The organism is Kitasatospora sp. DSM 101779 (assembly GCF_025655475.1).
Classification (GTDB): Bacteria; Actinomycetota; Actinomycetes; order Streptomycetales; family Streptomycetaceae; genus Kitasatospora.
The window spans coordinates 6,646,540-6,690,144 of record NZ_JAHTIK010000001.1 but is presented as its reverse complement, the minus strand read 5'-3'; the positions used below and the strand labels follow the sequence as shown (position 1 = coordinate 6,690,144).

The window sequence follows — 43,605 nt, the reverse complement described above, 5'->3', positions numbered from 1 at the left end:
CCCGTCCAGGTCGCGGCGCGGGCGGCCGCGGCGCAGCCGCCCCGGCCGGAGCCGCTGCGCCCGGTCTGATCCTCCGATCTGATCCTCCGACGGCAGGACTCCCCCGGGTCCCGGTCCGCTGCGGCGGGCCGGGACCTGCGCTTTGCCAAAGCTTCACCGATCGATATTTGACAGACTGAAGTATCGCCCTGCATCGTTACTTCAGTTCATTCACTATCGCTTGCCTGAAGCAGTGACCGGCTTCCGGCGTCCCGAACGGGAGGAAACCCACCGTGAGTGAGGCCCCACAGCCCGCCGCCACGGACGAGAAGCCGAGCAGTGCGCGGGTGCTCCCCGCGCTCGTGCTGGCCATGCTGGCGTTCAGCGTGGTGCAGACCGCGGTCGTGCCGATCCTGCCGTCGCTCGCCAAGGAGCTGGACGTCTCCGGCTCCAGCATCACTTGGCTGATGACCGCCAACCTGCTCTCCGCGGCCGTGCTCACGCCGCTGCTTGGCCGCTTCGGCGACCTCCGCGGCCGCAAGCCGATGCTGCTGGTCTCGCTCGCCGGCCTGGTCGCGGGCTCCGCCCTCGCGGTCGGCACCCACTCCTTCACCTGGCTGGTCGTCGCCCGCGTGCTGCAGGGCGCCGGCGGTGGCGTGCTCCCGCTCGCGATCAGCATCGTCCGCGACGAGCTGCCCAAGGCCAAGGTCACCGGCGGCGTCGCCGCCATCAGCGCCTCCATGGGCGTCGGCAGCGGTCTCGGCCTGGTCGCCACCGGCCTGCTGCTGGAGCACTGGAGCTACAAGTCGATCTTCTGGATGGGCCTGGTCTTCGGCATCCTCGCCGTCGCGCTGGTCGCGATCCGGGTGCCCAAGGACCCGGTCGTCGACAAGGACGGCGGCGCCGACCCGCTCGGCGCGCTCACCCTGGCCGGCTGGCTCTCCGCCCTGCTGATCGCCGTCAGCCAGGGCAACCACTGGGGCTGGACCTCCAACCGCACCCTCGGCCTGTTCGCCGTCGCCGCCGTGGTCGCCCTCGTCTGGATCCTCATCGAGGTCAAGGTCAGCCACCCGCTGGTCGACATGAAGATGATGTCCCGCCCGGCCGTCGCCTTCACCAACATCTCCGGCCTGCTCATGGGCTTCGGGATGTACGGCTCCTTCATGGTCATCAGCAACTTCGCGCAGACCCCGGAGAAGCTCGCCCACTACGGCTTCACCGCCACCGTCCTGCACGCCGGCATCATGCTGCTGCCGTCCGCGCTCGGCTCAATGGTCGCCGCCCCGCTCGGTGCCATGATGATCGCCCGCCGCGGCCCGCGCCTGCCGCTCGTCGCCGGCGGCCTGCTCGGCGCCGTCGCCATGGCCTACCTCGCCGTCCGGCACAGCCACGAGATCGACATCTACCTCGCCTCCGCCGTCTTCGGCCTCGGCGTCGGCCTCGCCTACGCCGCCATGCCCGCCTACATCAACGGCGCCGTGCCGGCCGAGCAGAGCGGCATCGCCAACGGCATGAACGCGGTGCTGCGCACCGTCGGCGGCGCCGTCGGCACCGCCGTCATGGCGGCGATCCTCACCGGCGACACCATGAAGCTGCCGATCCCGGTCGCCCTGCCGACGCTGAACGCCTACGAGCACGCCTACTGGACGGCCGCCGTGATGTGCGTGGTCGCCGGCCTGGTGCCGTTCGCGATCCGCCGGATCAAGGCCGCCGACCTCCCGGCCGCCCCGGCCGGGACCACCTCCTCCAGCCCCGAGCTGGTCAAGACCGACGCCTGACGAGGCGTCTGACTCGCGCCAGGGGACGAGGCGCGAGGGGGCCGGGCCCCGTGGACGGTTGTGGGCATGCGACCGCGGACACGGCCCGGCCCCGCCGAGCGGCCCCGCACTGGGACGGTGCGGGGCCGCTCGCCCTTTCCACCAACGCCCCGGCCCCGCCGGCCGCTCAGGACGGGCGCAGCGGCAGGGGGTCGGCCGGCTCCAGATCCGGGTCGTCGACGGCGAAGGTCCGCACCCGGCCGGGCGGCCCGTACGGCGTCTCGAAGCGCACGGTGACCCGGCCGACGCCACTGCCCTGCACCCAGCCGGGGCCGTGCTCGGCGTGGTGGACGTCCTGCCCGGGCAGCCAGCGGCGCAGCACCGGCGGCACGGCCGGTGCCGGCTGCTCCGCCGGCGGCGTGCCGGCGGCGTCCGCTCCCCCGGTCTCCGCCGACGCCTCTGTCTCGGCATCGGCCTCCGCGGCGTGCGCGGCCTGGGCGAAGAGGTCCTCCTGGGTGTAGTCGGCCAGCTGGGAGACGCCCACCCCGAGCAGCCGCACCCCGCCGGTGGTGTCCACCTGCAGGGCCAGCCGGCGGGCCGTCTCCGCGATCACCGCCTCGTCGTCGGTGGGGGCGCGCAGCGTCTCGGAACGGGTCAGGGTGGAGAAGTCGAAACGGCGCACCTTCAGCACCACGGTGCGGCCGGAACGGCCGGCGGCCCGCAGCCGTCCGACGCAGCGGACGGTGAGCTGGTCGATCTCGCGCAGGATGCGGTCTCGGTCCGCGAGGTCGACCTCGAAGGTGTCCTCGACCGACACCGACTTGGCGTCACGGTCGGGCACCACGGGCCGCTCGTCGTGGCCGACGGCCATCAGGTGGATGCCGGTGCCGTGCGCCCGCCCGAGCAGCTGGACGAGCTCCGCCTCGCCCGCGTCCGCGAGGTCGGCCACGGTCGTCAGGCCCGCCCGGCGCAGTGTCTGCTCGGTGGCGGGGCCGATCCCGGGCAGCGCCCGGACGGGCATCGGGCTGAGCACGGCCCGCTCCGAGCCGATCTCCACCAGGACGAGACCGTCCGGCTTGGCCTGCTCGGAGGCGATCTTCGCCATCAGTTTGGAGCCGGCGGCGCCGACGGAGGCGGTGAGGCCCGTCCGCTCCAGGATGTCGGCGCGCAGGTCCTCGGCGACCGCGAGCACCAGCTGCGCTCCGGCCGCCGGGTCGGCCTCGGCGAGGGCGGGACCGTACGGGCCGGCCTCCAGGTCGACGAAGGCCTCGTCGAGGCTCAGCGGCTCGACCAGCGGCGAGCGCTCGCGGAGCAGGCCCATGACGATCTCGCTGTTCTCCCGGTAGGCGGCGAAGCGCCCGGCCAGGAAGGCGGCGTTCGGGCAGAGCCGGCGGGCCTGGGCCATCGGCATCGCCGAGTGGACGCCGAACCGGCGTGCCTCGTAGGAGGCGGTGGCGACGACGCCGCGGCCGCCGAGGCCGCCGACCACCACGGGCTTGCCGCGCAGGCTCGGCTTGGCCGCCTGCTCCACCGCGGCGAAGAAGGCGTCCATGTCGAGGTGGATGATGCTCGGCACAGTCCGCACACCGCGATCATCGCGCACGGCTGTGACAATCCGTTCGAGGCGGGGCGCCGGCACCGCACCGCCGCCGCGGCGGGCCCTACGGCTTCGCGGCGTCCGCCAGGGCGCGGGCGACACCGGGCTCGCTCGTGCCGAGGAACTGCGGGTCCGGGCGCAGCCAGGCGTCCAGCGCCGCCTTGCCCGCGCTCGGGATCTCCCGCATCCCGCCGTAGTACCAGGTGGTGTCGTGCGGCTCGTCGACGGCGACGGCGTCCGCGTCGATGCCGGCGGCCTGGCAGAGCGCCAGGGCCCGCCGCACGTGGAAGCCCTGACTGACCAGCAGGGCGTGGTCGACGCCGAAGACGCGGCGGGCCCGGCTGCAGGAGTCCCAGGTGTCGAAGCCCGCGTAGTCGCCGACCACCCGGACGTCGGGGACCCCGTGGTCCGTCAGGTAGCGGCGCATGGCGTCGGTCTCGTCGTAGTCGGTGGTGCTGTTGTCCCCGGTGACGAGGATCGCCTGCACCTTGTGCTGCTGATAGAGGCTCAGCGCCGCGTCGAGCCGGTGCGCCAGGTACGGCGACGGCTCGCCGTCGAAGAGTCCGGCGCCGAAGACCACGGCGACGGGGGCGGCGGGGGCGTCGGCCACCGTGTGGACCCGCCCGCTCTCGCCGGTCCACAGCCAGGCGCTCGGCGCGAGCGTGAGGGCACTGGTGAGGACGGCGGCCTGGAACCAGCGCCGTCGGCCGGTGCGGTCACCGAGCCCGGGAATCCTCCGCAGTCGCGCGACGGCCTTGCGCAGCGCCTTCAGATCCTTGATCGACACATCTGGCGGGACGCTGCCCGGGGCCGGTGCGGTTCCGCCGTCGGCGGGTCGGGCCGGGTCCTGTCGCACCGTCGGGCCGTCGCACCGTCGGGTCGCCGTGGTGGACCGCACGGTGCGTCGGACCCGCGGGGTTGCGCCGGACCGCGAGGTTGCGTCAGACGGCGCGGTTGCGGCGCTGGGCGAGCTCGTCGGCCGGGTCGTGGCCGACGAGCGTCTCGCCGGTGTCGGTGCGCTCGGCGTGCAGCCGGCCGAGGGCGGTCTCCAGTTCCTGCCAGACCGCGCCGACCGCGATGCCGAACATGCCCTGGCCGCCGCCGATCAGGTCGACGACCTGCTGCGGGCTGGTGCACTCGTACACGGTGGCGCCGTCGCACATCAGGGTGAGGCCGGTGAGGTCGGCGGGCTCGGCCGCCTGGAGGTGGGCGACGGCCACGCGGATGTTCTGCAGCGAGACGCCGGCGTCCAGCAGCCGCTTGACGATCTTCAGCAGCAGGATGTCGCGGAAGCTGTAGAGCCGCTGCGCGCCGGCCGGGTAGGCGGTGCGGACACTGGGCTCCAGCAGCCCGGTGCGGGCCCAGTAGTCGAGCTGACGGTAGGTGATGCCGGCGGCGGCGCAGGCGGTGGGCCCACGGTAGCCGACCAGCGCGGAGGTCGGCGGGATGCGTTCGATCGCGGGCTGCCCGGCCTGGACGGCGGGGAAGCGGCCCACCCGGGGCAGTTCGGACTCGGCGGGCTCGGCCGGGGCCTCCCAGCCCCGCGGGGCCGGTCCGCGGCCGGCGCGCGGCACGTGCACGGCGCACAGGCCCCCGGCGGTGGCGTCGTCGCCGGTACCGCTCATGCCTGGCCTCCGTCCACTCGGTCCTGCGGCTCTACGAGCGCCGGACGGCGCAGGCCGACCGGAACCTCCCTTGACGGTAGGCAGTCACCACAGGCCCGTCAACGATCGCCACGCCGGGGCTCCGGTCGGATGTCACCCCGAAGAGTGGTTTTTCGTGCCCTCAGTGTGGGTAGGAACGCCGCTTTTTGCAAAGCGCGGTTGCAGCGCACGGAGACGGGCAGTACGAGGGAGGTGTCGGCGGGGGCCGGCGGCTACTGCTGGCCGCCCCCGAAGTCCTCCGGCGAGACCTGGTCCAGGAACTCGCGGAACTTCTCGACCTCGTCCTCCTGCTCGTCCGGGATCGCGATGCCTGCCTCGGCGAGCACGTTCTCGCTGCCGTAGATCGGCGTCCCGGTCCGCAGGGCCAGCGCTATGGCGTCCGAGGGGCGCGCACTCACCTCGACGCCGCCGGAGAAGACGAGCTCGGCGTAGAAGACGCCCTCGCGCAGGTCGCTGATCCGGACCTCGGTGAGCTGCTGGCCCAGCGCGTCGAGCACGTCCTTGAAGAGGTCGTGCGTCAGCGGCCGCACCGGGGTCATACCCTGCTGCGCGAAGGCGATCGCGGTCGCCTCGCCCGGGCCGATCCAGATCGGCAGGTACCGATCGCCCCCGACCTCCCGCAGCAGCACGATCGGCTGGTTGGAAGGCATCTCCACCCGGACACCCACGACGTCGAGCTCATTCACACTGGCAACCCTATGGCTCGCGCCGCCGATAGGAAAGCGCAGCACGTCCGGCCCTGGTCAGCCGCGCGGCCCCGGGGTGTCGCGGACACCGCGGCTCAGGACACCGCGGCTCAGTTGGGCCGGGACCGCAGGCCCGCCTGCACCATGGCCGCGTGCAGCCGGACGGAGAGCGTCGCGAGCTCCCTGGCGGTGGTCTCGGCGTGCGCCCGGGTCTGCGGGTTGCGGTGCCGGCGCAGCGGTGCCACCACCTGGTCGACCAAAGCCACCTCGCGCTCGGCCGCGGCCTTCATGGCCCGCAGGTGGCGCGGCTCCAGGCCGTACCGGCCGAGCTCGGCGACCAGCCGGGCGATCTGCAGCGCCTCCCCGTCGTAGCCGCCGTCCGTCCCGGCCGTGACCAGTCCGTACGACTCCCACTCGCGGAGTTCGGCCTCGCCCGCCTCGGCCGCGGCGAGCAGCTCCGCCCGCCCGAGCCTCACCCCGGCGACCGCACCGGACGCGGCGCCGAGCTCACGGTCGGCCTCCTCCAGCGGGCCCGGCCTGGCCTCCGGCGCGGGCAGCGCCGGCGGTGCCTCGCCGCGCTCGATGGCGTCCAGGTGCTCGCGGATCACCCGCAGCGGCAGGTAGTGGTCGCGCTGCATGCGCAGCACGTACGCCAGCCGCTCGACGTCCCCGGCGCTGAACTTGCGGTAGCCCGACGGCGTGCGCTGCGGGTCGACCAGCCCCTCCGCCTCCAGGAAGCGGATCTTGGAGATGGTGACCTCGGGGAAGTCGTCCCGGAGGAACGCCAGCACGGCGCCGATCGAGAGCAGCTCGTCGCCGCCCCTCCCCCGTGCCTCGGCCGCACGGCGTGTGGCTGGCACGGGGGTGGCCCCGAGGGTGGTGGGAGGGTTCGCGGTCACTCGGGCTCCTGCCGATGTCGGATTCAGTACCCCCGGGCGTGGCCGGCGAAGAACACCAGCCGGTACTTGCCGATCTGGACCTCGTCGCCGTTGCTGAGCGTGACCTCGTCGATCCGCTCCCGGTTGACGTACGTGCCGTTCAGGCTGCCCACGTCCGCCACCGAGAAGCCGCCGCCGGGCAGCCGCCTGAACTCCACGTGGCGGCGCGAGACCGTCACGTCGTCCAGGAAGATGTCGCCCTGCGGGTGACGGCCCGCGGTGGTCACGTCCGAGTCCAGCAGGAAGCGGCTGCCCGAGTTCGGGCCGCGCTGCACGATCAGCAGGGCGGAGCCCGGCGGCAGGGCGTCGATCGCGGCCAGCACCTCGGGCGACAGCGCCGGGGTGGCGCCGGTGGAGGTGGCACCGGGCTCGTACGACTCGATCCCGGAGATCGAGATGGTCGACGTGGTCTCGGCGGCCCCCTCCGGCAGCGGCGCGTGGCGCAGCGCCGTCCCGCAGTTGGAGCAGAACCGGGCCGTGACCGGGTTCTGGTTGCCGCACCGCGGGCACGGGGAGGTGCCAGCCATCGTCACAGCCTCCTGGCTCGGCACACCCTGCTGGACGTGCCCGGCGTAGGGGTCCGGGGTAAACCCTCCACCGGAGGTTGAGGGTGCTGCCGGGAAACCTATGCGCGGCGCGCCACCCGATTCAACCGACGCGCCGTAGCCCTGAGCATTCCCCTCGTACGGAGCCGCGCCGTGGCCGTCCCGGAACAGCGGACGCTCGGCGTACTGGTCCGCCTCGGGCGCGGGCCGCATGCCGGGAACGGCGGCCTCCTCACCCGGGCGGCGGTGGCGCGCGGTGGGCGCCTCGACCGAATCCTGGCGGTTGTTGCGGCCGAACAGCTTCGAGAACAGACTCACGGGCGAATCCCCTTGCGTGTGACAGACCCGCCCGCGGGGCAGGGTGACAGGCTCGGACAGGCAGCTGGCCCGGCATCCGGCCGGGCCCGAGCAGGCGGCGGAGCGCACCGCCGGGGTGGAACATCCCAGTGTGCCTCAGGCCGCCCGGCGGCGCGCCACCGGGGGCGGCGCGCACCTGACGGACCGTAGGACAGTCGACCCGTCACTTCGCCGCCGGCTTGCCGTACCGCAGCGGCTTCGACTCGGCGAGCGCGTCGACGACCACCTTCTGCTGCTGGGTGATGACCGCGGTCGCCTGTTCCTTCTCCAGGGTGCGCACCACGCCGCCCGGGATGTTGAGCGCGGGCGTCAGGTCCTGGGGGTTGCCCACGACCGTGAAGCGGAACGGCTGCGACACCTTCTTGCCGTCGATCTGCACACCGCCGTCGGCGCCGTCGGTGAAGTAGGTGCCGGCCACGACACGCACGTCGTTGATCTGAATCGCCTCCGCTCCAGCCGCTCGGAGTTCCTGCAGGGTGTCCAGCAGCATATCCGCCTTCACCTGCCCCTGGGGATCATTGATCGTCAAGACGATTCCCGGCCCGGTTGCCTGCTCCGTGCCGGCGAGCACGCCGAGCTCGGTCGCCTTCTTCCTGGTCTGCTCCTGGGCCTCCTTGGCCTGGTTGGAGCTGTTCTCCAACTGGGTCAGCGACTGCTCCAGCTGCGTCTTCTCCTGCTGGAGACGCTGCTGACGGCTGTCCAGTTCGTCGAGGATGCGGACGAGATCCTCCTGGCGGGCCCCGCGCAGCTGGTTGTGGTCATTGGTCGAGCGCACCTGGATCGCCAGACCCAGGCCCAGCGCGAACAGCAGCACGGCGACGACCAGCTGGCCGCGGGAGAGCCGCGGCGGCCACAGCGCGGCCCGCATCCTGCGGCGCGAGTCGGCCGGCTCGGCGGTCTCGACGGTTTCGCCGGGCTCGGACCGCCCGTCCGGCTCCACCTGCTCGGAAACCGGCTCGGCCACGGGCTCAAGCCGGGGCTCCGGCTCGGGCCGCGACATCGGCTCCGGCTCCGGCTGGCGGGCCGCGGTCTGCGCCGCGGCAGGCTCCGCCCGGTCCGGGCCGGGCCCGGCCACCTCGGCAGCCGGGTCGGGCTCGCCCGTGACTCCCTCGGCGCGCTCCCCGGCAACCGCCTCGGCGGGCTTCCCCGGGGCCTTGCGCGGCTCGGACGCCGCACCCTCCTCCGAGGGCGGCACCTGCGCGCCGTTCGGCTTGTCGTCCTGTTCCACGACGTGTCTCTCCCTACGCCCTGAACACATGCCGCCGGATCGCGGCTGCGTTGGAGAAGATCCGGATACCGAGCACCACGACGACGCCGGTGGAGAGCTGCGCACCCACTCCGAGCTGGTCGCCGAGGAAGACGATCAGGGCCGCGACGACCACGTTCGAGAGGAACGAGACGACGAAGACCTTGTCGTTGAAGATCCCGTCCAGCATCGCGCGGACACCGCCGAACACCGCGTCCAGCGCCGCCACCACCGCGATCGGCAGGTACGGCACCACGGCGTCGGGGACCTCGGGCTGGACGAAGAGGCCGACGACGACGCCGATCACGAGCCCCAGAACGGCAATCACGGTGAAGGTACTCCTGTCCGGGTGGAGGTCGACTTGGTGGTGCGGGAGGCCGGGCGGGACGGTGAGGCACTTCCCCCCGGCGAAGCACTGCCCGAAGGCGAGGCACTGCCCGAGGGCAAGGCGGACGGCTCGGCGCCGACGGGCTTCGCCGTCCGCAGCGTCACGCCGAGCGCGGCCGGCAGGGACATCTTCTTCTGCACGGACACGGTCGATTTGATGCCGTAGCTGTCCTGGATCAGCTTGAGGTAGTGCCCGGCCGAGCTGGACTCGAAGGCCTGCGCGAAACGGTCCCCGTCGCCGACCGCGAGCACGGTGTACGGGGGCACCAGCGGCCGGTTGTCCACCAGGACCGCATCGCCGGCGGCGCGGATCGCGGAGAGCGTCGTCAGCCGCTGGCCGTTGATCGACACCGCCTCGGCGCCGGACAGCCACAGCCCGTTCACCACGAGCTGCAGGTCGCGGTCGCGCAGCCGGCCGGTGTTGTTGAACCCCTCGGCCTCCCGCGGGTTGCTCGCCGAACCGCCGGCACCGGTACCCGACGCGTCGTCGATCACGAGCTTGATGCCGGGGCCGCTGATCTCCCCCGTGCCGGTCCGGGCCGCGAGCGCAGCCAGCGCGTTGTCGCCGCCGACCGGCAGCGCCTGCTGCTGAGCCGCGCCGACCCTCGTGCGCAGGTCCTCGACCTGCCGCTGCAGCGTGTCCGCGGCCTTCGTGGCGTCGTTCACCCGGTGGACGAGCGCGTCCCGCTCCTTGGCGAGCGTCGGCTCGGCCTTGGAGGCGTTCACCCCGCCCACGGTCACCACGGTCGCCGCCAGGGCCAGCCCGACCGCCAGCGTGAGCTTGCCGCGCAGGCTCGTCGGCAGCCGGCTCGGACCGTCCCCCCGGCGGGCCGCCTCGGCGTAGCCCTCGTCCAGGCTGTGGTCCATGACGTTGGTCAGCAGGGACATCGAGGCGTCCGGACGGTTGAACCGTCCGTTCGAGTCACTCGGTGTCGGCGTTGCTGGCATGCGGGACATCGTCCCATGTCGCCGGGGCGGCGTACGCACAGCCCCCGCGCTACCGCCCCGGACGGACACCGAACCGTGACCGGCCGGGGCACGGCGGCGTGCTGCCACCGCGTCCCGGCCGGGTCATCGAACGGTGTTCCCTCAGCGTCCGGCCGAGTCCACCACCGCCGCCCACTCGTCGAGCAGCTGCTCGGTGGCCTCGTCGTCCGGGCCCTCCGCCCACAGGTGGGTGACCGCCTCGGCCGGGTCCGGCAGGACGAGCGTCCACCGGCCGTCGGCCTCGACCACGCGCACGCCGTCCGTGGTGTCCAGCCGCCGGCTGCCGGCCGCCTCGACCACCGAGCGCATCACCATGCCCTTGGCCGCCCACGGCGTCGCGATGTCGCGCCGCTTGATGTGCGCCTGCGGGATCCGGGCGTCGATCTGGCTCAGCGTGAGCTGGGTACGGGCCACCAGGCCCACCAGCCGGACGAACGCCGCGGGGCCGTCCAGCACCCCGCTGAACTCGGGCACCACGAATCCGCCGCGGCCGTCGCCGCCGAACACCGTGCCCTCCTCCGCGGCCGCCTTCGCCAGATCGTCCGGCGAGGTGGTCGTCCACGTCACCTGGGTGCCGTGGTACGCCGCCACCTGCTCGGCGATCCGGGTCGTGGTGACCGGCAGCGCCACCTGGCCGCTGCGCCGCTCCGCTGCCACCAGGTCGAGCAGCACCAGCAGCGCACGGTCGTCCTGGATCACCCGGCCGAGCTCGTCGACGAACGACACCCGCTCGCCGACCGGGTCGAAGCGCACACCGAACGCGGCGCGCGAGGAGGCGACCAGCTCGCCGAGCCGGGCCAGGGCGGCCCGCCGCTCCTCGGCGTCCTCGGTCGGCCGGGCCTCGTCGAGGCCGCTGTCGACCGTGAGGGCCTCGACACCGAGCCGGCCGAGGATGCTCGGCAGCACGAGCCCGGCGCTGCCGTGCGCGGCGTCCACGACCACCTTCAGGCCGGCCTCGCGCACCCCACTGGTGTCGACCGACCGCAGCAGGTTCCGCGCGTACGAGTCGAACACACTCGACGGGTGCAGCAGGTCGCCGATCTCACCGGGGAAGGCGCGCCGGAACTCCTGGCGCGCGTACACGCGGTCCAGCTTCCGCTGGCTGGCCTGCGAGAGGTCGGCACCGGCCCCGTCGAAGAACAGGATGTCCAGCGAGTCCGGCACGCCCGGCGTGGTCCGCAGGAAGATGCCGCCCGAACTGCCGCGCGCGGTGTTCTGCCGCGCGACCGGCATGGGGACGTTCTCCAGGTCGCGGACGTCGATCGCGCTGGTCTGCAGCGCCGAGATCATCGCCCGCTTGAGCGCCCGCGCACCACGCGAGTGGTCACGCGCGATGGTGACGGTCGCCCCCTTCTTGAGGGTGGTGGCGTACGCCCCGGCCAACCGCACCGCGAGCTCCGGGGTGATCTCCACGTTCAGGATGCCGGAGACGCCGCGGACGCCGAAGAGGTGCTCCTGCCCACGGGACTCCCAGATCACCGAGGTGTTGACGACCGCGCCGGCCTCGATGGTCTTGAACGGGTAGACCCGGACGTTGCCCGCCAGCAGCGACTCCTCGCCGATCAGGCACTCGTCGCCGACCACCGCACCCTCGTCGATCCGCGCGGCACGCATCACGTCGGTGTTCTTGCCGATCACGCAGCCGCGCAGGTTGCTCTGCGGCCCGACGTACACGTTGTCGTGGATGACGGCCTTGTGCAGGAAGGCACCGCGCTTGACGACCACGTTGCTGCCCAGCACGGTGTGCTCGCGCAGCTCCACCCCGGCCTCGACCTTGGCGTAGTCGCCGATGTACAGCGGACCGCGCAGCACCGCCTCCGGGTCGACCTCGGCACCCTCGGCCACCCACACGCCGGGAGAGATCTCGAAGCCGTCCAGCTCGACGTCGACCTTGCTCTCGAGGACGTCCGCCTGCGCCTTCAGATAGCTCTCGTGGGTGCCCACGTCCTCCCAGTAGCCCTCGGCGACGTAGCCGTAGACCGGCTTGCCCTCCTTGAGCAGCTGCGGGAAGACGTCACTCGACCAGTCGACCGACTCGCCGGCCGCCACGTACGAGAAGACCTCGGGCTCCATCACGTAGATCCCGGTGTTCACCGTGTCGGAGAAGACCTGGCCCCAGGTGGGCTTCTCGAGGAACCGCTCGACCCGCCCCTCCTCGTCGGTGATCGTGATGCCGAACTCCAGCGGGTTCGGCACCCGGGTCAGGCAGACGGTGACCAGGGCACCCTTCTCCCGGTGGAAGGCGATCAGCTCGGTGAGATCGAAATCGGTGAGCGCGTCACCGGAGATCACCAGAAACGAGTCGTCCTTGAGCGCGTCCTCGGCGTTCTTCACACTGCCCGCGGTACCGAGCGGGACCTCTTCATTGGCATAGGTGAGGTTCATCCCCAGCTCTTCGCCGTCCCCGAAGTAGTTCTTCACCAGGGAGGCCAGGAACTGGACGGTCACCACGGTGTCCGTGAGACCGTGCCGCCGTAGCAGCCGTAGTACGTGTTCCATGATCGGCCGGTTGGCCACCGGCAGCAGTGGCTTGGGCATGCTCGACGTCATCGGACGGAGCCGAGTGCCCTCGCCACCCGCCATCACAACGGCTTTCATTCGGGTGCGTCCTCCTTCGCGGTGGTGAACCCTGCAGATCCATCAAACCGTTCCAGAGCTTCTCTACCCGGATAAAAACGTCCGACTCACCGTGTCGCGGCAAGTCGGACGTGGAGATCTTGTCAACAGCGGGCGAACAACCCGCTCAAACGGCGGCCGTACGGTCCGCGCGCACCAGCTGGCGGGCCTGGACCGCATAGAGGATGCCGGCCCACCAGTAGAGAACCGTGCCCCACCAGATGAATGCCCAGCTGACCGGCTCGGCCACCGTGGCCAGCCAGCTCTCCCCGTTGCCCAGCAGCAGAAGCGGAAAGGCGTACATCAGATTGAACGTGGCCGCCTTCCCCAGGAAACTCACCTGGAGCGGCCCGTAGCCGTGCCGGTTGAGAATGGGAAGCAGCGAGCCGATGAACAGCTCGCGCGCCAGCAGCACGATCGTCACCCACAGCGGCAGGATCTCACGCCACGTCAGTCCGACGAGCGTCGAGAGCACGTACAGCCGGTCCGCCGCCGGATCCAGGATCTGGCCGAGCCGGCTGACCTGACCCCAGCGCCGCGCGAGCTTGCCATCCAGGTAGTCGCTGACGCCGCTGAGCATCAGCACGACGATCGCCCAGCCGTCGTTCTCCGGCCCGCCGAACACCGGCCAGAGGATCAGCCACAGGAAGATGGGCACACCCACCAGCCGGGCCATGCTCAGCAGGTTGGGGATGGTGAGGACGCGGTCCGTCTGCACGCGCGTCTCCTGAACCTCCACCTGGGACCCTCCTGCCAGCTGTACCGCCGTGAACATGTGCGGCATTGACCTTACAACAACAAAGCCCCCACCCTGCCGGGTGGGGGCTTTGCCATGAATAATTGTTCGGCGGCGTCCTACTCTCCCACAGGGTCCCCCCTGCAGTACCATCGGCGCTACGAGGCTTAGCTTCCGGGTTCGGAATGTAACCGGGCGTTTCCCTCGCGCTATGACCACCGAAACACTATGAAACACATCGAACAACCGACACAGGGCCTGTTCGTGGTTTCAGAACCAACACAGTGGACGCGAGCAACTGAGGACAAGCCCTCGGCCTATTAGTACCGGTCAACTCCACCCATTACTGGGCTTCCATATCCGGCCTATCAACCCAGTCGTCTACTGGGAGCCTTACCCTCTCAAGGAGGTGGGAGTGCTCATCTCGAAGCAGGCTTCCCGCTTAGATGCTTTCAGCGGTTATCCCTCCCGAACGTAGCCAACCAGCCATGCCCTTGGCAGGACAACTGGCACACCAGAGGTTCGTCCGTCCCGGTCCTCTCGTACTAGGGACAGCCCTTCTCAACACTCCTACGCGCACAGCGGATAGGGACCGAACTGTCTCACGACGTTCTAAACCCAGCTCGCGTACCGCTTTAATGGGCGAACAGCCCAACCCTTGGGACCTACTCCAGCCCCAGGATGCGACGAGCCGACATCGAGGTGCCAAACCATCCCGTCGATATGGACTCTTGGGGAAGATCAGCCTGTTATCCCCGGGGTACCTTTTATCCGTTGAGCGACGGCGCTTCCACAAGCCACCGCCGGATCACTAGTCCCTACTTTCGTACCTGCTCGACCCGTCAGTCTCACAGTCAAGCTCCCTTGTGCACTTACACTCAACACCTGATTGCCAACCAGGCTGAGGGAACCTTTGGGCGCCTCCGTTACCCTTTAGGAGGCAACCGCCCCAGTTAAACTACCCACCAGACACTGTCCCTGATCCGGATCACGGACCCAGGTTAGACATCCAGCACGACCAGAGTGGTATTTCAACGGCGACTCCACAACAACTGGCGTTGCTGCTTCACAGTCTCCCACCTATCCTACACAAGCCGAACCGAACACCAATATCAAGCTATAGTAAAGGTCCCGGGGTCTTTCCGTCCTGCTGCGCGAAACGAGCATCTTTACTCGTAATGCAATTTCACCGGGCCTGTGGTTGAGACAGTCGAGAAGTCGTTACGCCATTCGTGCAGGTCGGAACTTACCCGACAAGGAATTTCGCTACCTTAGGATGGTTATAGTTACCACCGCCGTTTACTGGCGCTTAAGTTCTCAGCTTCGCCCGACCGAAATCGGACTAACCGGTCCCCTTAACGTTCCAGCACCGGGCAGGCGTCAGTCCGTATACATCGCCTTACGGCTTCGCACGGACCTGTGTTTTTAGTAAACAGTCGCTTCTCGCTGGTCTCTGCGGCCACCCCCAGCTCAGACCGTAAAGGTCGTCACCAGGGCTGGCCCCCCTTCTCCCGAAGTTACGGGGGCATTTTGCCGAGTTCCTTAACCACAGTTCACCCGAACGCCTCGGTATTCTCTACCTGACCACCTGAGTCGGTTTGGGGTACGGGCCGCCATGAAACTCGCTAGAGGCTTTTCTCGACAGCATAGGATCATCCACTTCACCACAATCGGCTCGGCATCAGGTCTCAGACTACGTGCAGGGCGGATTTGCCTACCCTGCGTCCTACACCCTTACCCCGGGACAACCACCGCCCGGGCTGGACTACCTTCCTGCGTCACCCCATCGCTCACCTACTACCACCTTGGGCCACCGGCTCCACCACTCCCCTTCACCCGAAGGATCCAGGACGGCTTCACGGGCTTAGCATCAGAGGGTTCAGCGTTGGCGCTTCAAAGCGGGTACGGGAATATCAACCCGTTGTCCATCGACTACGCCTGTCGGCCTCGCCTTAGGTCCCGACTTACCCTGGGCAGATCAGCTTGACCCAGGAACCCTTGGTCAATCGGCGCAAGAGTTTCCCACTCTTGTATCGCTACTCATGCCTGCATTCTCACTCGTGAACCGTCCACGACTCGATTCCTCGGCCGCTTCACCCGGCACACGACGCTCCCCTACCCATCACAGCCTCCGTTGGGAGTATTGCTGCAATGACACGACTTCGGTGATGTGCTTGAGCCCCGCTACATTGTCGGCGCGGAATCACTTGACCAGTGAGCTATTACGCACTCTTTCAAGGGTGGCTGCTTCTAAGCCAACCTCCTGGTTGTCTCTGCGACTCCACATCCTTTCCCACTTAGCACACGCTTAGGGACCTTAGTCGGTGTTCTGGGCTGTTTCCCTCTCGACCATGGAGCTTATCCCCCACAGTCTCACTGCCGCGCTCTCACTTACCGGCATTCGGAGTTTGGCTAAGGTCAGTAACCCGGTGAGGCCCATCGCCTATCCAGTGCTCTACCTCCGGCAAGAAACACGCGACGCTGCACCTAAATGCATTTCGGGGAGAACCAGCTATCACGGAGTTTGATTGGCCTTTCACCCCTAACCACAGGTCATCCCCCAGGTTTTCAACCCTGGTGGGTTCGGTCCTCCACACGGTCTTACCCGCGCTTCAACCTGCCCATGGCTAGATCACTCCGCTTCGGGTCTTGGGCATGCAACTCAAACGCCCTATTCGGACTCGCTTTCGCTACGGCTACCCCACACGGGTTAACCTCGCTACACACCGCAAACTCGCAGGCTCATTCTTCAAAAGGCACGCAGTCACAGTCCGAAGACTGCCCCCACGGCTTGTAGGCACACGGTTTCAGGTACTATTTCACTCCGCTCCCGCGGTACTTTTCACCATTCCCTCACGGTACTATCCGCTATCGGTCACCAGGGAATATTTAGGCTTAGCGGGTGGTCCCGCCAGATTCACACGGGATTTCTCGGGCCCCGTGCTACTTGGGAGATGAGCAAGCAAGCCGCTAATGTTTCGTCTACGGGGGTCTTACCCTCTACGCCGGACCTTTCGCATGTCCTTCGACTACACCAACGGTTTCTGACTCGCCGACCGGCCGGCAGACCGATCAAGCTCATTCCCACAACCCCCCGAGCGCAACCCCTGCCGGGTCTCACACGCTCAAGGTTTAGCCTCATCCGGTTTCGCTCGCCACTACTCCCGGAATCACGGTTGTTTTCTCTTCCTGCGGGTACTGAGATGTTTCACTTCCCCGCGTTCCCTCCACTTACCCTATGTGTTCAGGTAAGGGTGACAGCCCATGACGACTGCCGGGTTTCCCCATTCGGACACCCCCGGATCAAAGCTCGGTTGACAGCTCCCCGGGGCCTATCGCGGCCTCCCACGTCCTTCATCGGTTCCTGGTGCCAAGGCATCCACCGTGCGCCCTTAAAAACTTGGCCACAGATGCTCGCGTCCACTGTGCAGTTCTCAAACAACGACCAGACACCCACCATCCACACCCGAGAGTGCATCAAGTGGAGCCGGCATCCACGAGGAAACCTTCGTTCCCTCAGGACCCAACAGCGTGCCCGACCCGAACAGTTCACATCACGCGTTCCACGCCGAAGCAGTACTAGCGTCCATGACTCTGTCCGTGCCGAATAGTCAACGTTCCACCCATGAGCTAGCACTCCGGAACACTCGTCCGAAGCTGCCGTGCGCTCCTTAGAAAGGAGGTGATCCAGCCGCACCTTCCGGTACGGCTACCTTGTTACGACTTCGTCCCAATCGCTGGTCCCACCTTCGACGGCTCCCTCCCAAGGGTTAGGCCACCGGCTTCGGGTGTTACCGACTTTCGTGACGTGACGGGCGGTGTGTACAAGGCCCGGGAACGTATTCACCGCAGCATGCTGATCTGCGATTACTAGCAACTCCAACTTCATGGGGTCGAGTTGCAGACCCCAATCCGAACTGAGACCGGCTTTTTGGGATTCGCTCCGCCTCACGGCATCGCAGCCCTTTGTACCGGCCATTGTAGCACGTGTGCAGCCCAAGACATAAGGGGCATGATGATTTGACGTCGTCCCCACCTTCCTCCGAGTTGACCCCGGCAGTCTCCTGTGAGTCCCCGACATTACTCGCTGGCAACACAGAACAAGGGTTGCGCTCGTTGCGGGACTTAACCCAACATCTCACGACACGAGCTGACGACAACCATGCACCACCTGTACACCGACCACAAGGGGGCTGATATCTCTACCAGTTTCCGGTGTATGTCAAGCCTTGGTAAGGTTCTTCGCGTTGCGTCGAATTAAGCCACATGCTCCGCTGCTTGTGCGGGCCCCCGTCAATTCCTTTGAGTTTTAGCCTTGCGGCCGTACTCCCCAGGCGGGGAACTTAATGCGTTAGCTGCGGCACCGACGACGTGGAATGTCGCCAACACCTAGTTCCCAACGTTTACGGCGTGGACTACCAGGGTATCTAATCCTGTTCGCTCCCCACGCTTTCGCTCCTCAGCGTCAGTAATGGCCCAGAGATCCGCCTTCGCCACCGGTGTTCCTCCTGATATCTGCGCATTTCACCGCTACACCAGGAATTCCGATCTCCCCTACCACACTCTAGCCTGCCCGTATCGAATGCAGACCCGGGGTTAAGCCCCGGGCTTTCACATCCGACGCGACAGGCCGCCTACGAGCTCTTTACGCCCAATAATTCCGGACAACGCTCGCACCCTACGTATTACCGCGGCTGCTGGCACGTAGTTAGCCGGTGCTTCTTCTGCAGGTACCGTCACTTGCGCTTCTTCCCTGCTGAAAGAGGTTTACAACCCGAAGGCCGTCATCCCTCACGCGGCGTCGCTGCATCAGGCTTTCGCCCATTGTGCAATATTCCCCACTGCTGCCTCCCGTAGGAGTCTGGGCCGTGTCTCAGTCCCAGTGTGGCCGGTCGCCCTCTCAGGCCGGCTACCCGTCGTCGCCTTGGTAGGCCATTACCCCACCAACAAGCTGATAGGCCGCGGGCTCATCCTGCACCGCCGGAGCTTTCCACCAACCCCCATGCAGAGGAAGGTCGTATCCGGTATTAGACCCCGTTTCCAGGGCTTGTCCCAGAGTGCAGGGCAGATTGCCCACGTGTTACTCACCCGTTCGCCACTGATCCACCCCGAAGGGCTTCACCGTTCGACTTGCATGTGTTAAGCACGCCGCCAGCGTTCGTCCTGAGCCAGGATCAAACTCTCCGTGAATGATTACCGGCTATCCGGTGCACACTCGCGTTGAGCGGCACGGCAACCACCGGAATAGGGTGATCCCGCGCACTGCGTCCTCGCTGTGTTATTTCAAAAGGAATCTCCAACCGATCGATTGCCCGACCGGCCGGGGATGTCAACATATCTGGCGTTGACTTTTGGCACGCTGTTGAGTTCTCAAGGAACGGACACTTCCTTCGGACCGCCTTCCAGCGGACCCTCCGGGCGTTTCGCTCTTTCGTGTTTCCAGCTTATCAGACCGTTTGCCACCGTTTAACCGGCGCTTTACGTTCCCGACTTGCTGAGTTAACCATCGCCGCGTGGCGACCCGTGCAACGTTAGCCGGTCTCGACCCCTGCGCCAAATCGGGACGCGTCGCTGTCACTCGTACGGAGGCACCCGGTCGGTGGGCGGGCGGTGCGGGGCGTCGGCGTGGGGCCATCGTCCGCACTCCCCCACATGCCGTAGAGTGCGGCGCATCGACGCAGAGGACTAGACCACTTGAGTCGGCGCAGACGCCTCATTGCTGCGTCGACGGGCCGGTGGCCGACGGTTCGGTGCGGCTGGAGCGGGGTCGTCCCCGCTCGGCGCACTCCGCCGTTACGTGCCGGTATGTCCGAAGTTGACATGATTTAGGCTTCAGCTGACGCCGATGCCGCTGCTCTGCGGCTGCACGCGCTGTACTCCGCACCTGGGAGGCTCCACCATGACCACTGTGACCTCGCCGCTCGCCGGGCGGGCCGTCGGGCTGGCGAACGTGCCGGACCCCGTCTTCTCCGGCGCGATGGTCGGGCCCGGAACCGCGATCGACCCGGTGCGCGAGCCCACCGAGGCGGTGGCGCCGGTGGACGGGCTCGTGGTGTCCATGCACCCGCACGCGTTCGTCGTCGTCGACGCGGACGGCCACGGCGTGCTGACCCACCTCGGCATCGACACCGTGCAGCTCAACGGCGAGGGCTTCGAGCTGCTCGTCGGCAAGGGCGACGAGGTCAAGCGGGGCCAGCCGGTGATCCGCTGGAACCCGGCGGCGGTCGAGGCCGCGGGCAAGTCGCCGATCTCTCCGATCGTCGCGCTGGAGGCCTCCGCGGAGGCGCTCTCCGGCGTGGCCGAGAGCGGCGAGGTCACGCTCGGCGGCGAGCTCTTCACCTGGAACTGACCCCCGCTGGCCGGGTGAAAGGAATCTCTGAACGTGGAACCGATGCTTCGCGGCGTAGGAGTCAGCCACGGGGTCGCGATCGGCCCGGTGCGGCACATGGGAACGGCCGTCCTGGAACCTCCGGCGACGCAGATCCCCAGTGAGGACGCACCGCGGGAGCAGGCGCGCGCCCAGGCCGCGGTGGATGCGGTCGCGGCCGACCTGATCGCGCGCGGCAACCTGGCGGGCGGCGAGGCGCAGGCGGTCCTCGAGGCCCAGGCGCTGATGGCCCAGGATCCCGAGCTGATGGCGGACGTGAGCCGGCGGATCGCGGTCGGCAGCAGCGCCGAACGGGGCATCTACGACGCCTTCGCCGCATACCGGGCGCTGCTGGCTGCGGCCGGCGACTACCTGGCCGGTCGGGTGGCCGACCTGGACGACGTCAGGAACCGGATCGTGGCGCGGCTGCTCGGCGTGCCGATGCCGGGCGTGCCGGACAGCGACGAGCCGTACGTGCTCTTCGCCCACGACCTCGCGCCGGCGGACACCGCGCTGCTGGACCCGACCCTGGTGCTCGGCTTCGTCACCGAGGAGGGCGGGCCGACCAGCCACAGCGCGATCCTGGCGCGGGCGCTGGGCGTGCCCGCCGTGGTGGCGCTGCCCGGGGCGACCGGGGTGGCCGAGGGTCTCGTGGTCGCGGTCGACGGCAGCAGCGGCGAGGTGCTGGTGAACCCGTCGGCCGAGCGGCAGGAGGAGCTGCGCCGGCTGGCCGCCGAGCGGAAGGCCGCGCTGGCCGCCTCCTCCGGGCCGGGCCGGACCTCGGACGGGCACCTGGTGCCGCTGCTGGCGAACATCGGCGGCCCGGCCGACCTGCCGGCGGCGCTGGAGGCCGAGGCGGAGGGCGTCGGCCTGTTCCGCACGGAGTTCCTCTTCCTGGACGACTCGGCCAAGGCGCCGAGCGAGGAGAAGCAGTTCGAGGCGTACCGGAAGGTGCTGGAGGCCTTCCCGGAGCGCCGGGTGGTCGTCCGCGTGCTGGATGCCGGGGCCGACAAGCCGCTGGACTTCCTGACACCGGCCGACGAGCCGAACCCGGCGCTCGGTGTGCGGGGTCTGCGGACGCTGCTGGACCACCCGGAGGTGCTGGCGGCGCAGCTGCGGGCGCTCGCCCGGGCGGCCGAGGGGCTGCCGGTGCACCTGGAGGTCATGGCGCCGATGGTGGCGGACCGGCAGGACGCGAAGGCGTTCGCGGACGCCTGTCGGGAGGCCGGGCTGGCGGCGAAGTTCGGCGCGATGGTGGAGATCCCGTCGGCGGCGCTGCGGGCGCGGTCGATCCTGCAGGAGGTCGAGTTCCTCTCGCTGGGGACGAACGACCTGGCGCAGTACACCTTCGCGGCGGACCGGCAGGTCGGCGCGGTGGCACGGCTGCAGGACCCGTGGCAGCCGGCGTTGCTCGACCTGGTCGCGCTGTCGGCGGAGGCCGCGCAGCTGACCGGCAAGAGCTGCGGCGTGTGCGGCGAGGCGGCTGCCGACCCGCTGCTCGCCTGTGTGCTCACCGGGCTCGGGGTGACGAGCCTGTCGATGGGGGCCTCGTCGATCCCGTACGTGCGGACGGCGCTGGCCAAGGTCACGCTGGCGCAGTGCCGGCGTGCCGCGGCGGCGGCGCGGGCCGTGGACAGTGCGGCCGACGCGCGTGCCGCGGCACATCAGGTGCTGACCGGCGAATAGACGCCCCGGGGCAGGGCCGGGGCTCGCAGGGGCGCTTCCACCGTGGGGGTTGGAAGCGCCCCTGCTCGGCTTTTCCGGACCGTCCGGCGACGGTCGGCCGGGCGGGCTCAGGCGCGGCGCTCGGCGCCCAGGCGCTCGAAGAACCGGAGGTGGTCGATGTTGTCGACCGAGCCCGGGTTGACCGCCTTCTCCAGCGGGGTGCCGGAGAGCAGCCGCTTCACGGGGACCTCGATGCGCTTGCCGGTGAGGGTGTGCGGCAGGCCGTTGACGGCGATGATCTCGTCCGGCACGTGGCGGGGCGAGAGCTGGGTGCGCAGTTCGGTGCGGACGCGGGCGCGCAGCGAGTCGTCGAGGTCCGCGCCGGGGGCGAGGACGACGAAGAGCGGCATCCAGTAGCCACCGTCGGGCTCCTCGACGCCGATGACCAGGGACTCCGCGATCTCCGGGAGGCGTTCGACGACCTCGTAGATGTCGGAGGAGCCCATCCGGACGCCCTGGCGGTTGAGGGTGGAGTCGGAGCGGCCGTGGATGACGACGGTGCCGCGGGAGGTGACGGTGATCCAGTCGCCGTGGCGCCAGACGCCCGGGTACATGTCGAAGTAGCTGTCGCGGTAGCGGGTGCCGTCGGGGTCGTTCCAGAAGCCGATCGGCATCGACGGCAGCGGCCGGGTGACGACGAGCTCGCCGACCTGGTCGGTGAGCGGCTCGCCCTGGACGTCCCAGGATGCGACGGCGGCGCCGAGGCAGGGGGCCTGGATCTCGCCGAGGTGGACGGGGAGGGTCGGGACGCCGCCGACGAAGCAGCTGCAGACGTCGGTGCCGCCGCTGACGGAGGCGAGCCAGACGTCCTTCTTGACCTCGTCGTAGATCCACTGGAAGCCGTCGGGCGGCAGCGGGGAGCCGGTGGTGCCGAGGCAGCGGACGGCGGAGAGGTCGAGGTCGCGGCCGGGGTGGAGGTCGGCCTTGCGGCTGGCGATCACGTAGGCGGCGGAGGTGCCGAGAACGGTCGCCCGGGTGCGGGCGGCGACGGACCACAGGGCGCCGGTGTCGGGGTGGCCGGGGCTGCCGTCGTAGGTGACGATCGTGGACCCGACGAGGAGGCCAGCGACGAGGAAGTTCCACATCATCCAGCCGGTGGAGGTGTACCAGAGGAAGCGGTCGTCGGGGCCGAGGTCGAGGTGGAGCGAGGCCTGCTTGAGGTGTTCGACGAGGATGCCGCCCTGGCTCTGCACGATGGCCTTGGGCAGGCCGGTGGTGCCGGAGGAGTAGAGCACCCAGAGCGGGTGGTCGAAGGGGACGGGCTCGAAGACCGGCTCCACGTCGCCTGCGACCAGCTCCGCCCAGTCGAGGGCGCCCTCGGGGGCGGGGGCGCCGAGCAGCGGGATGTGGACGACGGTACGCAGCGTGGGGAGCTCGCGGCGGAGTTCGGCGACGACCTCGGTGCGGTCGTGGTCCTTGCCGCCGTAGTGGTAGCCGTCGATGGCGAAGAGGACGGTGGGCTCGATCTGCTGGAGGCGGTCGAGGACGCTGCGGGCGCCGAAGTCGGGGGCGCAGGACGTCCAGACGGCGCCGACGGCGGCGGTGGCGAGGAGGGCGACGACGGCCTGCGGGACGTTGGGCAGGTAGGCGCCGACCCGGTCGCCGGGGCGGACGCCGCGGGCGCGGAGGGCCGCTGCCAGCGAGCCGACCTGGCGGCGGAGCTCGGCCCAGGTGAGGGCGGCGGGCTGCTCGGTGGTCTCGTCGAGGTGGAGGATCGCGGGCGTGTCGGCCCGGTCGGCGTCCTCGGCGGCGCGCAGGGCGTGCTCGGCGTAGTTGAGGCGGGCGCCGGGGAACCAGCGGGCGCCGGGCATCGCCGGGTCGGCGAGCACGGCCTCGGGTGCGGTGGTGAACCGGACGTCGAACCACTCGGTGACGGCCGTCCAGAAGCGCTCCAGGTCGGCGGTGGACCAGGCGTGCAGGGCGGCGTAGCGGGCGGCGGCCTGCTCGTCGTCGTCCGCGGGGGCGAGCGGGGCCGCCGGGGCGCCGTGGTGTTCGGCGGCCCAGGCCTGGAAGGCGACGATCTGCGCGGAGGCGGCGCGGGCGGGGTCGGGGCGCCAGAGCAGTCGGCCTTCGGGTGGGGTGCTCACGGTGGTGGTCTCCCGGGGTGGAGCGCCCCCGCCCGGTGGGCCGGGGGCGGTGGGCGGGGCTGCTCGTGGCGGGCGCCGCCCGCGTGGTGGCTGACGAGCAGACCTTGCCATGTGATCGTCGGGCGCGCCAGAGGCCCCTGTCGGTGCACCGGCGCGGCCCTGCGGGCCCGCGCCGGTGTCGGCCGCCGAAGGTCAGACCAGGTGGGCGTAGTCGCCGTTGAACCAGGCGTGGGCCACCCGGGTGTGGAAGGGGAAGGCGAGGCGGGACGGGGTGGGGAGGAACTGCCAGCCCTCGGTCTCGGGGGTGGGCACGGAGGGCGGGAGCTCGTCGATCCGGCGGGCGGGGAGCATGCCGAACAGGCAGAGGAAGCCGCCGGCGGTGTCGGAGTCGGTGGCGACCAGGGTGACCCGGGCGTGGTCGGCCTCGATGCCGGTCTCCTCGCGGAGCTCGCGGACGCAGGCCTGCTGCCAGCTCTCGCCGTAGTCGATGTAGCCGCCGGGGAGGGCGAGCTCGCCGTAGCCCGGCTCGATGGTGCGGCGGATGACCACCAGGCCGTCGGCCTCGGGGGAGACGACGGGCAGGAGGGTGACGACCACGGGCAGCGGGTTGCGGTAGCTGATCTCGTTGCAGCCGGGGCACGTCCGGGGCCAGGCGGCGGTGCCGGCGCTGTAGGGGGTGCCGCACCAGTGGCAGTGCGAGCCGGGGCCGTAGGTCTTGCGGTCGGCCTGGTCTGTGGTCATGGGGTGGATGGTACTGCGGTGGACGGCGGCGGCGCGGAGGTGTTTCTGACGGGACGTCGGGCCGTGGGATTCGAGGAGGACGGGGGTGTCGAGGCGGTCGGCAATCGCGTCGGACCAGTCCTGCGGGTCGGGGCCGGGGTCGGTGAGGGTGCCGGGGCGGGCGCGGAGCAGGGCCTCGGTGAGGCGGGCCTGGGCGTCGAGGTCGCCGGCCATGCCGGTGGTGATGGTGTGCAGGGGTGCGCCGTCCAGCTCGTAGTCGTCGCAGAGGTGCAGCCCGCGGTGGCGGGCGGGGGTGTCGAGGTGGGTGACGGCGAGGGCGTCGGCTCCGCCGGCGGCGGCGAGGGCGTAGCGGTGGCCGGGGGTGTCGAAGTGGCCGAGGCGGAAGGCGCCCTGCCAGCGGCCGGTGGTGTTGTGCGGCTCGGGGAGGTCGAGGGCCTTGTCCTCGGTGGGGAGGGGGCCGGCGCCGTGGCGGGTGGTGTAGGTGCGGAGGACGCCGAGTCGGAGGGCGGCTGCGGCGCCGGACTCGGCGAGGAGGGTCTCGGCGTTGGCGAAGGTGGTGGTGGACCAGGTGGTGTGGGGGTGGAAGCCGTGCTGCTGGTCGAGCAGGACGCCCTGGGCGCCCTCGAAGATCACCGGCCCGGTGCGCAGCAGGTGGGTGAGGTGGTCTCCGTCGGTGAGGCGGACGCGGGCGGCGAAGGCGGTGAAGGCCTCGGCGCAGTCGGCGAGCGGTGGGGCGGCGAGGTCGGCGGGGGCGAGGCCGAGGTGGTCGGCGAGGCGGTCGCGGAGCCTGGTGAGCAGGGTGAGCAGGCGGGTGGGGCGGGTGCAGTCGTCGGCGGTGGGGGCGTCGTCGGGGTGGTCCAGGGCGTAGCTGGCGGTCTCGCCGATGCCGAGGCCGCAGGAGCCGTGGCGGTCGGGGCCGCGGCGCTGTTCGCGGATGCGGTTGGCGGCGGCGTGGTACGGGGTGGTGAGCAGGGCGCGGCGGTCGACGGTGAGCAGGGCGAACGGGTCGGGGACGCCGAGGGTGGTGAGGTGGCGGGCCTCGGCGGCGAGGGCGAGCGGGTCGACCAGCATGAACCGGGAGAGGTGGGTGGGGACGCCGGCGAGGGTGCCCGAGCCGAACTGGGCGAAGGTGTGGTGGCGGCCGTCGTCGGTGACGACGTTGTGCGCGGCTTGGGCTCCGCCGTTGTGGCGGACGACGGCGCGGACCGGGTGGCGGCTGTCGGGGCCGAGCGGACCGCGGCAGAGGTGGTCGACGACGGTGCCCTTGCCCGCGTCCCCGAAGCCGAGGTCGCAGACGATGACGTGTCCGTCGTGGCGGTCGAACCGGGGGTCGGTCACGGCGGTGCCCGTTCTGTGCGCGGTGTAGCGGGAGCGGTGCGTCGGTGCGAGCGGGTGCATTGGTGGGATCGGTGCATCGGTGGGAGGTGGCGGGGAGCGCCCCGGTCCGCCCGGCGGCCGGTGGGGACGGGCCGGCCGCGGGCGGACGGGTCGGAGGCCGGCGCTACTCAGAGGCGGAGGCCGGCGCAGCTCAGAGGCGGGTGGTGCCGGCGGCCGAGCGGTCGTCGGGGGCGAGCAGGGAGGTGCCGGGGACGGCGGCCGCCTGGCTGTGTCGGGCGAGGGAGTCCAGGGCCTTGCCGACGCTGGCGACGGCGCCGGATCCGATGTCGGCGAGGTCGGCGAGGCCCTCCTGGAGGTCGATGGCCTCCTCGCCGAGGCCGATGGTGAGGGCGATGGTCTCGCACACGGCGTCGAGGTCGTCGAGCTCGAGGACGTGCTGGCCGAGCAGCTTGCGCCAGGTGTCGAGGACCTCGGTGTTGCCGGCGTAGGCGGCGCCCGCCGGGAGGATGAAGTAGACGTGGTAGAGCTGCCGGAGCTCGGCGAGGATCGCGGTGACCGGGATGTCCTCGGGGATGTCCTCGCCGAGGACGGCGCGGACCTCGCGGGCCTTGACCTTGCCGTAGGGCAGTTCGTCGCCGATCAGGAAGAGGTAGCCCTTGCGGCCGCGGCGCTCGACGCAGTCGAGTGCGGTGTGGCGGGCCATGGCGTACATGGCGAGCTCGTAGGACTCGGTCATCTGCCCGCCGCCACCGCCCTCCAGCAGGATGTTGCCGAGGTTGTCGTCCATCCGGTTGTCGGACTCGAACTGGCCGAGCTGGAGGGGGACGCGGTCGCAGGTGGCGTCGCCGACGGCGCCGAAGAGGATCTGCGGGTGCTCGGTGTAACCCTTGCGCAGAAGCAGGCCGAAGAGTTCGGGGAGCTTGGTCTGCAGGGTGCGCGGGACGGTCTGCATGGAGCCGGTCACGTCGAACAGGACGGCGACGGCCAGCGAGGCGGGGTGCTCGTCGGAGTCACGGCTCTCGCGGAGGGTGATGCCGTGCGGGTCGAGGCTGGGGTGTGCCTTCCAGCCGGAGCGGGCGCCGCGGGTGGTGGCGTCGCTGTAGGCGAAGGCGCTGGCGCCGGTGCCGGCGCGGTAGTGCGCGGCGGCGTCGTAGACGTCGGTGGACCAGGTGCCGCTGCCCATCGGGGCCTCCTCAGGCGGTGGGTGGCAGGTGGAACGGCCGGAAGGTGCGCGGGCCGTAGAGGGCGTGGAGCAGTTCGTCGAGCTCGGCGAGGAGCTTCCAGGCGTCGTGCGGTCGGCGGGGCTCGGCGGGCAGGGTGCAACCGGCGATGAAGGCGCGGACCTGCCGCGGCGCGCGGTCGCCCATGAGCAGTTGGATGCAGCGGGTGGCGAGGTGGATGTCGGTGGCCTCGGTGACAGCCTGTCGGGCGGGGACCTCCGGCGGGTAGAGCGCGCGGTGGCGCTCGACCAGAGCGGGCGCGGGGGCGGGCGCGCCGGTGCCCGCGTAGCACCAGTCGACGAGGACCAGGCCGTGCTCGGCGGGGTGGACGAGGACGTGCTCGGGGAGGACCGCGCCGTGCCGGACCCCGGCGCGGTGGGCGTACCCGAGGGCGACGAGCAGGCGGCGCCAGATCCAGGCGGCGTCCCGCGGGTCGAGGCCGTCGGGGTGGGCGGCGAGGACGTCGGTCAGCGGGCGCAGGCCGTCGCGGCGGACGAGGGCGTTGACCTGGCGGGGGGCGCCGCCCGGGTCGGCGGTGTCCTGGTGGCGGAAGTTCTCCAGCAGGGCCGGTACGTAGGCGTGGAAGCGGCGGTCGCCGTGGCGGGCGAGCCGGCCGAGGGCGGTGGCCTCGCGCTCGAGGAGGTCGTTGTCGAGGGCGCTGCGGGGGATCTTGAGCAGCACCTCGGTGCCGCTCCCGGTGGTGGCGGCACGCAGGACGGCGATGTCACCGGTGGCCGCGACCGGGCCGAGCCGGTAGGTGTGTCGGCCGGTGCGCAGCTCGGTGACGCCGGCGTCGGCGGGCCCCTGGTGTTGCGCCCAGAGCCGGCCGAGGGCGAGGAAGGCGGCTGTGGCGCGGGTGCGGTCGGCGGTGGACACGGTGTCCGGGTGGAGGAGACGGGCGAGGCGGCGGTACCGCCGGGCCGTCTCGGCCGGGTCGGCGGGGAAGATCTCCGCCGGGCCGGTGGCGGCGAGGACGGCGGCGGCCGCGTCCGCGAAGGTGCGCGGTGCCGGGCCCGGCCCGGTGGGCGGTCGGGCGGTGCGCGGTGCCGTCATCGGATGTCGTCCTCGTGGGAGGGGCGCAGCAGCGGCGGGTGGAGCAGCCGGGCGTCGCCCGAGTGGTAGGTGCGGGCCCGGGGGCCGCCGCGGGTGCCGCCGCGCTCGGTGGTGGCGCCGGTGGACTCCACGAAGCCGGGCACGGAGAGGACCTTGCGGTGGAAGTTGCCGGCGTGCAGGCGCTCGCCCCAGACGGCCTCGTAGACGGCGCGCAGCTCGGGGATGGTGAAGTCGTGCTGGAGGAACGCGGTGGCCAGCGGGCTGTACTCGATCTTGGCGCGGGCGCGGTCCAGGCCGTCGGCGAGGATCACTGCGTGGTCGAAGGCGAGCCGGATGCCGGGCCGCGCGCCGACGCCACCCCCGTGGGTGTCGGCGGGCGGCCCGGCCGTTCGTGGGGCGGTCAGGTCGAGGGCGGAGACCGGGTGCCAGGCGGCGGCCGCGGCATCGGTACCGGCCTGTGGATCGGGCAGGTCGGGGGCGAAGGCGAGGTAGGCGACGGAGACCACGTGCATGCGCGGGTCCCGGTCGGGGGCGCCGTAGCTGCCGAGCTGCTCCAGGTGGATGCGGCTGAGGGCGGCGGCGGCCTCCAGGGTGCCCTGCAGGCCGGTCTCCTCGGCGAGCTCGCGGACGGCGGCGCCGGGGAGGTCCTCCTCGCCGGCGCGGAGGAAGCCGCCGGGCAGCGCCCAGCAGCCCCGGTAGGGCCGTTCACCGCGCTCGACCAGCAGGACGTGGAGCTCGCCGGCGCGCAGTGTCAGGGCGACCACGTCGACGGTGACCGCGACGGGTGTGTAGGCGCGCGGGTCGTACTCCGCGAGCCAGTCCCGTTCGCCGACGCCTGTGCCGTCGTCCTCGGTGTCGCCCCTGGTGTCGTCCTGGGCAGCCATGGCGCTCCCGCCTCCGGTCGATTCCTGGCACGCCGCCCGTGCCGCTCCGCCCCGGAGTTGTTCTCCGAGCGAGAAGAACGTAGCGCACCGGGCAGCCGCCCGCCAACGGTTTTCGATCACTCGTACGGGTGGTTCCGTCCGTGCGGGCCGGCGGCGGGCCGATCTGCGGCCCCGGCCCACCGGACGGGCCGCGGCCGCTCTACAGTTCAGCCATCCGCACCCTTCGGGCCCCGCGGCGCACCCGCCGTCGCCGCCGGGGCCCCACCGCAGCAGGAGGGACCGTGCCCGCCGCTCCCCCGCCCGCGGCCGCCCGGCCGGGCTTCGCCGCCGCCCTGTCGGCGGGTCCGCTGGTCCTCGACGGCGGCCTGTCGAACCAGTTGGCCGACGCCGGGCACGACCTCTCGGACGCGCTCTGGTCGGCCCGGTTGCTGGCGGACGCGCCGGAAGCGGTGGTGGCGGCGCACCTCGGGTACTTCCGGGCCGGGGCCCAGGTGGCGATCACCGCCAGCTACCAGGCCTCGTTCGAGGGGTTCGCGCGCCGCGGGATCGGCCGGAAGGAGGCCGAGCGGCTGCTCGCACTGAGTGTGCGCCTCGCCCGGGAGGCGGCCCGGCAGGCCGAGGCGGAGCAGCAGACCGAGGCGGGGCGGCAGACGGATCAGGGACGGCGGGCGGAGCACGAGCAGCCGGCCGGGGCGGAGCCGGCCGCCACGGATCGGCCGGGCGCGGGCACCGCCGGACCACTGTTCGTGGCGGCGTCGGTGGGCCCGTACGGGGCGGTGCTGGCGGACGGGTCGGAGTACCGCGGGCGGTACGGGCTCGGCGTGGCGGAGCTGGAGCGGTTCCACCGGCCGCGGCTGGAGGTGCTGGCGGCGGCCGGTCCGGACGTGCTGGCGCTGGAGACCGTCCCGGACATGGTGGAGGCGGAGGCGCTGCTGCGCGCCATCGAGGGGCTCGGGGTTCCGGCGTGGCTGTCGTTCAGCGTGGAGGGCGACCGGACCCGGGCGGGGCAGCCGCTGGAGGACGCGCTGGGGATGGCCGCGGGCGTGGACGGCGTGCTGGCGGTCGGGGTGAACTGCTGCAGCCCGGCCGACGCGGACCGGGCGGTACCGGTGGCCGCGCGGACGGCGGGCCTGCCGGTGGTGGTGTACCCCAACAGCGGCGAGGTGTGGGACGCGGCGGCGCGGGACTGGCGGGGCGGATCCACGTTCCGGCCGGAGCGGGTGGCGGGCTGGCTGGCCGACGGGGCGCGGCTGGTCGGCGGGTGCTGCCGGGTCGGCGAGGGGGAGATCGCGGGGCTCGCGCGCGCGGTGCGCGGTGCGGGGTGAGGTTCCGCACGCAGTGCGGAGTGATCGGAAAGGTGCGCGTCCGGCCGTCGGCCTGGCAGACTCGTGCCGTCAACACTTCGGTCGACAATGTCGACCGCCTGTCAGGGGAGGTAGCCAATGCCCGGCCCGATCCAGTCGCTCTCCCGGGCCGCCGCGATCATGCGCCTGCTGGCCGGCGGTGAGCGCCGGCTCGGGTTGTCCGAGGTCGCGACCGCGCTCGACCTGGCCAAAGGTACGGCCCACGGCATCCTGCGCACGCTGCAGCAGGAGGGATTCGTCGAGCAGGATCCGGAGAGCGGGAAGTACCAGCTCGGTGCCGAGCTGCTGCGTCTCGGCCAGAGCTACCTCGACGTGCACGAGCTGCGGGCGCGCGCCCTGGTGTGGGCGGACGACCTGGCCCGGGCCAGCGGCGAGACGGTCTACCTGGGCGTGCTGCACCAGCAGGGCGTGCTGATCGTGCACCACGTCTTCCGCCCGGACGACACCCGGCAGGTGCTGGAGGTCGGCTCGATGCAGCCGCTGCACTCCACCGCGCTGGGCAAGGTGCTGCTGGCGTACGACCCGGTGGCCCGCGGACAGCTGGGCGACGGGCCGCTGGAGTCCTACACGCTGCGCACACTGACCGATCCGGCGGACGTGGACGCGGAGTGCGCGCTGATCCGCGAGCGGGGCTGGGCCGACTCGATCGAGGAGACCTGGGAGGGGGTGGCGTCAATCGGTGCGCTGATCCAGGACCGGCGGCGCAACCCGGTGGGCGCGGTGTGCGTGAGCGGCCCGGTGGAGACGGTCACCGAGGACGGTTTCGTGAAGCCCTCGCTGGTCGCCTCGGTGCGCAGCGCGGCCCGGGCGATCTCCCGGGACCTGGGCGCCGGACGGTTCTGACCCCCGGGGGTCCGGGGACCCCCGGGGGACGTGCGCGCGGGGCGCGGACGGGCAGCAGCCCGTCCGCGCCCTTTCGTATGCCCAAAGGGCCCCGGTTCGCCCGTTCCGCCGACGGTCGTGGCACGTCCGGCGCGTCCCTGCGACCTCGTCCGTCACAGGTGCGTAACCCTGCCTTGACGTGGAGGGTGGCCGCGGTGGAAGCTTCCGCATGTCGGTCGACATTGTCGAACGGCGGCCGGGAAGATCCGCTCCCACTGCGCTCACCCGCACCGGATCGACCCGGCAACACCTGCCCCCACCCGCACGCGCACGTCCGGGCCATCAGGACAAGGGAGTCTCTGTGTCCGCTTTCTCCAACGGCGACATCTTCGTCGGCGAAACCCTCGGCACCGCCGCTCTGATACTCCTCGGCGGCGGCGTCTGCGCCGCGGTCACGCTCAAGAAGTCGAAGGCGATCAACGCCGGCTGGCTCGCCATCACCTTCGGCTGGGGATTCGCCGTCCTCATCGCCGCCTACATGTCGGCCCCCAAGTCCGGCGCCCACCTCAACCCGGCGGTCACCCTGGCCATCGCCGCCGAGAGCGGTGACTGGAGCAAGGTCCCGCTCTACATCGGCTCCCAGATGCTCGGCGCGTTCATCGGCGCCGTCCTGGTCTGGGTCACCTACCTCGGCCAGTTCCAGGCCAACGAGGAGCCCACCCTCGGCATCTTCTCGACCGGTCCCGAGATCCGGAACCCGATCCAGAACATGCTCACCGAGATCATCGGCACCTTCGTGCTCTGCCTCGCCATCCTCACCCAGGGCCTGAACAAGGGCCTCGGCCTCTCCGGCACCGGCATCCTGATCGTTGCGCTCACCGTCGTCGGCATCGGCCTCTCGCTCGGCGGCCCGACCGGCTACGCGATCAACCCGGCCCGCGACCTCGGCCCGCGCGTCGCCCACACCCTGCTGCCGATCCCCAACAAGGGCAGCTCGGACTGGTCCTACGCGTGGATCCCGGTGGCCGGCCCGGCCATCGGCGGCCTGCTGGCCGGCGGTTTCTACCACATCGTCTTCTGAGCCCGACCGGGTTTGCCCGGCACCCGCCCACGGGGACTGACCCCACGTCAGGCCCGCCCGTCCCTGAAGCCCTCATTCAGATCCGAGGACCCCATGACTTCTGGCACCACGCCCACCGGGAACTACATCGCCGCGATCGACCAGGGCACCACGTCCAGCCGCTGCATCATCTTCGGCGCCGACGGCCGGATCGTCGCCGTCGACCAGCAGGAGCACTCGCAGATCTTCCCGCAGCCGGGCTGGGTCGAGCACGACGCCGCCGAGATCTGGACCCGCGTCCAGTCGGTGATCCGCGGGGCCCTGGAGAAGGCCGGCCTCACCAAGGACGACATCCGCGCCATCGGCATCACCAACCAGCGCGAGACCACCGTGCTGTGGGACAAGAACACCGGTGAGCCCGTCCACAACGCGCTGGTCTGGCAGGACACCCGCACCGAGGCGCTCTGCCGCGAGCTCGGCCGCAACGTCGGCCAGGACCGCTACCGCCGCGAGACCGGCCTGCCGCTGGCCAGCTACTTCGCCGGCCCGAAGATCCGCTGGCTGCTGGACAACGTCGAGGGCCTGCGCGAGCGCGCCGAGGCCGGCGACATCCTCTTCGGCACCATGGACACCTGGGTCATCTGGAACCTGACCGGCGGCGTCAACGGCGGCAAGCACGTCACCGACGTGACCAACGCCAGCCGCACCATGCTGATGAACCTCCACACCCTCGAGTGGGACGAGAAGATCGCCGAGTCCATGGAGGTGCCGATGACGGTCCTCCCGGAGATCCGCTCCTCCGCCGAGGTCTACGGCCACGCCATCGGCGACCTGGAGGGCGTGCCCGTCGCCTCCGCGCTCGGCGACCAGCAGGCCGCGCTGTTCGGCCAGACCTGCTTCGACGAGGGCGAGGCCAAGTCGACCTACGGCACCGGCACCTTCCTGCTGCTGAACACCGGTGAGAAGGTCGTCAACTCCTACCACGGCCTGCTGACCACGGTCGGCTACCGGATCGGCGACCAGAAGCCGGTCTACGCCCTGGAGGGCTCGATCGCCGTCACCGGTTCGCTGGTGCAGTGGCTCCGCGACCAGCTGGGCATCATCTCGACCGCGGCCGAGATCGAGACCCTGGCCTCCACCGTCGAGGACAACGGCGGCGCCTACTTCGTCCCGGCCTTCTCCGGCCTGTTCGCCCCGTACTGGCGCTCCGACGCCCGCGGTGTGATCGCCGGCCTGACCCGGTACGTGACCAAGGGCCACCTGGCCCGGGCCGTGCTGGAGGCCACCGCCTGGCAGACCCGCGAGGTCGTCGACGCCATGCAGAAGGACTCCGGCGTGGAGCTCACCGCCCTCAAGGTCGACGGCGGCATGACCTCCAACAACCTGCTGATGCAGAACATCGCGGACGTCCTGGACGCCCCGGTCGAGCGCCCCTACGTCGCCGAGACCACGGCGCTGGGCGCGGCCTACGCGGCCGGCCTCGCGGTCGGCTTCTGGAGCGACCTCGACACCCTGCGGGCCAACTGGCACCGCGCCGCCGAGTGGACCCCGCGGATGGACGAGGCCACCCGCGACCGCGAGTACAAGAAGTGGCTCAAGGCCGTGGAGCGCACCATGGGCTGGGTCGAGGAGGACGAGCAGAGCTGACGAACAGCCGGCCGGGGCAGCGCCGCCCCGGCCGGCCTTCGTGACGTTCCGGCCCGCCGCACCGGGCCGGCCACGGTCTCCCGGCGGAGACCGCACCGCACACCCGAGAGGAGACACGGCAGCCCGACCAGGCCGCCGTACACACACCATGGCAACCATTCCGACTCTGGGCGCCGGCTACACCACCGGCCGCACCGCCACCCGCGCCGAGACCCGCGAGCTGCTCGGCAAGGCCACCTACGACCTGCTGGTGATCGGCGGCGGCATCCTCGGCACCGCAACCGCCTGGACGGCGGCGCAGGCGGGTCTGAAGGTCGCCATGGTCGACGCGGGCGACTTCGCCGGCGCCACCTCCAGCGCCTCCTCCAAGCTCGTCCACGGCGGCCTGCGCTACCTGCAGACCGGCGCGGTCAAGCTGGTCGCCGAGAACCACAAGGAGCGCCGCGCGCTCGCCACCGACGTCGCCCCGCACCTGGTCAACCCGCTGACCTTCTTCGTGCCGGTGTACAAGGGCGGCCCGCACAGCGCCCCGAAGCTCGGCGCCGGCGTCTTCCTCTACTCGGCGCTGTCCGCCTTCCGCGACGGCATGGGCCGGGTCTCCACCGCCGCGCACGCCGCCCAGCAGGTGCCGGCGCTGCGCACCGAGGGCCTGCGCTCGGTCGCGGTCTACGGCGACCACCAGATGAACGACTCCCGGGTCGCCGTGATGACGGTGCGTGCCGCGGTCGAGTCCGGCGCGGTGGTGCTCAACCACGCCGAGGTCACCGGCCTGCGCTTCACCGGCGGCCGGGTCTCCGGCGCCGAGCTGCGGGACCGCCTGGACGGCACCGAGTTCGGCGTCTCCGCCCGCCTGGTGCTCAACGCCACCGGCCCCTGGGTCGACCACCTGCGCAAGATGGAGGACGCGGGCGCCGCCCCGTCGATCCGCCTCTCCAAGGGCGCGCACGTCGTCGTCAAGCGCCGCACCCCGTGGCGGGCGGCGCTCACCATCCCGATCGACAAGTACCGCGTCTCCTTCGCGATCCCGTGGGAGGACCACGTCCTGCTCGGCACCACGGACGAGGAGTACACCGGCGACCCGCTGGACGTCCGCGCCACCGAGGCCGACATCGACCAGATCATGGACGAGGCCGGCCACGCCATCCGCGACGAGCACCTCGACCGCGACCTGATCACCTACGCCTTCGCCGGCCTGCGGGTGCTGCCGGGCGGCCCCGGCGACACCGCCGCCGCCAAGCGCGAGACCGTGGTCACCGAGGGCCGCGGCGGCATGCTGTCGGTCGCCGGCGGCAAGTGGACGACCTACCGGCACATCGGCCGTGCCGTGCTGGAGAAGCTCAAGCACGTGCCCGGCACCGGCCTCGCCGAGGACATGTCGCCCTTCCCGGCGACCGTGCCGCTGCCCGGCGTCGGCGCGCCGAACGCCGTCGCGCACCGCCTGCTGGTCGACCGCGAGCCCGGCTCCCGGATGGAGCCGCTGGTCGCCAAGCACCTGGCCAGCCACTACGGCACGCTCTCCTTCGAGATCGCCCACCTGATCGCCCAGGACCCGGAGCTCGGCCGGCCGATCCACGCCGACGGCCCGGACGTCTGGGCCCAGGTCGCCTACGCCGCCGACAACGAGTGGGCGTACACCGTGGACGACGTGCTGCGCCGCCGCACCACCATGACGGTGCGCGGCCTGGACACGCCGGAGGTCCGCCAGGAGGTCGAGACCTTCCTCGCGAAGCGCGGGAAGAAGTAGGACACAGCCTCGCGAAGCGTGGGAAGAAGTAGCACACAGCCTCGCGAAGCGCGGGAAGAAGTAGCACACAGCCTCGCGAAGCGCGGGAAGAAGTAGGCAGTACCGGTAAAAGCGTTCGCCCCCTTCGCCGCCCGGCCCTAGCGTCGGTGCGGGGAAGGGGGCGATGTGCATGGTGCGCAGGACGCCGCGGGAGAAGAAGCGGCTGAGCTACCTGAAGGACCGCCGGAACGCCTTCGGGGAGAACGACAAGAGCTCGCGCAGGAGCATCCGGCGCCGCAAGCGGGCGGTGAACAGCGCCAACCGCCGGCTGCACCGCACCGTCCTGGCGACGCTGCACGGCCGCACGGCCGGGGACCGGGCGGCCGAGGTGGCGGAGCGGGCCGCAGGGCGGCGGCCGAAGCGGTGGCGCAAGGTGCCGGACGCGCCGCTCGGGGAGCTGCTCGCGCAGCGGACCGGCGCGCCGTAGGGCGTGGCCGCACAGGGCGGCCGGACGCACGGTCCAAGCGTGCGTGGGGTACCGCCCGAGCGCCTTGAGGGCAGCTCCCGCGCCCCGGGGCCCGTGCCCGCCACCGGTCGACGGCGGCGGGCACGGGCCCCGGGGCGTCCGCGTGGCGGGCGCTAGACGATCAGGCTGAGCGGCAGGATCAGGGCGATCGCGACGACCGAGATCACCGTCTCCATGGCCGACCAGGACTTCACGGTCTGGCCGACGCTCATCCCGAAGTACTCCTTGACCAGCCAGAAGCCCGCGTCGTTGACGTGCGAGAAGAACAGCGAGCCGGCGCCGATCGCGAGGACCAGCAGGGCGGAGTGGCTGCTGGACATGCCGGCGGCCAGCGGGGCGACGATGCCGGCCGCGGTGATGGTGGCCACCGTGGCGGAGCCGGTGGCGAGCCGGATCAGGACGGCGATCAGCCAGCCGAGCAGCAGGGCGGAGACGTGCCAGTCGGTGGCCCACTCGCTGACGGCCTGGCCGACGCCGACGTCGATCAGGGTCTGCTTGAAGCCGCCGCCCGCGCCGACGATGAAGACGATGCCGGCGATCGGGCCGAGCGACTTGGCGACGCTGTCGGAGACCTGGCCCTTGGTGAAGCCCGCCGCCCGGCCGAGGGTGACCATGGCGAGCAGCACGGCGGCGAGCAGGGCGATCAGCGGCGAGCCGATGAAGTCGAAGAACCGCTGGACGCCGGCCTTCGGGTCGTCGACGACGACGTCGACCAGCGCCTTGCCGAGCATCAGCACGACGGGCAGCAGGATGGTGCCGAGCACGGCGCCGAACCGCGGGGCGTGCCCGGGGCGGACGGCCGTGGGCAGCGCCGTACGGGTGGCGGTCGCCGTCCCGGAGCCGGTGCCGGCCGGGGTGGTCCCGTGCGGGGTGGCGTCCCCGTCGGCGGCGGGCTCGTGGGGGCCCGGTGCGGTGTCGCTGCCGGAGCCGGGGGCGGCGGGCACCTCGAGCGGGCCCACCCAGCGCTCGGCGATCCGGGCGAACAGCGGGCCGGCGACGATCAGCGTGGGGACGGCGATCAGCAGGCCGAGGGCGAGGGTGACGCCGAGGTCGGCCTTGAGCGCGTCCACCGCGACCAGCGGGCCGGGGTGCGGGGGCACCAGGCCGTGCAGGACGGAGAGTCCGGCGAGGGCGGGGATGCCGATCCGCATCAGCGGGACGCTGCCGCGGCGGGCCACCAGCAGCACGATCGGGATCAGCAGGACGACGCCGACCTCGAAGAAGAGCGGCAGGCCCAGCACGGCCGCGATCAGCGCCATCGCCCAGGGCAGCCCGCGCTTGCCCGTCCTGGCCAGCACGGTGTCCGCAATGGTGTTGGCGCCGCCCGAGTCGGCGAGCAGCTTGCCGAGCATCGCGCCGAGCCCGATGAGCAGGCCGACGCCGGCGACGGTGCTGCCGAAGCCGGTGGAGAAACTGGTGAGCAGCTTGTCGAAGGGGGCCGCGGCGACGGCCGCGAGCAGGCCGGAGCCGAGGGTCAGGGCGAGGAAGGGGTGCAGCTTCAGCTTGGTGATCAGCAGCACGATGGCGCCGATGCTGAGCAGCACCGCGAGCAGCAGTCTGCCGTTGCTGTCGGTGTGCGGCAGGGCCGGTGCGGCGGCCGCGAGCAGGGAGGTGGGGGTCACGCGAGGTCTCCGTTGACATGGCCCAGCAGGGCTGCGGCCGACTCGACGAGGGTTGCGGGGGTGGGGCCGACGTCCAGTACGGCGCCGCGCTCGTCCGGCTGGAGGGGTTCGAGCAGCGCGTACTGGGAGTCGAGGAGGGAGGTCGGCATGAAGTGGCCGACGCGGTGGGCGAGCCGGTCCTGGACCAGCCCGTGGCCGCCGCTGAGGTGCAGGAAGAAGGCGTCCGGGCAGTGCGCGCGCAGGGTGTCGCGGTACTGCCGCTTGAGTGCCGAGCAGGTGACGACCCCGCCGGTGCCGGCGGCGGCCCGCTCGCCGAGCCAGCGGCCGAGGGCGTGCAGCCACGGCTCGCGGTCACGGTCGTCGAGCGGGACGCCGGCGCTCATCTTGGCGATGTTCCCGGCGGGGTGGAAGTCGTCCGCCTCGGCGCCGGGCAGGCCGAGCCGCTCGGCGAGCAGCCGGGCGACGGTGGTCTTGCCGACGCCGGACACGCCCATCACGACGACGACGACGGGCGGCCGGGTGTCGACGGCCGGCTGGGTCTCGACGCTGAGAGCCATGGGGTGGTGCTCCTCTTCTGCCTGTTCCGCGCTCACCTTCGCGCAAAGGTATGACTTATTCAAGCGACCGCAATACAATCGTCATACTTTTACTTCCCGATAGTCTGGCCCGATGGAGATCCAGGGCCTGCCCGGCCGACTGCTCGCCGACCTCGGCCCCGCCATCGCCGGCGGCGAGATCCCCGAGGGCTCCGTGCTGCGCACCGAGGAGCTGGAGGAACGCTTCCGGGTCTCCCGCACGGTGGTCCGCGAGGCCGTCCGCATCCTCGAGTCGATGCGCATGGTCGCCCCGAAGCGGCGGGTCGGGATCACCGTCCGTCCCAAGTCCGAGTGGGACGTCTTCGACCCCCTGGTGATCCGCTGGCGACTGGCCGGCGCCGACCGGGCGGCCCAGCTGCGCTCGCTCGGCTCGCTGCGGGTCGCGGTGGAGCCGGCCGCGGCCGCACTGGCCGCGGTGCACGCCAGCGACGACGACCGCCGGGAGCTGAGCGCCCTGGCGGTGGAGCTGACCGTCACCGCGCGCGCCGCCGACCTGGAGACCTTCCTCGCGCACGACATCGCCTTCCACGCGATCGTGCTGCGCGCCTCCGGCAACGAGATGTTCGCGCACCTGAAGGACACCGTCGGCGCGGTGCTGACCGGCCGCACCGAGCACCACCTGATGCCGCACCAGCCGCGGCCGTACGCGGTGCAGTTGCACCGGGAGGTCGCGGAGGCGATCTGCGCGGGCGACGCGGAGCTCGCGGAGCGGTCGATGCGCACCATCGTGGCGGGGGCGCTCGACGAGCTCAACGCAACGCTGGACTGACGGCCGCCACGGGCGGAGTGCCGGATTCCGGGGTGAATCGGAGATTTCCGGGCATGGCGGGCCGGAGGTGGGGCAGGGTGGTGGATGCCGGGCGGGGTGCGCCGGAGCACGCCCGCCGCGCTCGTCACGTCCGCCGCGCCGGGGAGGCCCGCCGATGTCCGCCGTTGACCGCCGTCCGCCCGACGAGGTGCGCTCCGCCGCCGTCCGCGCGCTGTTCAGCCTCTCGCTGACGCTGGTGGCGCTGATCGTGGCGACACTGGCCTCGTACGCGGGCAGCGCACTGCTGGCACCCGCGCTGCTCCTGATGGCCCTCGGGGTGTTCGGCACGGCGTGGAGCCTGCTGGAGATCCTGATCTCCCGCCAGATCGCGGCGCAGCGCCTGCGCGGCCCCAACTCCGCCTCGCCGCTGGCGGGCAGCCGGGAACCGCGGCGGCGCCCGGCCGGTCGCCGGGCGCCGCTGGAGAGCAGCCGGGTCTGGCGCTGACGGCGGGTCAGCCGCGCGCGCCGACCGCGTAGCCGTACTGGCGGGGCCAGCTGCGCTCGGCGCCGAGCTCGCGGGCGGCGTGCAGCGGCCAGTACGGGTGGCGCAGCAGCTCGCGGCCGAGCATGACGGCGTCGGCACGGCCGGCGGCGACGACCTCCTCGGCCTGGGCGGGCTCGGTGATCAGGCCGACCGCGCTGACCGGGACGCCGGCCTCGGTGCGGACCTTCTCGGCGAACGGCACCTGGTAGCCGGGGCCGAGCGCGATGGCGGCGTTCTGGACGTTGCCGCCGCTGGAGACGTCGACCAGGTCGATGCCGACGGCCTGCAGTTCCTTGGCGAGCAGCACGGTCTCCTCGGGCGTCCAGCCCGGCTCGCCGTCCAGCCAGTCGGTGGCGGAGACCCGGAAGAAGACCGGCAGATCCTGCGGCCAGACCGCGCGGACGGCGGCGGCCACCTCCAGCGCGAACCGGGCGCGCCCGGCGAAGGAGCCGCCGTAGCCGTCGGTGCGGTGGTTGGAGTGCGGGGAGAGGAAGGAGTGGATCAGGTAGCCGTGCGCGCCGTGCACCTCGGCGACCCGGAAGCCGGCCTCCCCGGCGCGGACGGCCGCGGCCGCGAAGTCCTGCACCAGTTCTGCGATCTGCCCGGTGGTCAGCTCGTCCGGGACCGGGTAGCCGCCGCCGAAGGCGATCGGCGAGGCGCCGACCGGCTGCCAGCCGCCGTCCGCCGCGGCCAGCGGCTTGGAGCCGTCGTTGGGGCGGCCGGTGGCGGCCTTGCGGCCGGCGTGGGCGAGCTGGATCGCGGGCACCGCGCCATGGGCGGTGACCAGCGCGGCGATCCTGGCCAGCGCCTCCTGCTGCCGGTCGTTCCACAGGCCGAGGTCGTAGGGGGAGATCCGGCCGTCGGCGCGGACGGCGGTGGCCTCGGTCATCACCAGGCCGGCGCCGCCCGCGGCGCGGGCGCCGAGGTGGGCGAGGTGGAAGTCGGTGGCGACGCCCTGCTCGGGGCCGTCCGGCGCGGCGGAGTACATGCACATCGGGGCCATCCACACCCGGTTGGGCACGGTCAGCGAGCGGAGGGTGATCGGCTCGAACAGGGCGCTCACGGCAGCTCCTTCGGTGGCCGGGCGGGCCGGCGGGCTGATGCTGGTCGGTACGATAACTCTCGTACTACGAGACCTGTCAAACTACGATGGTTCTCGTACCATGTGGGGGTGACCGAGACCAGCCACGACGCCTGCGCGCCCCTCCCGGAGCCCGCCGTCGGCGAGATCCGTCTGGAAGCCGTGCTGCACGCGCTCGCCGACCCCGTCCGCCTGCGGATCGTCTCCTCGCTGGCGGGCTGCACCGACGAGGTCAACTGCCTGGCCTTCGACGTACCGGTGGCCAAGTCCACGCTCACCCACCACTTCCGGGTGCTGCGGGAGGCCGGGGTGATCCGGCAGGTGCGACGCGGCACCTCCAGGATGAACTCGCTGCGCAGCGACGACCTGGCCGCGCGCTTCCCCGGCCTGCTCGACAGCGTCGTGGCCGGCCACCGGGCGTCCCGCCATCCGGTGTGACGTTCCGCCGTGCGCGCGGCCGGTCTCAGGCGGTCGGGACGCGGCCCCCGCTGCGGAGTTCGGCCAGCAGCACGCCCTGGTCGGCGATCATCTCGGTGAGGATCCGGCGCGCCGCACGCAGCAGGTCGGCGACGTCCGGGGTGCTCAGCTCGTAGACCACGGTGTTGCCCTCACGGGTCGCCGTGACGAGGTTGGTGCGGCGCAGCACGGCCAGCTGCTGGGAGAGGTTCGACGGCTCGATGTCCATCTCGGCGAGCAGTTCACGGACCTGACGCGGACCGTCCTGGAGGAGTTCGAGGACTCGGATGCGGGCCGGGTGGCCGAGGGTCCGGAAGAACTCCGCCTTGGCCTGGTAGAGCGGGACCGGCATGCTCAGTCGTCCTCGTCTTCCTCTTCGTCCGGCGTGTGGGGCAACTCGACGCCGTGGCGCGCGGCGATCCGCAGCAGACTCGCGATCCGCCCCCGGTAGGCCTGCACACCGTCGTCGTCGCCCGCCTCCCTCGCGGCGGCGAGGTCGTCGCGGGCCCGGATCAACTGCGCCCCGAGCTCCTCGCGGAACAGGTCCGTCACGGCTGACCTCCGATGCCGGCAGCGGCGCCGGCCCACCGCCCGGGGACGGCCCCGGGGGGTCCAGCATCCAAGACTGGGAAGACTTCTTCAAGTTTCCGACCGAGTACGACACCTCGCCCATCGGAAGGTGTACCGGCGCCGCCGCACCGGCCTCCGCCGCCCGGTGCGGCCGCCGTCCGGTCAGCCGCGGAAGCGGTTCGCGGCCCGGCCGCGGACCCCCGGCGAGCAGGCGAACACCCCGCCGGCCAGCGGCTGTTCGGCGAGCTGCGCGGGAGTGAGGTTCTCGGTGGCGGTGGTGATGTAGAGCGTGTCCAGGCCGGGGCCGCCGAAGGCGCAGCTGGTGGTCACGGTGGCCGGGACACGGACGACCGTGTCGAGGGTGCCGTCCGGCAGGTAGCGGCGGACCGTACCGCTGAAGGCCACGGCGACCCACACCCCGCCCTCGGCGTCGACCGCGAGGCCGTCCGGCACGCCGTGCTCGGTGGTCACGAAGGGGCGGGGGTCGAGGAGCCGGCCCTCGTGGTAGCGGTAGGCGCGGACCTCGCGGGTCGGACTGTCCGCGTAGTAGGCGGTCGCGCCGTCGAGGGACCAGTCGAGGCCGTTGGAGATGGTGACCGACGACAGGGCGGTGTGCACGGTGTGGTCCGGGTCCAGGCGGTGCAGGGTGCCACGGCCCGGCTCGTGCGAGTACGCCATGGTGCCGGCGAGCAGCCGGCCCTCGGGGTCGCAGACGGCGTCGTTCATCCGCAGCTCGCCGTCCTCGGAGTCGAGGTCGGCGATCCGGGTCAGCTGCTCGCCGTCGAGGACCGCGAAGCCGTCGGCGACGGCCAGGACGAGTCCGCCGGACTGGCGCAGCGCCACCGCACCGACCGGCAGGCCGGCCTCGAACAGGGTCCGCTCCCCGGTCGCCGGGTCCCAGCCGTGCACCCGGCCGGCCAGGATGTCGACCCAGCGCAGGACCTGGTGACGGTCGTCCCAGAGCGGGCTCTCGTTGAGGTGGGCGCGGTCGCGGACGACCGGCTCGGCGTACAGGGTGCGGGGCATGGGGGCTCCTGGTCGGGCGGGTGCGGGTGGCCGGTGGGGGCGGCCCGGTCTCAGGAGAGAACGATGCGGTGATGCGTGGTCAGCCTGTGCTGCGCGTCCAGAATATGGAAGGAAACCATCGGCGGGTGGTCGAACACCAGCTCCTCGCCGCCTTCGAAGGGCAGAACGGCGGTGGAGACCACGCCGGGTGCGACGGCCAGCGGCAGACCGGCGAACCGGGCGGCCGCCGGGGTGTGCGCATGGCCGCAGAGCACGGCGGCGACCTGCGGGTGACAGCGCAGCACGGCGGCGAGGCGCTCCTCGTCGAGGAGCCGGATCGGGTCGACGAGCGGCAGGTGCAGCTCCACCGGCGGGTGGTGGAAGGCGACCACGGCGGGGACGTCCCGGCGGACACGGCTGAGGGTGGTGTCCAGCCAGCCGAGGGTCTCCTGGTCGAACCGCCCCTCGTTCCGTCCGGGAACGCTGGAGTCGCACATCAGCGCCGTGAGGCCGGGGAGTTCGTGCAGCCGGTTCACCGGGCCCGCGGACGGCTCCTCGCCGAGCAGCGCTGCCCGGTACACCTCGCGGACGTCGTGGTTGCCCGGGCAGGTCAGCACCGGCCACCGGTCGGAGGCGAGCACCCGGGCCGCCGTGGCGTACTCCTCGGCGAGGCCGTGGTCGGCGATGTCGCCGGTGACCAGCACGGCGTCGATCGGGCCGGGAACCGCCTCCAGGTAGGCCATCACCTGCGCCGCCCGGGCCTCGGCCCGGGCGCCGCCGTCCGGGCCGTCCGGGCCGGAACGGACCTGGCCGAGGTGGATGTCGCTGAGGTGGGCGATCACCGGCATGCAGGGGCCTCCAGGAGTCGATGGAACGGGGGCGCGGCTCGCGGGCGGGTCAGGGGGACGCGCCGGCCGCCGGGCGGCGCGCC

The 43,605-nt window shown here is 71.5% G+C and carries 35 protein-coding genes and 3 rRNA genes; 12 read left to right on the top strand and 26 right to left on the bottom strand.

Going from position 1 to position 43,605, the window contains the following annotated elements; all coding sequences use genetic code 11:
* The first annotated feature begins 272 nt into the window (after window positions 1-272).
* Complete coding sequence (locus KSNIM_RS30440) at window positions 273-1,757, top strand: MFS transporter (protein ID WP_263106331.1); 1,485 nt, start codon at window positions 273-275, stop codon at window positions 1,755-1,757.
* 166 nt (window positions 1,758-1,923) lie between these two features.
* Here the strand turns inward: KSNIM_RS30440 and KSNIM_RS30435 are convergent, their stop codons facing one another.
* The 14 genes from KSNIM_RS30435 to KSNIM_RS30370 all read right to left on the bottom strand — a co-directional run bounded on the left by KSNIM_RS30435 (window position 1,924) and on the right by KSNIM_RS30370 (window position 18,685).
* Window positions 1,924-3,321 carry a DNA polymerase IV gene (locus tag KSNIM_RS30435; protein ID WP_263106330.1) on the bottom strand — a complete coding sequence of 466 codons (1,398 nt, stop codon included), beginning with the start codon at window positions 3,319-3,321 and terminating at the stop codon, window positions 1,924-1,926.
* A gap of 76 nt (window positions 3,322-3,397) precedes the next feature.
* On the bottom strand, window positions 3,398-4,096 hold the full coding sequence (locus KSNIM_RS30430) for a vancomycin high temperature exclusion protein (protein ID WP_411543896.1): 699 nt from the start codon (window positions 4,094-4,096) through the stop codon (window positions 3,398-3,400).
* Between the two features lie 178 nt (window positions 4,097-4,274).
* Window positions 4,275-4,958 (bottom strand): MerR family transcriptional regulator, encoded by a 684-nt coding sequence (locus KSNIM_RS30425; RefSeq protein ID WP_263106329.1) that lies wholly within the window; start codon window positions 4,956-4,958, stop codon window positions 4,275-4,277.
* Between the two features lie 251 nt (window positions 4,959-5,209).
* Entirely contained in the window at window positions 5,210-5,683 is a 474-nt protein-coding gene (locus tag KSNIM_RS30420) for a bifunctional nuclease family protein (protein WP_263106328.1), read from the bottom strand.
* A gap of 110 nt (window positions 5,684-5,793) precedes the next feature.
* The gene (locus KSNIM_RS30415; RefSeq protein ID WP_263108179.1) at window positions 5,794-6,543 is read right to left on the bottom strand and encodes a MerR family transcriptional regulator; all 750 of its coding nucleotides are present in this window, start codon (window positions 6,541-6,543) and stop codon (window positions 5,794-5,796) included.
* A 62-nt stretch (window positions 6,544-6,605) separates the two neighbouring features.
* Complete coding sequence (locus KSNIM_RS39485) at window positions 6,606-7,484, bottom strand: FHA domain-containing protein (RefSeq protein ID WP_411543800.1); 879 nt, start codon at window positions 7,482-7,484, stop codon at window positions 6,606-6,608.
* 202 nt (window positions 7,485-7,686) lie between these two features.
* Window positions 7,687-8,751 (bottom strand): DUF881 domain-containing protein, encoded by a 1,065-nt coding sequence (locus KSNIM_RS30405; protein ID WP_263106327.1) that lies wholly within the window; start codon window positions 8,749-8,751, stop codon window positions 7,687-7,689.
* Window positions 8,752-8,764: 13 nt separating this feature from the next.
* Window positions 8,765-9,097 (bottom strand): small basic family protein, encoded by a 333-nt coding sequence (locus tag KSNIM_RS30400; protein ID WP_030269510.1) that lies wholly within the window; start codon window positions 9,095-9,097, stop codon window positions 8,765-8,767.
* On the bottom strand, window positions 9,094-10,113 hold the full coding sequence (locus KSNIM_RS30395; RefSeq protein WP_411543799.1) for a DUF881 domain-containing protein: 1,020 nt from the start codon (window positions 10,111-10,113) through the stop codon (window positions 9,094-9,096). Before KSNIM_RS30395 ends, KSNIM_RS30400 begins: the two co-directional genes overlap by 4 nt.
* Window positions 10,114-10,245: 132 nt before the next feature.
* Complete coding sequence (locus tag KSNIM_RS30390; RefSeq protein WP_263106325.1) at window positions 10,246-12,741, bottom strand: mannose-1-phosphate guanyltransferase; 2,496 nt, start codon at window positions 12,739-12,741, stop codon at window positions 10,246-10,248.
* A gap of 145 nt (window positions 12,742-12,886) precedes the next feature.
* Window positions 12,887-13,498 carry a CDP-diacylglycerol--glycerol-3-phosphate 3-phosphatidyltransferase gene (gene pgsA / locus KSNIM_RS30385; protein ID WP_263106324.1) on the bottom strand — a complete coding sequence of 204 codons (612 nt, stop codon included), beginning with the start codon at window positions 13,496-13,498 and terminating at the stop codon, window positions 12,887-12,889.
* A gap of 103 nt (window positions 13,499-13,601) precedes the next feature.
* A 5S ribosomal RNA gene (gene rrf, locus KSNIM_RS30380) occupies window positions 13,602-13,718 on the bottom strand.
* Between the two features lie 77 nt (window positions 13,719-13,795).
* Window positions 13,796-16,901: ribosomal RNA gene (locus tag KSNIM_RS30375) — 23S ribosomal RNA — on the bottom strand.
* Window positions 16,902-17,170: 269 nt separating this feature from the next.
* A 16S ribosomal RNA gene (locus tag KSNIM_RS30370) occupies window positions 17,171-18,685 on the bottom strand.
* The 16S, 23S and 5S rRNA genes sit together here, the layout of an rRNA operon.
* Window positions 18,686-19,394: 709 nt before the next feature.
* Here KSNIM_RS30370 and KSNIM_RS30365 point away from each other — a divergent pair.
* Window positions 19,395-19,844, top strand: a complete 450-nt coding sequence (locus KSNIM_RS30365; RefSeq protein WP_030277820.1) for a PTS glucose transporter subunit IIA — start codon at window positions 19,395-19,397, stop codon at window positions 19,842-19,844.
* A gap of 33 nt (window positions 19,845-19,877) precedes the next feature.
* Window positions 19,878-21,548 (top strand): phosphoenolpyruvate--protein phosphotransferase, encoded by a 1,671-nt coding sequence (gene ptsP / locus KSNIM_RS30360; RefSeq protein ID WP_263106322.1) that lies wholly within the window; start codon window positions 19,878-19,880, stop codon window positions 21,546-21,548.
* Between the two features lie 107 nt (window positions 21,549-21,655).
* Here the strand turns inward: ptsP and KSNIM_RS30355 are convergent, their stop codons facing one another.
* The 5 genes from KSNIM_RS30355 to KSNIM_RS30330 all read right to left on the bottom strand — a co-directional run bounded on the left by KSNIM_RS30355 (window position 21,656) and on the right by KSNIM_RS30330 (window position 28,910).
* Entirely contained in the window at window positions 21,656-23,785 is a 2,130-nt protein-coding gene (locus tag KSNIM_RS30355) for an acetoacetate--CoA ligase (RefSeq protein ID WP_411543798.1), read from the bottom strand.
* Window positions 23,786-23,866: 81 nt separating this feature from the next.
* A complete protein-coding gene (locus KSNIM_RS39190) occupies window positions 23,867-25,753 on the bottom strand; it encodes an adenylosuccinate synthetase (RefSeq protein ID WP_317634072.1) in 1,887 nt (628 codons plus the stop codon).
* Between the two features lie 190 nt (window positions 25,754-25,943).
* Window positions 25,944-26,936 (bottom strand): hypothetical protein, encoded by a 993-nt coding sequence (locus KSNIM_RS30340; protein ID WP_263106320.1) that lies wholly within the window; start codon window positions 26,934-26,936, stop codon window positions 25,944-25,946.
* 10 nt (window positions 26,937-26,946) lie between these two features.
* Window positions 26,947-28,026, bottom strand: coding sequence for a molecular chaperone DnaJ (locus tag KSNIM_RS30335; protein ID WP_263106319.1), 1,080 nt, complete (start codon window positions 28,024-28,026; stop codon window positions 26,947-26,949).
* Window positions 28,023-28,910 (bottom strand): NUDIX hydrolase, encoded by an 888-nt coding sequence (locus KSNIM_RS30330; protein ID WP_263106318.1) that lies wholly within the window; start codon window positions 28,908-28,910, stop codon window positions 28,023-28,025. Before KSNIM_RS30330 ends, KSNIM_RS30335 begins: the two co-directional genes overlap by 4 nt.
* 281 nt (window positions 28,911-29,191) lie before the next feature.
* Here KSNIM_RS30330 and mmuM point away from each other — a divergent pair, with 281 nt between their 5' ends.
* The 6 genes from mmuM (at window position 29,192) to KSNIM_RS30300 (ending at window position 36,013) form a co-directional block, all read left to right on the top strand.
* Complete coding sequence (mmuM, locus tag KSNIM_RS30325) at window positions 29,192-30,235, top strand: homocysteine S-methyltransferase (protein ID WP_263106317.1); 1,044 nt, start codon at window positions 29,192-29,194, stop codon at window positions 30,233-30,235.
* A 117-nt stretch (window positions 30,236-30,352) separates the two neighbouring features.
* On the top strand, window positions 30,353-31,117 hold the full coding sequence (locus KSNIM_RS30320; protein WP_263106316.1) for an IclR family transcriptional regulator: 765 nt from the start codon (window positions 30,353-30,355) through the stop codon (window positions 31,115-31,117).
* Window positions 31,118-31,457: 340 nt separating this feature from the next.
* Complete coding sequence (locus KSNIM_RS30315; RefSeq protein ID WP_263106315.1) at window positions 31,458-32,177, top strand: MIP/aquaporin family protein; 720 nt, start codon at window positions 31,458-31,460, stop codon at window positions 32,175-32,177.
* A 93-nt stretch (window positions 32,178-32,270) separates the two neighbouring features.
* Window positions 32,271-33,803 (top strand): glycerol kinase GlpK, encoded by a 1,533-nt coding sequence (gene glpK / locus KSNIM_RS30310; RefSeq protein ID WP_263106314.1) that lies wholly within the window; start codon window positions 32,271-32,273, stop codon window positions 33,801-33,803.
* 148 nt (window positions 33,804-33,951) lie between these two features.
* Window positions 33,952-35,547 carry a glycerol-3-phosphate dehydrogenase/oxidase gene (locus tag KSNIM_RS30305; protein ID WP_263106313.1) on the top strand — a complete coding sequence of 532 codons (1,596 nt, stop codon included), beginning with the start codon at window positions 33,952-33,954 and terminating at the stop codon, window positions 35,545-35,547.
* Between the two features lie 169 nt (window positions 35,548-35,716).
* Window positions 35,717-36,013 (top strand): hypothetical protein, encoded by a 297-nt coding sequence (locus tag KSNIM_RS30300; RefSeq protein ID WP_263106312.1) that lies wholly within the window; start codon window positions 35,717-35,719, stop codon window positions 36,011-36,013.
* A 152-nt stretch (window positions 36,014-36,165) separates the two neighbouring features.
* Here the strand turns inward: KSNIM_RS30300 and KSNIM_RS30295 are convergent, their stop codons facing one another.
* Complete coding sequence (locus KSNIM_RS30295) at window positions 36,166-37,659, bottom strand: GntP family permease (protein WP_411543895.1); 1,494 nt, start codon at window positions 37,657-37,659, stop codon at window positions 36,166-36,168.
* Between the two features lie 11 nt (window positions 37,660-37,670).
* A complete protein-coding gene (locus tag KSNIM_RS30290; protein ID WP_263106310.1) occupies window positions 37,671-38,231 on the bottom strand; it encodes a gluconokinase in 561 nt (186 codons plus the stop codon).
* Between the two features lie 112 nt (window positions 38,232-38,343).
* Between KSNIM_RS30290 and KSNIM_RS30285 the strand changes: the two genes are divergently transcribed.
* Window positions 38,344-39,039 carry a FadR/GntR family transcriptional regulator gene (locus tag KSNIM_RS30285; RefSeq protein ID WP_263106309.1) on the top strand — a complete coding sequence of 232 codons (696 nt, stop codon included), beginning with the start codon at window positions 38,344-38,346 and terminating at the stop codon, window positions 39,037-39,039.
* Between the two features lie 154 nt (window positions 39,040-39,193).
* Window positions 39,194-39,523, top strand: coding sequence for a hypothetical protein (locus KSNIM_RS30280; RefSeq protein WP_263106308.1), 330 nt, complete (start codon window positions 39,194-39,196; stop codon window positions 39,521-39,523).
* Between the two features lie 7 nt (window positions 39,524-39,530).
* Here KSNIM_RS30280 and KSNIM_RS30275 read toward each other — a convergent pair whose 3' ends face one another.
* Window positions 39,531-40,625: an NADH:flavin oxidoreductase/NADH oxidase gene (locus KSNIM_RS30275; RefSeq protein ID WP_263106307.1), complete on the bottom strand. Its 1,095-nt coding sequence runs from the start codon at window positions 40,623-40,625 to the stop codon at window positions 39,531-39,533.
* A gap of 108 nt (window positions 40,626-40,733) precedes the next feature.
* Between KSNIM_RS30275 and KSNIM_RS30270 the strand changes: the two genes are divergently transcribed.
* Complete coding sequence (locus tag KSNIM_RS30270; protein ID WP_263106306.1) at window positions 40,734-41,081, top strand: ArsR/SmtB family transcription factor; 348 nt, start codon at window positions 40,734-40,736, stop codon at window positions 41,079-41,081.
* A gap of 25 nt (window positions 41,082-41,106) precedes the next feature.
* Here the strand turns inward: KSNIM_RS30270 and KSNIM_RS30265 are convergent, their stop codons facing one another.
* From KSNIM_RS30265 to KSNIM_RS30250, 4 genes are all read right to left on the bottom strand, one after another.
* Window positions 41,107-41,451, bottom strand: a complete 345-nt coding sequence (locus KSNIM_RS30265; RefSeq protein ID WP_263106305.1) for an ArsR/SmtB family transcription factor — start codon at window positions 41,449-41,451, stop codon at window positions 41,107-41,109.
* A 2-nt stretch (window positions 41,452-41,453) separates the two neighbouring features.
* The gene (locus KSNIM_RS30260) at window positions 41,454-41,651 is read right to left on the bottom strand and encodes a hypothetical protein (RefSeq protein WP_263106304.1); all 198 of its coding nucleotides are present in this window, start codon (window positions 41,649-41,651) and stop codon (window positions 41,454-41,456) included.
* Window positions 41,652-41,831: 180 nt separating this feature from the next.
* Window positions 41,832-42,695, bottom strand: coding sequence for an SMP-30/gluconolactonase/LRE family protein (locus KSNIM_RS30255; protein WP_263106303.1), 864 nt, complete (start codon window positions 42,693-42,695; stop codon window positions 41,832-41,834).
* Window positions 42,696-42,745: 50 nt separating this feature from the next.
* A complete protein-coding gene (locus KSNIM_RS30250; RefSeq protein ID WP_263106302.1) occupies window positions 42,746-43,522 on the bottom strand; it encodes a metallophosphoesterase in 777 nt (258 codons plus the stop codon).
* Between the last annotated feature and the right edge of the window lie 83 nt (window positions 43,523-43,605).

Coding starts and splice junctions, on each gene's coding strand:
- KSNIM_RS30305 (WP_263106313.1), top strand. CDS start 33,952: ATGGCAACCATTCCGACTCTGGGCGCCGGCTACACCACCGGCCGCACC.
- KSNIM_RS30390 (WP_263106325.1), bottom strand. CDS start 12,741: ATGAAAGCCGTTGTGATGGCGGGTGGCGAGGGCACTCGGCTCCGTCCG.
- KSNIM_RS30330 (WP_263106318.1), bottom strand. CDS start 28,910: ATGGCTGCCCAGGACGACACCAGGGGCGACACCGAGGACGACGGCACA.
- KSNIM_RS30285 (WP_263106309.1), top strand. CDS start 38,344: ATGGAGATCCAGGGCCTGCCCGGCCGACTGCTCGCCGACCTCGGCCCC.
- KSNIM_RS30255 (WP_263106303.1), bottom strand. CDS start 42,695: ATGCCCCGCACCCTGTACGCCGAGCCGGTCGTCCGCGACCGCGCCCAC.
- KSNIM_RS30395 (WP_411543799.1), bottom strand. CDS start 10,113: ATGTCCCGCATGCCAGCAACGCCGACACCGAGTGACTCGAACGGACGG.
- KSNIM_RS30265 (WP_263106305.1), bottom strand. CDS start 41,451: ATGCCGGTCCCGCTCTACCAGGCCAAGGCGGAGTTCTTCCGGACCCTC.
- KSNIM_RS30355 (WP_411543798.1), bottom strand. CDS start 23,785: ATGGCAAGGTCTGCTCGTCAGCCACCACGCGGGCGGCGCCCGCCACGA.
- KSNIM_RS30320 (WP_263106316.1), top strand. CDS start 30,353: ATGCCCGGCCCGATCCAGTCGCTCTCCCGGGCCGCCGCGATCATGCGC.
- KSNIM_RS30280 (WP_263106308.1), top strand. CDS start 39,194: ATGTCCGCCGTTGACCGCCGTCCGCCCGACGAGGTGCGCTCCGCCGCC.
- KSNIM_RS30340 (WP_263106320.1), bottom strand. CDS start 26,936: ATGGGCAGCGGCACCTGGTCCACCGACGTCTACGACGCCGCCGCGCAC.
- KSNIM_RS30250 (WP_263106302.1), bottom strand. CDS start 43,522: ATGCCGGTGATCGCCCACCTCAGCGACATCCACCTCGGCCAGGTCCGT.
- KSNIM_RS30300 (WP_263106312.1), top strand. CDS start 35,717: ATGGTGCGCAGGACGCCGCGGGAGAAGAAGCGGCTGAGCTACCTGAAG.
- KSNIM_RS30335 (WP_263106319.1), bottom strand. CDS start 28,026: ATGACGGCACCGCGCACCGCCCGACCGCCCACCGGGCCGGGCCCGGCA.
- glpK (WP_263106314.1), top strand. CDS start 32,271: ATGACTTCTGGCACCACGCCCACCGGGAACTACATCGCCGCGATCGAC.
- KSNIM_RS30290 (WP_263106310.1), bottom strand. CDS start 38,231: ATGGCTCTCAGCGTCGAGACCCAGCCGGCCGTCGACACCCGGCCGCCC.
- KSNIM_RS30365 (WP_030277820.1), top strand. CDS start 19,395: ATGACCACTGTGACCTCGCCGCTCGCCGGGCGGGCCGTCGGGCTGGCG.
- KSNIM_RS30425 (WP_263106329.1), bottom strand. CDS start 4,958: ATGAGCGGTACCGGCGACGACGCCACCGCCGGGGGCCTGTGCGCCGTG.